General features: G+C 56.0%; 53 protein-coding genes and 1 pseudogene (2 of these 54 only partly in view). 32 read left to right on the top strand and 22 right to left on the bottom strand.

Annotated elements, in window-relative coordinates; genetic code table 11:
• The 4 genes and pseudogenes from gyrB to RHM59_RS16805 form a co-directional block, all read left to right on the top strand.
• Positions 1–9: the 3' portion of a DNA topoisomerase (ATP-hydrolyzing) subunit B gene (gene gyrB / locus RHM59_RS16820; protein ID WP_322184485.1), read on the top strand. The gene continues 2,409 nt to the left of window position 1, outside the view; only the last 9 of its 2,418 coding nucleotides appear in the window; the start codon falls outside the window, past its left edge; it ends in the stop codon at positions 7–9.
• Between the two features lie 73 nt (positions 10–82).
• Entirely contained in the window at positions 83–2,119 is a 2,037-nt protein-coding gene (locus RHM59_RS16815) for an ATP-binding protein (protein ID WP_322224793.1), read from the top strand.
• Positions 2,120–2,176: 57 nt separating this feature from the next.
• A pseudogene (locus RHM59_RS16810) lies at positions 2,177–4,533 on the top strand (TOTE conflict system archaeo-eukaryotic primase domain-containing protein).
• A 99-nt stretch (positions 4,534–4,632) separates the two neighbouring features.
• Positions 4,633–7,266 carry an MGH1-like glycoside hydrolase domain-containing protein gene (locus RHM59_RS16805; RefSeq protein WP_322224791.1) on the top strand — a complete coding sequence of 878 codons (2,634 nt, stop codon included), beginning with the start codon at positions 4,633–4,635 and terminating at the stop codon, positions 7,264–7,266.
• A gap of 149 nt (positions 7,267–7,415) precedes the next feature.
• Here the strand turns inward: RHM59_RS16805 and RHM59_RS16800 are convergent, their stop codons facing one another.
• From RHM59_RS16800 to glyQ, 4 genes are read right to left on the bottom strand one after another with little or no spacing between them, the layout of a single operon-like run.
• The gene (locus RHM59_RS16800; protein ID WP_322171301.1) at positions 7,416–8,186 is read right to left on the bottom strand and encodes a lysophospholipid acyltransferase family protein; all 771 of its coding nucleotides are present in this window, start codon (positions 8,184–8,186) and stop codon (positions 7,416–7,418) included.
• A 34-nt stretch (positions 8,187–8,220) separates the two neighbouring features.
• The gene (gene gmhB / locus RHM59_RS16795) at positions 8,221–8,757 is read right to left on the bottom strand and encodes a D-glycero-beta-D-manno-heptose 1,7-bisphosphate 7-phosphatase (RefSeq protein ID WP_322166836.1); all 537 of its coding nucleotides are present in this window, start codon (positions 8,755–8,757) and stop codon (positions 8,221–8,223) included.
• Positions 8,758–8,772: 15 nt separating this feature from the next.
• Positions 8,773–10,827, bottom strand: coding sequence for a glycine--tRNA ligase subunit beta (gene glyS, locus RHM59_RS16790; protein WP_322166837.1), 2,055 nt, complete (start codon positions 10,825–10,827; stop codon positions 8,773–8,775).
• The gene (gene glyQ / locus RHM59_RS16785; protein ID WP_299828526.1) at positions 10,824–11,771 is read right to left on the bottom strand and encodes a glycine--tRNA ligase subunit alpha; all 948 of its coding nucleotides are present in this window, start codon (positions 11,769–11,771) and stop codon (positions 10,824–10,826) included. Before glyQ ends, glyS begins: the two co-directional genes overlap by 4 nt.
• Positions 11,772–11,850: 79 nt before the next feature.
• On the opposite strand from glyQ, the gene RHM59_RS16780 reads away from it, so the two are divergent.
• Positions 11,851–12,402 (top strand): DNA-3-methyladenine glycosylase I, encoded by a 552-nt coding sequence (locus tag RHM59_RS16780; RefSeq protein ID WP_322166838.1) that lies wholly within the window; start codon positions 11,851–11,853, stop codon positions 12,400–12,402.
• Between the two features lie 38 nt (positions 12,403–12,440).
• Positions 12,441–13,328, top strand: coding sequence for a lysophospholipid acyltransferase (locus tag RHM59_RS16775; RefSeq protein WP_322166839.1), 888 nt, complete (start codon positions 12,441–12,443; stop codon positions 13,326–13,328).
• A 476-nt stretch (positions 13,329–13,804) separates the two neighbouring features.
• Here the strand turns inward: RHM59_RS16775 and rsmB are convergent, their stop codons facing one another.
• From rsmB to def, 3 genes are read right to left on the bottom strand one after another with little or no spacing between them, the layout of a single operon-like run.
• Positions 13,805–15,124: a 16S rRNA (cytosine(967)-C(5))-methyltransferase RsmB gene (rsmB, locus tag RHM59_RS16770; protein ID WP_322184481.1), complete on the bottom strand. Its 1,320-nt coding sequence runs from the start codon at positions 15,122–15,124 to the stop codon at positions 13,805–13,807.
• Positions 15,121–16,080: a methionyl-tRNA formyltransferase gene (fmt, locus tag RHM59_RS16765; RefSeq protein ID WP_322224788.1), complete on the bottom strand. Its 960-nt coding sequence runs from the start codon at positions 16,078–16,080 to the stop codon at positions 15,121–15,123. The genes rsmB and fmt overlap by 4 nt, the downstream gene beginning before the upstream one ends.
• 44 nt (positions 16,081–16,124) lie before the next feature.
• A complete protein-coding gene (gene def, locus RHM59_RS16760) occupies positions 16,125–16,628 on the bottom strand; it encodes a peptide deformylase (RefSeq protein ID WP_322166843.1) in 504 nt (167 codons plus the stop codon).
• 146 nt (positions 16,629–16,774) lie between these two features.
• Here def and RHM59_RS16755 point away from each other — a divergent pair, with 146 nt between their 5' ends.
• The 3 genes from RHM59_RS16755 to RHM59_RS16745 all read left to right on the top strand — a co-directional run bounded on the left by RHM59_RS16755 (position 16,775) and on the right by RHM59_RS16745 (position 19,638).
• A complete protein-coding gene (locus RHM59_RS16755) occupies positions 16,775–17,800 on the top strand; it encodes a LysM peptidoglycan-binding domain-containing protein (RefSeq protein ID WP_322224786.1) in 1,026 nt (341 codons plus the stop codon).
• A 123-nt stretch (positions 17,801–17,923) separates the two neighbouring features.
• Positions 17,924–19,042 (top strand): DNA-processing protein DprA, encoded by a 1,119-nt coding sequence (gene dprA, locus RHM59_RS16750; RefSeq protein ID WP_322166845.1) that lies wholly within the window; start codon positions 17,924–17,926, stop codon positions 19,040–19,042.
• A 38-nt stretch (positions 19,043–19,080) separates the two neighbouring features.
• Complete coding sequence (locus tag RHM59_RS16745; RefSeq protein WP_322166846.1) at positions 19,081–19,638, top strand: L-threonylcarbamoyladenylate synthase; 558 nt, start codon at positions 19,081–19,083, stop codon at positions 19,636–19,638.
• Between the two features lie 9 nt (positions 19,639–19,647).
• Here RHM59_RS16745 and RHM59_RS16740 read toward each other — a convergent pair whose 3' ends face one another.
• Entirely contained in the window at positions 19,648–20,625 is a 978-nt protein-coding gene (locus RHM59_RS16740; protein WP_322166847.1) for an NADPH:quinone reductase, read from the bottom strand.
• 163 nt (positions 20,626–20,788) lie between these two features.
• On the opposite strand from RHM59_RS16740, the gene hemF reads away from it, so the two are divergent.
• Together hemF and aroE are read left to right on the top strand one after the other, a co-directional pair.
• The gene (gene hemF, locus RHM59_RS16735; RefSeq protein ID WP_322166848.1) at positions 20,789–21,703 is read left to right on the top strand and encodes an oxygen-dependent coproporphyrinogen oxidase; all 915 of its coding nucleotides are present in this window, start codon (positions 20,789–20,791) and stop codon (positions 21,701–21,703) included.
• Between the two features lie 143 nt (positions 21,704–21,846).
• Entirely contained in the window at positions 21,847–22,671 is an 825-nt protein-coding gene (gene aroE, locus RHM59_RS16730; protein WP_322224784.1) for a shikimate dehydrogenase, read from the top strand.
• Between the two features lie 13 nt (positions 22,672–22,684).
• Here the strand turns inward: aroE and RHM59_RS16725 are convergent, their stop codons facing one another.
• The 3 genes from RHM59_RS16725 to betC form a co-directional block, all read right to left on the bottom strand.
• Positions 22,685–24,253 (bottom strand): SulP family inorganic anion transporter, encoded by a 1,569-nt coding sequence (locus RHM59_RS16725; protein ID WP_322224782.1) that lies wholly within the window; start codon positions 24,251–24,253, stop codon positions 22,685–22,687.
• Between the two features lie 172 nt (positions 24,254–24,425).
• Complete coding sequence (gene choX, locus RHM59_RS16720) at positions 24,426–25,346, bottom strand: choline ABC transporter substrate-binding protein (RefSeq protein WP_322166851.1); 921 nt, start codon at positions 25,344–25,346, stop codon at positions 24,426–24,428.
• Positions 25,347–25,387: 41 nt separating this feature from the next.
• A complete protein-coding gene (gene betC / locus RHM59_RS16715) occupies positions 25,388–26,893 on the bottom strand; it encodes a choline-sulfatase (protein ID WP_322224780.1) in 1,506 nt (501 codons plus the stop codon).
• Between the two features lie 114 nt (positions 26,894–27,007).
• Between betC and RHM59_RS16710 the strand changes: the two genes are divergently transcribed.
• Together RHM59_RS16710 and RHM59_RS16705 are read left to right on the top strand one after the other, a co-directional pair.
• Entirely contained in the window at positions 27,008–27,958 is a 951-nt protein-coding gene (locus RHM59_RS16710; protein ID WP_322166853.1) for a choline sulfate utilization transcriptional regulator, read from the top strand.
• A 120-nt stretch (positions 27,959–28,078) separates the two neighbouring features.
• Positions 28,079–28,411, top strand: a complete 333-nt coding sequence (locus tag RHM59_RS16705; RefSeq protein ID WP_322166854.1) for a DOPA 4,5-dioxygenase family protein — start codon at positions 28,079–28,081, stop codon at positions 28,409–28,411.
• Between the two features lie 117 nt (positions 28,412–28,528).
• Here the strand turns inward: RHM59_RS16705 and RHM59_RS16700 are convergent, their stop codons facing one another.
• The 3 genes from RHM59_RS16700 to trpB all read right to left on the bottom strand — a co-directional run bounded on the left by RHM59_RS16700 (position 28,529) and on the right by trpB (position 31,149).
• Positions 28,529–28,987 carry an anti-virulence regulator CigR family protein gene (locus RHM59_RS16700; protein WP_322224778.1) on the bottom strand — a complete coding sequence of 153 codons (459 nt, stop codon included), beginning with the start codon at positions 28,985–28,987 and terminating at the stop codon, positions 28,529–28,531.
• 117 nt (positions 28,988–29,104) lie between these two features.
• Positions 29,105–29,923: a tryptophan synthase subunit alpha gene (gene trpA / locus RHM59_RS16695; protein ID WP_322166856.1), complete on the bottom strand. Its 819-nt coding sequence runs from the start codon at positions 29,921–29,923 to the stop codon at positions 29,105–29,107.
• Positions 29,920–31,149, bottom strand: coding sequence for a tryptophan synthase subunit beta (trpB, locus tag RHM59_RS16690; protein ID WP_322166857.1), 1,230 nt, complete (start codon positions 31,147–31,149; stop codon positions 29,920–29,922). The genes trpA and trpB overlap by 4 nt, the downstream gene beginning before the upstream one ends.
• A 124-nt stretch (positions 31,150–31,273) precedes the next feature.
• On the opposite strand from trpB, the gene RHM59_RS16685 reads away from it, so the two are divergent.
• The gene (locus RHM59_RS16685; RefSeq protein ID WP_322166858.1) at positions 31,274–32,173 is read left to right on the top strand and encodes a LysR family transcriptional regulator; all 900 of its coding nucleotides are present in this window, start codon (positions 31,274–31,276) and stop codon (positions 32,171–32,173) included.
• Between the two features lies 1 nt (position 32,174).
• On the opposite strand, the gene RHM59_RS16680 is transcribed toward RHM59_RS16685, so the two are convergent.
• On the bottom strand, positions 32,175–32,498 hold the full coding sequence (locus tag RHM59_RS16680; protein ID WP_322166859.1) for a DUF883 family protein: 324 nt from the start codon (positions 32,496–32,498) through the stop codon (positions 32,175–32,177).
• 155 nt (positions 32,499–32,653) lie between these two features.
• Here RHM59_RS16680 and RHM59_RS16675 point away from each other — a divergent pair, with 155 nt between their 5' ends.
• On the top strand, positions 32,654–32,869 hold the full coding sequence (locus tag RHM59_RS16675) for a dodecin (protein WP_322166860.1): 216 nt from the start codon (positions 32,654–32,656) through the stop codon (positions 32,867–32,869).
• A 136-nt stretch (positions 32,870–33,005) separates the two neighbouring features.
• Entirely contained in the window at positions 33,006–33,230 is a 225-nt protein-coding gene (locus RHM59_RS16670; RefSeq protein WP_322166861.1) for a DUF1161 domain-containing protein, read from the top strand.
• 418 nt (positions 33,231–33,648) lie between these two features.
• Here RHM59_RS16670 and RHM59_RS16665 read toward each other — a convergent pair whose 3' ends face one another.
• Positions 33,649–34,650, bottom strand: coding sequence for an LLM class flavin-dependent oxidoreductase (locus RHM59_RS16665; RefSeq protein WP_322184473.1), 1,002 nt, complete (start codon positions 34,648–34,650; stop codon positions 33,649–33,651).
• Between the two features lie 247 nt (positions 34,651–34,897).
• Between RHM59_RS16665 and RHM59_RS16660 the strand changes: the two genes are divergently transcribed.
• Both RHM59_RS16660 and RHM59_RS16655 read left to right on the top strand, forming a co-directional pair.
• Positions 34,898–35,329: an OsmC family protein gene (locus RHM59_RS16660; protein ID WP_322166863.1), complete on the top strand. Its 432-nt coding sequence runs from the start codon at positions 34,898–34,900 to the stop codon at positions 35,327–35,329.
• 111 nt (positions 35,330–35,440) lie between these two features.
• Positions 35,441–35,674, top strand: a complete 234-nt coding sequence (locus RHM59_RS16655; protein WP_322166864.1) for a DUF1161 domain-containing protein — start codon at positions 35,441–35,443, stop codon at positions 35,672–35,674.
• Here RHM59_RS16655 and RHM59_RS16650 read toward each other — a convergent pair whose 3' ends face one another.
• Positions 35,675–36,088 (bottom strand): hypothetical protein, encoded by a 414-nt coding sequence (locus RHM59_RS16650; protein ID WP_322166865.1) that lies wholly within the window; start codon positions 36,086–36,088, stop codon positions 35,675–35,677.
• A 95-nt stretch (positions 36,089–36,183) separates the two neighbouring features.
• Between RHM59_RS16650 and RHM59_RS16645 the strand changes: the two genes are divergently transcribed.
• Positions 36,184–37,245 carry an aminopeptidase gene (locus RHM59_RS16645; protein WP_322184472.1) on the top strand — a complete coding sequence of 354 codons (1,062 nt, stop codon included), beginning with the start codon at positions 36,184–36,186 and terminating at the stop codon, positions 37,243–37,245.
• 69 nt (positions 37,246–37,314) lie between these two features.
• On the opposite strand, the gene RHM59_RS16640 is transcribed toward RHM59_RS16645, so the two are convergent.
• Both RHM59_RS16640 and RHM59_RS16635 read right to left on the bottom strand, forming a co-directional pair.
• The gene (locus RHM59_RS16640) at positions 37,315–37,959 is read right to left on the bottom strand and encodes an HAD family hydrolase (RefSeq protein WP_322166867.1); all 645 of its coding nucleotides are present in this window, start codon (positions 37,957–37,959) and stop codon (positions 37,315–37,317) included.
• Positions 37,960–37,989: 30 nt separating this feature from the next.
• A complete protein-coding gene (locus RHM59_RS16635; protein WP_322166868.1) occupies positions 37,990–38,538 on the bottom strand; it encodes a gamma carbonic anhydrase family protein in 549 nt (182 codons plus the stop codon).
• 103 nt (positions 38,539–38,641) lie between these two features.
• On the opposite strand from RHM59_RS16635, the gene prlC reads away from it, so the two are divergent.
• From prlC to RHM59_RS16610, 5 genes are all read left to right on the top strand, one after another.
• Complete coding sequence (gene prlC / locus RHM59_RS16630; RefSeq protein ID WP_322224776.1) at positions 38,642–40,693, top strand: oligopeptidase A; 2,052 nt, start codon at positions 38,642–38,644, stop codon at positions 40,691–40,693.
• Positions 40,690–40,977, top strand: coding sequence for a YheV family putative zinc ribbon protein (locus RHM59_RS16625; protein ID WP_322166870.1), 288 nt, complete (start codon positions 40,690–40,692; stop codon positions 40,975–40,977). The genes prlC and RHM59_RS16625 overlap by 4 nt, the downstream gene beginning before the upstream one ends.
• 682 nt (positions 40,978–41,659) lie before the next feature.
• The gene (locus tag RHM59_RS16620) at positions 41,660–42,406 is read left to right on the top strand and encodes a gluconate 2-dehydrogenase subunit 3 family protein (protein ID WP_322224774.1); all 747 of its coding nucleotides are present in this window, start codon (positions 41,660–41,662) and stop codon (positions 42,404–42,406) included.
• Positions 42,407–42,408: 2 nt separating this feature from the next.
• On the top strand, positions 42,409–44,184 hold the full coding sequence (locus tag RHM59_RS16615) for a GMC family oxidoreductase (protein ID WP_322224772.1): 1,776 nt from the start codon (positions 42,409–42,411) through the stop codon (positions 44,182–44,184).
• Positions 44,185–44,196: 12 nt separating this feature from the next.
• Entirely contained in the window at positions 44,197–45,504 is a 1,308-nt protein-coding gene (locus tag RHM59_RS16610) for a cytochrome c (protein WP_322184469.1), read from the top strand.
• A 74-nt stretch (positions 45,505–45,578) separates the two neighbouring features.
• Here RHM59_RS16610 and RHM59_RS16605 read toward each other — a convergent pair whose 3' ends face one another.
• A complete protein-coding gene (locus RHM59_RS16605) occupies positions 45,579–47,225 on the bottom strand; it encodes a hypothetical protein (RefSeq protein WP_322184468.1) in 1,647 nt (548 codons plus the stop codon).
• A gap of 293 nt (positions 47,226–47,518) precedes the next feature.
• Between RHM59_RS16605 and RHM59_RS16600 the strand changes: the two genes are divergently transcribed.
• Positions 47,519–48,577 carry a PA0069 family radical SAM protein gene (locus tag RHM59_RS16600; RefSeq protein WP_322166875.1) on the top strand — a complete coding sequence of 353 codons (1,059 nt, stop codon included), beginning with the start codon at positions 47,519–47,521 and terminating at the stop codon, positions 48,575–48,577.
• Positions 48,578–48,743: 166 nt separating this feature from the next.
• Entirely contained in the window at positions 48,744–49,451 is a 708-nt protein-coding gene (locus RHM59_RS16595; RefSeq protein WP_322224770.1) for a carbonic anhydrase, read from the top strand.
• Positions 49,452–49,522: 71 nt separating this feature from the next.
• Here RHM59_RS16595 and RHM59_RS16590 read toward each other — a convergent pair whose 3' ends face one another.
• Positions 49,523–50,176 carry a hypothetical protein gene (locus tag RHM59_RS16590; protein WP_322166877.1) on the bottom strand — a complete coding sequence of 218 codons (654 nt, stop codon included), beginning with the start codon at positions 50,174–50,176 and terminating at the stop codon, positions 49,523–49,525.
• Positions 50,177–50,564: 388 nt separating this feature from the next.
• On the opposite strand from RHM59_RS16590, the gene coxB reads away from it, so the two are divergent.
• Genes coxB through RHM59_RS16570 form a run of 4 tightly spaced genes read left to right on the top strand, consistent with a single transcriptional unit; the run spans position 50,565 to position 54,832 of the window.
• On the top strand, positions 50,565–51,692 hold the full coding sequence (gene coxB, locus RHM59_RS16585) for a cytochrome c oxidase subunit II (protein ID WP_322166878.1): 1,128 nt from the start codon (positions 50,565–50,567) through the stop codon (positions 51,690–51,692).
• A gap of 55 nt (positions 51,693–51,747) precedes the next feature.
• Entirely contained in the window at positions 51,748–53,346 is a 1,599-nt protein-coding gene (ctaD, locus tag RHM59_RS16580; protein ID WP_322166879.1) for a cytochrome c oxidase subunit I, read from the top strand.
• A 1-nt stretch (position 53,347) separates the two neighbouring features.
• A complete protein-coding gene (locus RHM59_RS16575; protein ID WP_322166880.1) occupies positions 53,348–53,905 on the top strand; it encodes a cytochrome c oxidase assembly protein in 558 nt (185 codons plus the stop codon).
• A 39-nt stretch (positions 53,906–53,944) separates the two neighbouring features.
• Entirely contained in the window at positions 53,945–54,832 is an 888-nt protein-coding gene (locus RHM59_RS16570; RefSeq protein ID WP_322166881.1) for a cytochrome c oxidase subunit 3, read from the top strand.
• Positions 54,833–54,925: 93 nt separating this feature from the next.
• Here RHM59_RS16570 and RHM59_RS16565 read toward each other — a convergent pair whose 3' ends face one another.
• A complete protein-coding gene (locus RHM59_RS16565) occupies positions 54,926–55,129 on the bottom strand; it encodes a twin transmembrane helix small protein (protein ID WP_322166882.1) in 204 nt (67 codons plus the stop codon).
• A gap of 80 nt (positions 55,130–55,209) precedes the next feature.
• On the opposite strand from RHM59_RS16565, the gene RHM59_RS16560 reads away from it, so the two are divergent.
• Both RHM59_RS16560 and RHM59_RS16555 read left to right on the top strand, forming a co-directional pair.
• Positions 55,210–55,950, top strand: a complete 741-nt coding sequence (locus tag RHM59_RS16560) for an SURF1 family protein (protein WP_322166883.1) — start codon at positions 55,210–55,212, stop codon at positions 55,948–55,950.
• A protein-coding gene (locus RHM59_RS16555; RefSeq protein ID WP_322166884.1) for a hypothetical protein crosses the window boundary here: on the top strand, positions 55,916–56,306 show its 5' portion. The gene runs 203 nt beyond the window's last position; only the first 391 of its 594 coding nucleotides appear in the window; it begins with the start codon at positions 55,916–55,918; its stop codon lies beyond the right edge, outside the window. Before RHM59_RS16560 ends, RHM59_RS16555 begins: the two co-directional genes overlap by 35 nt.

Genomic DNA, 56,306 nt, shown 5'->3' with positions numbered 1-56,306 from the left:
GATTTTTAAAAGGTCGTTTCGCGCGTGCCGGCAATGCCCTGATCATTGATGAGTAGATTTTTAATATATTACTGAAGTGAATATGATGACTTGGGGCGTTGACCAGCTTTACCAGGAACTGCTTGAACTGGATGAGCACTCTCGGATAGAAGCAAAAAAAGCCGAAGAGATTGGTTCTTCTATCATGCAAACGGTTTGCGCTTTTGCGAATGAGCCAGGGTTAGGTGGTGGATGGTTATTGCTAGGCGTGTCGGAGCCTGATGAATTTCACGCTAGTTACTGGGTAAACGGAATTCAGAATGTTGATAAATTGCTTGGCGATCTACAAACAAATTGCCGTAATCAATTTGAGCAATCAGTTCAGATCCAAAGCAAGCACGCGCTGATTGACGGAAAATTGGTGGTTGCTGTTCACGTTCCTGAGTTAGAGCTAGCAGCTAAACCATGCCGATTTTCTGGCAAGCTCGATAAGAAAAATAAAAAAAAGACAGGCGTCTGGCGGCGTGGTGCGAATGGTGATTATGAATGTACGGAAGCGGAGCTTGAGCCAATTTTGTTGGCCAAATCAGGAATAGGCTTCGAGCAAACATTACCCCTCGATGCGGAATGGACTGATTTAGATCCTTCAGCAATACAGCTCTATAGAGATCTTCGTAGCAAGGTTAGGTCTCACGCACCCGAGTTGCAGGAGGGTGATGAGGAAATGCTTCGTGCATTAAATCTGGTTAATAAAAGTAATGGGATTTATAGACCAAACCTAGCTGGGCTTTTGCTTTTAGGGAAGGCTATTGCTTTACGACGTCTTTTGCCCGCTATGAGGGTGGACTATGTCCGAGTTCAAGGAAACGAATGGGTGGCAGACGCCGAACAGCGTTTCTCTACTACATTGGATCTCCGAGAGTCTCTATTACGATTAATACCCCGATTAGAAGCGACGATTTTGGACGACATGCCAAGTCACTTTCGATTAAGTGAAAGCCAAACTCAGAGAGCCGATCAGCCTCTTTTGCCGCATAACGTGGTACGTGAGGCCGTAGTGAATGCTGTAATGCACCGCGACTATCAAATTAATCAACCTGTGTTAGTCGTTCGTTACAGTAATCGTCTTGAAATTCGCAATCCAGGCTATTCGCTAAAGCCTGATGTTGAACTGGGAGAAATGGGTTCTCGTCAACGCAACCCTGTGATAGCTGCAGTTTTGTACGAATTGAATTTTGCTGAGACAAAGGGTTCCGGGATTCGCACGATGAAAAAACTGCTGGATGCGGCGGGCCTAACGGCTCCTGTATTTTCATCTAACCGGGAGTCAAATCAATTTGGCGCAACGTATCTTCTTCACCAGCTTCTTGGCGAGGATCAATTGCAATGGCTTAAGCATTTTCAGCATTATGGCCTGACGGATAACGAGGCTAAGGCCCTGATATTGGTTAAAGAAATAGGGGCAATCGATAATTCAGCGTTGAGGGCTATAACGGGGCTGGATACCTTACAAGCCAGTCATTTGTTGCGTAAGCTTTGGCAGCACCTAGGTTTAATTGAGAAAGGTGGCAGCGGACGGTCTTCTTATTATGTGCCCTCTCTCATTCTTCTTTTAGGAAATGAACCAGCGCTTCAGTCCTTCCAGATGGAGTTAGCCGTTGGTCAGGAAGCCGTCGACGATGAGGATGTGTGCAGCTTTACCCAGGTATTTGCTGACTTCGCCGTGAATGCTAGTGACTTGCAAGCAAATGCTAGTGACCTACAAGCAAATGCTAGTGACCTACAATCAAATGCTAGTGACCTCGGCTCAAGCGGAGATCAGACGGTTGGCGGTTGCGTGGTATCCGAAGCTATTAAGGTGAAGATTTTAGGCCTCACTGCTAAGGCAAGAAAAGATAAGTTATGGCCAATTATTCTGGAGTTGTGTTCCGGTGCTATCTGTACCGCTGAGCAATTAGCTGGGTATTTGTCTCGAAATGAAGACACGTTAAAGACCAATCATTTAAGAGTAATGCGTGAACTTGGTCTTTTGACATATTTACATCCTGAGGTTATAAATCACCCAAATCAAGCATATAAAACAACCCCAGCTGGATTAGAGTGGATAGCTTCAAGCGCCGCTTGCCAGCGAACCATTTGAATTTGACAGCTAGCAAATTTTGAATGGTAGAGGAAGCACGCTGTGACGGACGCCGACATGTTGGCGAAACTGCAGGCTGAGAACACTCGGTTGATTGCTCTGCTTGACGCTCACTCTATCGATTGGCGTCCTGCAAAGGACTCAATAAAAATTGTCGTCATCCCTATCGAACACTCTTTAACCGTCAGCACCAACGAAAAAATTGATCTTTTCAGACGGTTATTCCGTGGACGCACCGATGTCTACCCCATTCGATGGGAGAGCAAAACCGGAAAGTCTGGATACTCCCCGGCCTGCGCCAACGAATGGCGAGCAGGTGTTTGTGATAAACCGCGAACCAAATGCGGCGATTGCAGCAACCGTCAGTTACTACCGCTTACCAATGAAGTGATTTACCGCCATCTGGCCGGTGACGTGGTCGTCGGTATCTACCCCTTACTACCTGACGACACCTGCTATTTTCTCGCAGTCGACTTTGATGAGGCCGAATGGCGTAATGACGCCCGGGCCTTTGTCCAGTCCTGTCGCGAGCTGGATATTCCCGTAGCACTGGAAGTATCGAGATCAGGGAATGGTGCGCACGGATGGATCTTTTTTGAGCGAAATATCCCTGCCTACGACGCTCGCCGTCTCGGTGCGGCGATCATCAGTCATGCATGTGAGCGTACCCGCCAATTGGCGCTTTCCTCATATGATCGACTGTTTCCAAATCAGGACACCATGCCGAAAGGTGGCTTTGGAAATCTGATTGCACTCCCTTTACAAAAGCGAGCCAGAGCCAACAACAATAGTGTGTTTGTTGATGATTTCTTGGAGCCCCAATCAGATCAGTGGGCGTTCCTCGCTACTATTCAGCGAATGCTCCCGACGGATGTAGAGCCGACTATTGTGCGGGCTACTGGTCATCGTGATCCGTTGGACGTCACCTATGTTGACGATGAAAACTATGTGGCGCCGTGGAAGGGTCGGGAGTCTGAATCTCGAAAGTTGGCTTGCCCACTGCCCGAAACCCTGAGAATTACGCTCGCTAATCTTATCTATTTCGAGAAGTCAGAGCTGCCGCAGCCGTTAGCCAATAAATTAATCAGACTGGCCGCGTTTCAAAATCCCGAATTTTATAAGGCTCAGGCCATGCGGATGTCGGTATGGAATAAGCCAAGGATTATTGGCTGCGCGGAAAACTTTCCGAGCCATATTGCGTTGCCACGCGGGTGCCTTGACTCAGTGTTAGAGCTTTTTGGTGAGAATGGGATTACCCCTGTTTTCAACGATGAGCGCTTCGTAGGTAAGTCAATTGATGTAAGTTTTTCCGGTACGTTACGAGGTGATCAGGAAGTCGCGGTGGCTGCGATGCATAAGCATGATGCAGGAATTCTGAGCGCGCCAACTGCGTTCGGGAAAACCGTAAGTGCTGCGGCATTGATAGCGAAGCGTGGGGTAAACACGTTGATACTCGTGCATCGAACCGATTTATTGCGTCAGTGGCAAGAGCGCCTCCAGGCATTTCTGGATGTAGGCAAAGGTGTAATCGGAACAATCGGAGGCGGAAAAGCTAAACCTACCGGCATTATTGATGTTGCCGTGATGCAGTCGTTATCGAGAAAAGGTGTGATCAGTGAAAAAATAAAAGACTATGGCCAAATCATCGTCGACGAATGTCATCACCTCTCCGCCATTTCCTTCGAAACCTTACTAAAAAATGCCAGCGCTAAGTATGTGGTGGGTCTAACGGCCACGCCGGTTCGCCGGGACGGTCAACAGCCGATCATATTTATGCAGTGCGGACCTATCCGGCATACAGCGGCCAGACCACAAAGCGCTCCGCGCGATCTGTCTGTAATGCCTCGATTACTGTCCAAGCCGATATCAGTGGCCGAGGGGTCAGGCATTCAAGACGTGTTCCGACATTTATCCAGCGATGCAGAGCGAACTTCCAAGATAGTTGCGGACATTGAATTGGCGTTTAACCAAGGTAGGAAAGTCTTGGTGCTAACCGAAAGAACGGTCACGTGGATATTCTTGAGGCAGAACTGCGTGGGCGTATAGATAACGTGTTTACCCTCCACGGACGTGTTCCGAAAAAACAGCGAATTACGCGGTTGAGTGAACTTGAAGCACTTCCTCCTGATGCCCCTCGTGTATTGCTGGCTACTGGAAAATTGGTAGGCGAAGGCTTCGATCACCCCCCGCTGGACACATTGGTGCTGGCAATGCCAATTTCTTGGAAGGGGATTCTCCAGCAATATGCAGGTCGGTTGCATCGAGAGCATGCGGATAAAACTGACGTACAAGTAATCGACTATGTAGATCTTGGTCATGCAGCTCTACTGAGGATGTGGGAGAAACGCCAAGTAGGTTACAAGGCAATGGGATATCGAGTTTTAGACGGAATCGGCTCAATGGAGCTGCTTTAGAACATCGCTGAATCCCACCTGAACGATTCCCACCGAACGCTGCCTCAACAGTCCCCAGCGCTTTACACTGGGGAACATCCAACCTCCCTGGACGTATCGATGACTGCTGAGACCAATCCAAACCCACTTCTTAAAACCGTCGAAAGCCAGCGCCTGTCGGGTGATGATGCTGATCGTTGGCGTGAGTGGGGACCATATCTCAGTGACCGTCAGTGGGGTACGGTGCGTGAGGACTACAGTGCTGATGGGGATGCCTGGCGTTATTTCCCCCATGACCATGCACGCAGTCGTGCGTATCGATGGGGCGAGGATGGGCTCGCGGGGTTTTCTGACAAAGCGCAACGCTGGTGCCTGGGGCTTGCGCTGTGGAACGAGCGTGACCCGATTATCAAGGAGCGGTTGTTCGGTCTGAATAACTCGGAAGGTAATCACGGTGAGGACGTCAAAGAGCTGTATTTCCACGTTGATGGAATTCCCAGCCACGCCTATATGCGCATGCTCTACAAATACCCGCACGCGGCGTTTCCCTACGATGATTTGGTTCAAGAAAACGGCCGGCGCGGCCTAAACGATTCGGAGTACGAGGTGCTGGATACCGGCGTATTCGACGACAACAATTATTTCGACGTAACCATCGAATACGCCAAGCACACGCCCGACGATATTTTCATGCGTATTACGGTGGAAAATCGTTCGGAGAAATCCGCCCGCTTGCATGTTCTGCCGCATGTCTGGGCGCGTAATACCTGGAGTTGGGGTGATTCAGCAGAGCGCCCCGCCTTGGTTCTGCAAGACCAGCAAGTCCTCGCAAGTTATCCCCAGCAGCCTGACAGAGTTGCTACCGCGTGGGGTCCCCAAACCTGTGAATGGCTGTTCTGTGAAAACGATACCAATACTCCCCGCTTAAGCGGTCAATGGGCGAGTGGACCGTTCAAGGATGGGATCAATGACTGCGTAGCCGGCGCAAACGCCAACGCTGTACATCGCGACAAAGGGACCCGCGCTGCGGCGCATTTCGTGCTCGAACTCAAAGGCCGCGAAACAGAGGTTATTTACCTGCGCTTTGCTCCCCCAGGTGCCGAGGCCGTTAACGGCAGGAAGCTCGTGGATCTATGCCGCAAGCAAGCCGACGATTATTACGCCGCGCTGCAGCACAACCAAAATGACGCCGATGCCCGTAACGTTCAGCGCCAAGCTTTGGCCGGTTTACTGTGGTCGAAGCAGTTGTATTATTTCGACGTCAATCGCTGGCTGGACGGTGATTCGACACAGCCGCCACCTCCACCCGAGCGGGCCAGTATTCGTAATACTCACTGGCGCCATCTTTCCAATTTTGACATCGTTTCCATGCCCGATAAGTGGGAATACCCCTGGTATGCCTCCTGGGATTTGGCCTTTCAGGCTGTCGCGTTTGCATTGATCGATCCGGTGTTCGCCAAGGAGCAATTGTTGCTGCTGGTGAAAGACCGGTTTATGCACCCGAACGGACAATTGCCGGCGTACGAATGGCGCTTCGATGATGCCAACCCACCCGTCCACGCTTGGGCGTCATGGCGGGTTTATCAAAAGGAAAAGGAGCTGACAGGCGTTGGCGATCTGGATTTCCTTGAGCGAATATTCCATAAGCTTTTGCTGAATTTTTCCTGGTGGGTCAACCGTAAAGACGCCGAAGGTCGCAACGTGTTTCAAGGTGGCTTCTTGGGACTGGATAACATCGCGCTGTTCGACAGATCCGCAGCCATGGCGCCAGGATACGAATTGGATCAGGCCGACGGCACCGCTTGGGTCGCGGCGTATGCCGTCGACCTGATGCGCATCGCTTTGGAGTTAGCCAAACGTAATTCCGTGTATGTCGATATCGCGGTTAAATTCTTTGAGCATTTTTTGTACATTGCCGGCGCGATCAATCGGGGTGATGACAGCTCAGGAGGTCTTTGGGATGAACAGGACAAGTTTTTCTATGACGTACTGCACCGTCCTGATGGCAGCATCGAGCCCGTGCGGCTGCGCTCACTCGTAGGGTTGATGCCACTGTTTGCGGTTCAAGTGTTGGAGCAGCGCGAGCATGAAGGCTTGCCGGGTTTGCGTGAACGGATGCTCGGCTTTCTTCGGCATCGCCCGGACCTTGCTCGATTAATCTCCCGTTGGACGGAGCCAGGTAAAGGCAACCGGCTTCTACTGGCGCTGCTGCGTGGTCAGCGGACTAAAGATCTGCTGTCACGGATGCTCGACGAAAGCGAGTTCTTGTCTGAGTTCGGCATTCGTTCGCTGTCGAAGGCTTACGCGGAAAAGCCATTCGGCATGCAGATCAACGGCAATACCCTGTGCGCTGACTATCAGCCGGCGGAGTCAAACTCGCGGCTGTACGGCGGAAATTCTAACTGGCGGGGGCCGGTGTGGATGCCAGTGAACTACATGCTGATCGAATCCCTGCGAGAGTTTCATCGTTATTACGATGACAACTTCCTGGTCGAATTCCCGACGGGTTCGGGATTTCTCTCATCATTGGACGAAGTCACTGACGGCCTAAGCCAGCGTCTGACGCGTCTTTTTTTACTCGATGAAAATGGAAGACGCCCGAGCATGGCAGCTTATCCACAGCTGCAGGCTGATCCGGAAAGCAGGGATCTGGTGTTGTTTCACGAGTACTTCAACGGCGAAACTGGGCGTGGCCTCGGTGCCTCTCATCAAACCGGCTGGAGCGCATTGGTGGCATTGCTGCTGCAAAAATAGCCGGTAACGAAAGTAGTCAACAAGCGTGGCTAGAAAAACTTATGCACGTTTTTGGCTCGCTAATGAACTTTAGAAATAAGCAGATAAATTAGTGGCTTAGAGCACCCTTTCAATAAAATCATAAAATTGGTGCACAGGTTATCCACAAATCAGACAACTGCATTTTCTCCGCTCACCGCGGGTGCAACCACGGAGCCCAAGGCGCGTTGAGTGGCTTCGTTCCAGGCCTGAACGCGGTCGTTGAGCGCTGCAATGGCTCGAGGACCAGTGCCCTCTGCATACATCGGTTCGCCAATGACAACTTCGATGGTACCGGCCTTTTTAGCCCAACCTTCCTTCGGCCAATATTTACCCGCGTTGTGGGCAATAGGTAGCACGGGAAGGTTTGCGTTTACCGCCAGTGCGGTACCGCCCCGTGAGAATTTACCCACTTGGCCAAACGGGACTCGGGTCCCTTCCGGAAAGATCAGTACCCAGACTCCATCCTTAAGCAGCTCGTCCCCGCGTTTGGCGACGTGCTTGAGCGCCGCTTTTGGGTTGTCACGGTTGATCGCGATGGGCCGCAACATGGCCATGGCCCAACCAAAGAAAGGGACATACAGCAACTCACGCTTGAGCACTTGGCTAAGCGGTTCGAAATGCGCAGAGAGGAAGAATGTTTCCCACGTGCTCTGGTGATTGGAAAGAATTACGCACGGCTGCTGCGGGACATTTTCCTGGCCCTTCACTTCCACATGGATATTGAGAAATACCCGGGTTAGCCATAACGCGCAGCGGCACCAGTACACGTTGATAAACCGATAACGCATGCGGAACGGTAAAAACGGGGCGATGAAGAAACTCAGCGTGCACCACATCAGTGAACTGGTGCCCAGCAGCAGGTAAAAGAAGAAGGTTCTGATTGCCTGCATGATCGACATAAGTGCTTTTACCGTTGCGGGCATCGCCCGTCTATTAATGCTGTTGAATAAGACCTGCGGCAACTGCCGCAAGATCGTCAAAAATCAATGTGCCGGTAGGCAGAGGAGAATTCATCGTTCTCGAACCTTTACCGGTCTTCACCAATACGGGCTGACAATCGGCGGCTATTGCCGCAGCCAGGTCACCCTTGGTGTCGCCAACAAACCACACACCCGCCAGATTAGCCGAATAATGCTTGGCGATCGTATTGAGCATGCCCGGTTTTGGCTTACGGCAATCGCAGCCGTCGTCCGGCCCATGTGGGCAATACACGATCAAACCCACTTCGCCGCCCTGCTCCGCCACCAATTCACGCAACCGCACGTGCATGGCATCAAGGGTAGCGATGTCGTAAAACCCGCGGGCTATTCCCGACTGGTTGGTGGCGACGGCCACGGTCCAGCCGGCTTTACTCAGTTGCGCGATAGCCTCGATCGAGCCGGGAATGGGCAGCCATTGCTCCACCGATTTTATGTAAGCGTCGGAGTCATAGTTGATCACCCCGTCCCGATCGAGAATCAGCAGCTTCACGCTTTGCCCCTTCCGTTAGCCCAGCAGCGATATATCGGCAACGCCGAGGAACAAACCGCGCAAGCGAGCCAGTAACGCATAACGGTTCGCGCGAACGCTGGCGTCTTCTGCGTTGACCATCACCGCTTCGAAGAACGCATCAACCGGTTCACGCAGTGCCGCCAGACGCCCCAAGGCTTCGGTGTACTGACGGGAAGCCGCCATCGGTTGCACGGCCTGGTCAGCCTGCTGGATGGCCGAGTACAGCGAGAACTCGTTGGCGTTATCGAAGTACTTAGGTTCAACAGCGCTGGAGATTCCGCCTTGGGCTTTGCTCAGCAGGTTCGACACACGTTTGTTCACGGCAGCGAGCGCTGCGGCTTCAGGCAATGTGCGGAACGCTTGAACGGCTTGAACCCGCTGATCGAAATCAAGGGCTGACGCTGGTTTCAGTGCGCGTACCGACAGGTAGACCGCAACCTCAACCCCTTCATCTTCATAGCGCGCACGCAGGCGGTCGAAGATGAATTCCAGCACTTGATCGGCCAAGCCAGCCGGTTTGATCTTGGTGCCGAATTGGCCGACAGCAAAAGCAACGGTCTGCACCAGATCAAGGTCCAGTTTCTTGTCGATCAGAATCCGCAGTACGCCCAATGCAGCGCGACGCAGTGCGTACGGGTCTTTGCTACCGGTAGGCAGCATGCCAATACCGAAAATGCCGACCAAGGTGTCGAGTTTGTCGGCAATTGCCACGGCTGCACCGGTCAGGGTGGTTGGCAATTCAGCGCCAGCACCGCGCGGCATGTACTGCTCGTTCAAAGCCAGCGCAACGTCTTCAGGCTCGCCGTCTGCCATTGCGTAGTAATAACCGGCAACGCCTTGCATCTCCGGGAATTCGCCGACCATCTCAGTCGCCAAATCACACTTCGAGAGCAGACCTGCACGGCCAGCGCGCAGTGCATCACCGCCGATACGCGAAGCAATGAAAGCCGCCAGCTTCGACACACGTTCGGCTTTATCGAACACGCTGCCCAGCTGTGCCTGGAATACGACGTTTTGCAGGCGCTGGTTGAAGGTCTCCAGCTTCTGCTTTTTGTCTTGTTTGAAGAAGAACTCGGCATCGGTGAGGCGTGGGCGAACCACTTTCTCGTTACCCGACACGATTTGCGCCGGGTCTTTGCTTTCGATGTTGGCCACGGTAATGAAACGCGGCAGCAACTTGCCCTCGGAATCCAGCAGGCAGAAATACTTCTGGTTGTCCTGCATGGTGATGATCAAGGCTTCTTGCGGCACTTCAAGAAAGCGCTCTTCGAACGAACACACCAGCGGCACCGGCCATTCGACAAGCCCGGTGACTTCGTCGAGTAGGCTTGGCGGCACGATGGCAGTGCCTTCGTGCTGGGTGGCCAGTTCAGCAACGCGCTTGCTGATCAGCTCACGGCGCTCAGTGAAGTCAGCCAATACATAGGCGGCACGCAGGTCTTGCAAGTAATTGGCCGGCGAGGTGATGCGCACGTTTTCCGGGTGATGGAAACGGTGACCACGGGAATCTCGTCCGGATTTTTGAGCGAGGATCGTGCAGTCGATCACGTGATCGCCGAACAACATCACCAGCCATTGGGTTGGACGAACGAACTCTTCTTTGCGCGCACCCCAACGCATGCGTTTTGGAATCGGCAGATCATTCAGCGAGTCTTCAACGATGGTTGGCAACAGGCTGATCGTTGGTTTGCCAACGATGTTCTGGCTAAAGCGCAGCTTCGGGCCGCTCTGATCGATTTCGCTCAGCTCGACGCCGCACTTCTTGGCGAACCCCAGCGCGGCCTGGGTTGGATTGCCGTCGGCGTCGAAAGCAGCCTGCCGCGGCGGACCGTCCAGGTTAACGCTACGGTCTTCCTGCTGGGTCGTCAGTTGCGTGATCAACACGGCCAGACGACGCGGTGCAGCGTAAACATGCGTGGCGGTGAAGCTCAGGCCAGCAGCTTGCAAGCCTTTTTCGATACCGGCCAAGAACGCGTCACCCAGAATGCTCAGGGCTTTTGGAGGCAGTTCTTCGGTGCCCAATTCAACCAGGAAATCTTGAGCACTCATTGTGCAGCCTCCAGCTTAGCCAACACTTCGTCACGTATACCGGGCGGCGCCATCGGAAAGCCCAGTTTGGCGCGGGCCAGCAAGTAAGCCTGGGCAACGGAACGAGCCAGCGTGCGGACGCGCAAAATGTATTGCTGACGTGCCGTGACCGAGATTGCCCGGCGCGCATCCAGCAAGTTGAACGTGTGCGATGCCTTGAGCACCATTTCATAGCTTGGCAATGGCAGCTCAAGCTCGATCAGGCGCGCGGCTTCGCTTTCGTAGAAGTCGAACAGCTCAAACAGTTTTTCGACGTTGGCGTGTTCGAAGTTATAGGTCGACTGCTCCACTTCGTTCTGGTGGAACACATCGCCATAGGTCACTTTGCCGAACGGACCGTCGGTCCACACCAAGTCGTAGACCGAATCGACGCCTTGCAGGTACATCGCCAGGCGCTCTAGGCCGTAGGTGATTTCGCCGGTGACCGGGTAGCACTCAATGCCGCCGGCTTGCTGGAAATAGGTGAATTGCGTGACTTCCATGCCGTTGAGCCAAACTTCCCATCCCAGACCCCAGGCGCCCAGTGTTGGCGACTCCCAGTTGTCTTCGACGAAACGAATGTCATGCACCAATGGATCGAGGCCGACGTGCTTCAGGGAGCCGAGGTACAGCTCCTGGAAATTGTCCGGGTTGGGCTTCAATACCACCTGGAATTGATAATAGTGCTGCAAGCGGTTCGGGTTTTCGCCATAACGACCGTCCGTAGGACGACGGCTGGGCTGCACATAAGCAGCGTTCCAGGTTTCCGGGCCGATGGCGCGCAGAAAGGTGGCGGTATGGAATGTGCCGGCGCCGACTTCCATATCGTAGGGCTGAAGTACCACGCAACCTTGCTCGGCCCAGTATTGTTGGAGGGCGAGGATCAAGTCTTGGAAGGTACGCACGGCTGGCGTAGGCTGGCTCACGAAATTCACCTGTACTGGGGCTGCGATTTAAAGAGCGGGAGTATACCCGATTCGGCCGCGCCTCGACCCTTGGAGGCCTATGCCACGCTGCTTTTGGTGCAACGAAGACCCGCTGTATATCGATTATCACGATCAAGAGTGGGGCGTGCCGCTGCGCGATGCGCAGAAGCTCTTCGAGTTGTTATTGCTAGAAGGGTTCCAGGCGGGGCTCTCATGGATCACGATTTTGAAGAAACGCGCCCGTTATCGCGAAGTCATGTTCGGCTTTGACGTGCACAAGATTGCGCAGATGAGCGATGAATACCTGGAAACATTGATGCTCGACCCGGGCATTATTCGCAATCGTCTGAAGCTCAATGCAGCGCGGCGTAATGCGCGTGCCTGGTTGGCGCAAGATGACCCAGTGAAGTGGCTGTGGTCTTTTGTTGGCGGCGAGTCCAAGACCAACCATTTTAAGGACCGCAACGAAGTCCCGGCGATTACCCCCGAGGCTGAGGTGATGAGCAAAGCAATGAAGAAGGCGGGCTTCACTTTTGTGGGTCCGACCATTTGTTACGCCTTCATGCAATCCTCGGGCATGGTCATGGATCACACCTTGGACTGTGATCGATACGCCGTCCTCAGCCGCTGATGGTTACAATGGCGGCCTTGCGAATTCAGGAGTGATTTGTGGATAAGTTTAAAGGTGCCCTTCTGGTTGGGCTTTTGCGGCTGTTTGCCTTGTTGCCATGGAATGTTGTGCAGTGGGTTGGCGGGGCTATTGGCTGGCTGATGTGGAAAACGCCTAATCGCTCGCGTGAAATCGTCCGCATTAATCTTTCCAAATGCTTTCCGGAAATGGATGCGGTGGAACGTGAGCAACTGGTTGGCCGCAGCCTGATGGACATCGGTAAGACATTGACTGAAAGCGCCTGCGCCTGGATTTGGCCTGCTCAGAAGTCGATTGATTTGGTGCGTGAAGTCGAAGGGCTCGAGGTGTTGGAAGCGGCCCTGGCGTCCGGTAAAGGTGTGGTCGGCATCACCAGCCACTTGGGCAACTGGGAGGTGTTGAACCACTTCTACTGCAACCAGTGCAAACCGATCATTTTTTATCGTCCGCCGAAGCTCAAGGCGGTGGATGACCTGCTTCGAAAACAGCGCGTGCAACTGGGCAACCGCGTCGCGGCGTCGACCAAGGAAGGAATTCTGAGCGTCATCAAAGAGGTGCGCAAAGGCGGCTCGGTGGGTATTCCGGCTGACCCGGAGCCGGCTGAGTCTGCGGGGATCTTTGTGCCGTTTTTTGCGGTTCAGGCGTTAACCAGCAAGTTTGTGCCGAACATGTTGGCCGGCGGTAAAGCGGTCGGTGTGTTCCTGCACGCCATGCGCCTGCCCGATGGTTCCGGCTACAAAGTCGTCTTGGAAGCCGCACCGGAAGCGATGTACAGCACTGACACGGCAACCTCAGTGGCGGCCATGAGCAAGGTCGTTGAGAAATACGTGCGAGCTTATCCGAGCCAGTACATGTGGACCATGAAGCGCTTCAGAAGGCGTCCGGCAGGGGAAGAGCGTTGGTATTGAAGATTTGGGCTGGAAATAAATGCCCTGTGGGACCGAATTCATTCATGCCCTGAGGTGGTCCGTCAACGCGTTGTCGCAGCGAACTCGGGACAACTGTAGGAGCTGCCGAAGGCTGCGAAGCCGGTACCGCTCTGGGATTTCATTGACACGGTTGATAGTAAGCAGCCGTAGATACTGTGGGAGTAGGCTTGCCTGCGAAGAGGCCTGTAGTCACGCCGCTGAGGTCGACCTGAAACCTGGTTCGCCTGCATTGACGCTTTCGTTGGCAAGCCAACTCCCACAGAGACTTTTGGCAAACACGGAATAGTCGGTACTGAACATCTGATCGCAGCTTTCGGCAGCTCCTACAGAAATCAGTGCATCGCCAGAATCCGTGGGACCGAATTCATTCGGGAAGCAGACGGCGCGGTTTTTTTCAGATACACCGCGTTACGGCATTCGCAATGAATTCGCTCCCAAAGGGGGGTGAAGATTGGTTAAACCGCTGCGATCTTGATCAACTTGGCGTAGTAAAACCCGTCGTGGCCACCTTCTTGTGGCAGTAACTGACGACCATGCGGCTGCTTCAAGCCGGGTGGTTGTTGGCCGAGCTGCCCAGCGATGTCCAACTCCCGTGCACTCGATGTCCGGGCAAGAAACGCGTCGACCACTTCAGTGTTTTCCATTGGCAACGTTGAACAGGTGGCGTAGAGCAGAATGCCACCGACGTCGAGGGTCGGCCACAACGCATCGAGCAGCTCACCTTGTAGTGTGGCGAGTGCCGGGATGTCATCAGCTTGACGGGCGAGCTTGATATCGGGGTGGCGACGAATCACTCCCGTGGCAGAACATGGCGCATCAAGCAGGATGCGTTGGAACGGTTTGCCATCCCACCACTGCTGAGTCTCGCGGGCATCTGCGGCAATCAATTCGGCGCTTAGGCCTAGACGCTCAAGATTTTCCTTCACCCGTATCAGACGCTTGGCTTCAAGGTCCACCGCGACCACGCCGGCCAATTGCGGCTGGACTTCAAGCAGGTGGCAGGTCTTGCCGCCCGGTGCGCAGCAAGCATCAAGTACCCGCTGGCCAGGGGCTAACTCAAGCAGATCGGCCGCCAACTGCGCCGCTTCGTCCTGAACGCTGATCCAGCCGTCAGCAAAGCCCGGCAAGTTACGCACATCGCAGGGCTCGCTTAGCACGATGCCATCTTGGCTGAACGCGCAGGCATGAGCTTCAATGCTCGCGTCCCCCAACAATTGCAGATACGCGTCACGGCCGTGGTGACGGCGGTTGACCCGCAGAATCATCGGCGGATGAGCATTGTTGGCCGCGCAAATGGCTTCCCACTGTTCTGGCCAATACGCCTTCAGCGCTTTTTGCAACCAGCGTGGGTGTGCGGTGCGAACCACTGGGTCGTGTTCCAGTTCGACGAACAGCGCTTCGCTTTCCCGTTGGGCGCGGCGAAGTACGGCGTTAATAAGCGCTTTGGCCCAAGGCTTTTTCAGCTTGTCGGCGCAGCCAACGGTTTCACCAATGGCTGCATGGGGTGGAATACGCGTGTAGAGCAATTGATAGAGCCCCACCAGCAGCAGCGCTTCCACATCGGCATCGACGCTTTTGAACGGTTTTTGCAGCAATTTTGCCGCCAACGCAGACAGCCTTGGTTGCCAGCGCGCCGTGCCGAAGGCCAGATCCTGGGTTAACCCACGGTCACGGGCTTCAACGTTATCCAGTTGTTTCGGCAGCGAGCTGTTCAGTGAAGCTTTGCCGCTGAGGACCACAGCCAGTGCTTTTGCGGCGGCGAGACGCGGGTTCATTGAGCGGCCACCGCAGCGCCAAGGACGATGCCTTCGGCGAATTTCTCACGACGGCTGTTGAACAGGTCGGCGAAATTCAGCGCTTTACCCCCCGGCAGTTGCAAACGCGTCAGGCGCAAAGCGTTTTGCCCACAGGCCACAATCAAACCGTCTTTACTCGCCGACAGAATTTCCCCCGGTATGCCCTGCCCTTCGTCTAGGCTGGCGGCCAGCACTTTCAGTGCTTCGCCATTAAGGGTGCTATGGCTGACCGGCCATGGATTAAAGGCACGAATCAGACGTTCAAGCTCGATGGCCGGACGACTCCAGTCGATGCGCGCTTCGTCTTTGTTCAGCTTATGGGCGTAAGTCGCCAGCGCGTCGTCTTGAACCTCGCCGAGCAACGTCCCGTTGGCCAGACCGGTAATGGCCTGAAGCACTGCCGGAGGGCCGAGTGTGGCAAGACGGTCATGCAGACTGCCGCCAGTGTCTTCAGTCGAGATCGGGGTGGTGACTTTTAGCAGCATCGGCCCGGTATCCAGGCCCGCTTCCATACGCATCACCGTCACGCCGCTTTCGGCATCGCCGGCTTCGACCGCGCGCTGAATCGGCGCAGCACCACGCCAACGCGGCAGTAGCGACGCATGACTGTTGATGCAACCCAGGCGCGGGATATCCAGCACGGTTTGCGGCAGGATCAGTCCGTAAGCGACCACCACCAGTAGATCAGGTGTGAGTGCGGCCATTTCGGCCTGAGCCTGGGCATTGCGCAGCGTCGGCGGTTGCAGAACGACGATGCCGTGTTGCTCCGCGAGCTGTTTGACCGGGCTCGGCATCAGTTTCTGACCACGGCCAGCCGGGCGATCAGGCTGGGTATAAACCGCGATTACCTGATGGGGGCTGTCGAGCAAAGCCTGGAGGTGCTCGGCGGCAAATTCCGGAGTGCCGGCGAAGACGATGCGCAGTGGCTCGGTCATGGTTTTCTCTTAAATAAATGCGGACCCTATAGGGTTAAGTTGGATCAAGCCTGCTTGTGCAGTTTTTCCAACTTCTTTTTGATTCGATCGCGCTTGAGGTTTGACAGGTAATCGACGAATAATTTGCCGTTAAGGTGATCGCACTCGTGTTGAACGCACACAGCCAGCAGACCTTCGGCAACTAGCTCGAAAGGCTTGCCGTCGCGGTCGAGGGCGGTAACTTTTACCTTGTTCGGACGGTCGACGTTTTCATAGAATCCTGGCACCGAGAGGCAGCCTTCTTGATACTGCTCCATCTCGTCGGTCAGGGTTTCGAACTGCGGATTAATAAAAACCCGTGGTTCGCTGCGGTCTTCGCTAAGGTCCATGACCACGATGCGTTTGTGGACGTTGACTTGAGTCGCTGCCAATCCGATGCCGGGCGCTTCGTACATGGTTTCGAACATGTCATCGACCAACTGGCGAATGCCGTCGTCGACCTCAGCCACGGGTTTGGCGATGGTGCGCAGGCGCGAATCGGGAAATTCGAGGATGTTTAGAATAGCCATATACGTTAGAGCTGCACTTGTAGGGTAAAGTCGAAAGTCGGCGGCCAGACATCGGACGAAAGGTCGAAACTGGCAATCTCGCAAAACCCAAGCCTCTGGGACTCTGACTGTTTCACGGGAAGCCACATGATAAAGGGATTCACCGCATGAGGAAATCACTACTCGCCCTGTTGCTGTTGGCCTCCGCTGGCCTTTGTCAGGCGCAAGTGCAATTGCGGGACGGTCACCCTGAGAATTACACGGTCTCCAAAGGCGACACACTTTGGGACATTTCCGGGAAGTTTCTAAGCGAGCCTTGGAAGTGGAAGGAAATCTGGAAGCAAAACCCACAGATTGCCAACCCTGATTTGATCTACCCCGGCGACAGGTTGACGTTAATTTACGTCGACGGCCAGCCGCGTCTGGTGGTCAATCGCGGTGAGTCGCACGCAACCATCAAGCTGTCGCCGCGCGTGCGCACAACGCCTATGGCCGAAGCGATTCCGAGCATTCCTCTGGGCGCCATCAACAGCTATTTGTTGAGCAACCGAATCGTCGACGATCCGGCTACCTTTAAGAACGCCCCTTACATCGTTGCCGGTAACGCAGAAAGCGTCCTCAGCGGCGTAGGCGATCGGGTTTATGCCCGCGGCAAGTTCGACCCGGCGCAGACGGTCTATGGGATCTTCCGCCAAGGTAAAACCTACGCCGACCCTGTTACCGGGACCGTCCTCGGGATCAACGCCGATAACATTGGCAGCGGTGAAGTCGTCGCCCATGAGGGTGATGTCGCAACCCTGATACTGCGGCGTTCGACTCAGGAAGTAAGGCTGGCCGACCGCCTGTTCACCAGCGAAGAACGCCCGATCAACTCAACTTTCTTCCCAAGTGCGCCAGACACCCAGATTGACGGCTTGATCATTGACGTCCCACGCGGGGTGACCCAGATTGGTGTGTTCGACGTGGTGACGTTAAACAAAGGTAGACGCGATGGTTTGGTCGAAGGGAACGTGCTGGCGATCTACAAAACGGGCGAGCAAGTGCGCGATGACGTGTCCGGCGAACGGATAAAAATCCCGGACGAACGCTCGGGGTTACTCATGGTTTTTCGCACTTATGAAAAGCTGAGCTATGGTTTGGTACTCCACGCCACGCGCTCGTTGACGGTCATGGACAAGGTGCGAAACCCGTAGAGCTATGTTTCAGAATCAGGACATGTTTTTTCCACAGAGCATGAACTTATCAAATAGTTACTAACAGAGTTATCCACCGGTTGTCCGTTCCAAAAATGAAGCGCAACAGATCAAGGAAGATCTATGCCGTTGTTCGATACCGCTGCTGTGCCACCCGCTGAACTCGAAGCGCGCCTGCGCATCCACCGGCTGCCTGAGGTCGGACCCAAACGCTTTCATCGCCTGATGAGCGCCTTTGGGTCGGCCTCTGCGGCGATCAGTGCGCCGGCCAGTGCGTGGCGTGCTTTGGGTTTCCCCAGCGCCTGCGCCGAAGCCCGCCGTTGTCCCAATGTACGAGATGGCGCCAGCGCTGCAATGGCTTGGCTTGAGCGTCCCGCCCAGCATTTGTTGATGTGGGACGACCCTCACTACCCCGCTTTGCTGGCTGAAATTCCCGATGCGCCGCCGCTGCTGTTCGTGGCCGGTGACCCCCGAATTCTTGAACGGCCGCAACTGGGTATGGTGGGCAGTCGGCGTGCTTCCAAGCCGGGCCTGGACACCGCCACCGCGTTCGCGCGGAGTTTGGCCGGAGCTGGTTTTGTCATTACCAGCGGCTTGGCGCTGGGCATTGACGGCGCCGCCCACCAAGGCGCGTTGGACGTTGGTGGACAAACGATTGGCGTGCTCGGTACGGGCATCGAAAATTTTTATCCACAGCGCCATCGGCAGCTTGCCGCCACCATGTGTGCGCAAGGCAGCGCGGTGGTTTCCGAGTTTCCCCTGGACGCTGGGCCGCAACCCGGCAACTTTCCGAGACGCAATCGAATTATCAGCGGTTTGTCGGTCGGGGTGCTGGTGGTCGAGGCCAGTGTGCGCAGCGGATCGTTGATAACCGCGCGTTTAGCCGCCGAGCAAGGGCGCGAGGTGTATGCCATTCCGGGCTCGATTCATCACCCCGGCGCTCGCGGTTGCCATCAACTGATTCGTGACGGCGCAGTGTTGGTGGAAACCGTCGAGCACATCCTTGAAGCCCTGCGCGGTTGGCAAACCATTAGCCGTTGCCTCCCCGCACCCACCGCCGTTTCTCCCGAACGCGTCAGTCATCCTTTGCTCGACTTGCTGCATGCCGCACCCCATACCAGCGAGGCGTTGGCGCTCTCGATTGGCTGGCCATTACCGAAGGTATTGGCTGCATTGACCGAGTTAGAGCTTGAAGGGCGTATTAGTGCTGAGGCGGGACGATGGTTTGCGCGTGCCTGCTAAGGTTAAACTGCGCGCAGTGGTTACCGGAGATAGCGCAAATGGTCAGCAGTTGGCGTGTGCAGCAAGCCGCACGAGAAATTCGAGCTGGAGCGGTAATCGCCTATCCGACCGAAGCGGTATGGGGTTTGGGCTGTGATCCGTGGAATGAAGACGCGGTGTATAGGTTGTTAGCGATCAAATCGCGGCCGGTGGAAAAGGGCCTGATTCTGGTGGCCGACAACATCCGCCAGTTCGATTTTCTGCTCGAAGACTTTCCGGAAACGTGGCTCGACCGCATGTCGGCGACCTGGCCCGGCCCCAATACGTGGCTGGTGCCGCATCAAGACCTGCTTCCCGAATGGGTCACAGGCCTCCATGACACCGTAGCATTGCGCGTCAGTGATCATCCGCAGGTGCGCGAATTGTGCGCGTTGGTCGGACCATTGATTTCGACTTCCGCCAATCCAGCTGGGCGACCGGCTGCCCGGACGCGCCTTCGTGTAGAGCAATATTTTCGCGGTGACATCGATCTGGTGCTTGGCGGCCTACTAGGCGGTCGCAAGCACCCGAGCCTGATTCGTGACCTGGTGACGGGCGAAATCGTTCGCCCGGGCTAGGTCGTACGATCAAGGAATCAAAATGGTCGATCCGGTGGTGCGCCGGGCGCTCAGTTCGATGTGCGCCTTGGCGGCATCTTTCAATGCGTAACGTTGAATGTCATCTACCTTGAGCTTGCCGTCAGCCAGTAGGGCGAACACGTCATTGGCCATGGTTTGCAGGTTTTCCGCATTGTTGGCATAGGTCGTCAGCGTCGGGCGCGTGACGTACAGCGATCCTTTTTGCGCAAGAATGCCCAGATTGACCCCCGCCACTGGCCCGGACGCATTACCGAAACTGACCAACAGGCCACGCGGCGCCAGGCTGTCCAACGACGTCAGCCAGGTATCCTGGCCGACGCCGTCGTACACCACCGGGCATTTCTTGCCGTCAGTCAAATCGAGAACCCGCTTGACCACGTCTTCTTTGCTGTAATCGATGGTTTCCCAGGCACCCAACGCTTTGGCATGCGCCGCTTTCTCAGCGGAACTGACCGTACCAATCAGCTTCACGCCCAAGGCCTTGGCCCACTGACACGCCAGCGAACCTACGCCGCCAGCGGCTGCATGAAACAGAATGGTTTCGCCGCTCTTGAGTGCATACGTCTGGTGAAACAGATACTGCACGGTGAGGCCCTTGAGCATCACCGCTGCGGCTTGCTCGAAGCTGATCGAGTCCGGCAGTTTCACCAGGTTCGCGGCCGCAAGCACATGCACTTCGCTGTAAGCGCCCAAGGGCCCACTTCCGTAAGCCACACGGTCGCCAACCTTGAACTGGTTGACGTCGCTGCCCACCGCTTCCACTACGCCCGCACCTTCAGTGCCCAGACCAGATGGCATCGAAGGTGCTGGATACAGACCGCTGCGAAAATACGTGTCGATGAAATTCAGGCCAATCGCCTTGGTACGCACACGGACCTGCTGGGGACCCGGTTCGGCGGGTTCGAAATCCACGTACTCAAGCACTTCGGGGCCGCCAATGGTGCTGAACTGGATACGCTTTGCCATCTGTTCTCTCCGGTGATGAATTGAAACAAGAAATGCAGGTAGCTATCGGACCCGATCCCTTGATCCCAGTCAACAGCGTCAGCCGTATGGCCAATGGTATGCTACGCGCCAATTTGCCAGCCCCGCTGACCCTCATGGCCCAGCGACGTTTCAAGGTGATCCGATGACAACCCGCACCGACGCTGTAAAAGCTTACCTGCTCGACCTGCAAGACCGAATCTGCACTGCGCTGGAAAGCGAAGATGGCAGCGCGCGCTTTGCCGAAGACGCTTGGGAGCGGCCAGCAGGCGGAGGTGGACGTACTCGCGTCATCGGAAACGGTGACGTAATCGAGAAAGGTGGGGTCAATTTTTCTCATGTCTTTGGCACTGGCTTACCGCCCTCCGCCAGCGCCCATCGGCCTGAGTTGGCTGGGCGTGGGTTTGAGGCGCTGGGCGTGTCGCTGGTGATTCACCCGCACAACCCCCATGTACCGACGTCCCACGCTAACGTGCGATTTTTCATCGCTGAAAAAGAAGGCGAAGAACCGGTCTGGTGGTTTGGTGGCGGCTTCGATCTGACGCCGTATTACGCCGTAGAAGAAGACTGCGTGCATTGGCACCGCATTGCCGAACAAGCCTGCGCACCGTTCGGGTCCGACGTTTATCCGCGCTACAAAGCCTGGTGCGACACGTATTTCCATATCAAGCACCGGAACGAGCCGCGCGGCATTGGCGGCCTGTTTTTCGATGACTTGAACGAGTGGGACTTCGACACCAGCTTCGCTTTCATACGCGCTATTGGCGATGCGTACATCGACGCGTATCTGCCTATCATTCAGCGTCGTAAAGACATGGCCTATACAGAGAAACAGCGAGAGTTTCAGGAATTCCGCCGTGGGCGTTATGTGGAGTTCAACTTGGTCTACGACCGGGGCACGCTGTTCGGTTTGCAATCAGGGGGGCGTACCGAATCGATCCTTATGTCGCTGCCGCCACAAGTTCGCTGGAGCTACGACTGGAAGGCTGAACCAGGCACCGCAGAAGCGCGCTTGACCGAATATTTCTTGCAGGACCGAGATTGGTTGGCGCAGGCCTGACAGATCGCGTGAGAAGATCGCACTCCCCGTAGGAGCCAAACTTGTTGGCGAGGTTTAACCGATCTGTCAGCGATGCCGTCTCGCCAACAGGTTGGCTCCTCCAGATAGGTGTCATCTGTCACGATTGAACCAGGAACCGTCCCATGGACCATTACGTCGTTTTCGGTAACCCCATCGGCCATAGCAAGTCGCCGCTGATTCATCGTTTGTTTGCCGAGCAGACTGGCGAGCAACTGGACTACAGCACCTTGCTGGCGCCGCTGGACGACTTCGTTGGTTTCGCGGAAACATTCTTTGAACACGGACGCGGCGCCAACGTCACCGTACCCTTCAAGGAAGAGGCCTTTCGCTTCGCCGACAGCTTGACCGAACGCGCACAACGCGCAGGTGCCGTGAACACGTTACGCAAAGGTGCCGACGGTCGTTTGTTGGGCGATAACACTGATGGTGCCGGGCTGGTGCGGGATTTGACCGTGAATGCCGGCGTGGTCTTGAACGGCAAACGCATTCTGCTGCTCGGTGCCGGCGGTGCGGTGCGGGGCGCGCTAGAGCCGCTGTTGGCCGAGAAGCCAGCGGTGCTGGTGATCGCTAACCGCACCGTCGAAAAGGCCGAGCAGCTTGCCCATGAGTTCACCGATTTAGGGCCGGTGTTTGCCAGTGGTTTTGATTGGCTGGAGGAGTCGTTTGACGTGATTATCAACGCCACCTCCGCCAGCCTTGCCGGTGAGGTTCCACCGATTGCCGCGAGCTTGATCCAGCCGGGCCATACGGTTTGCTACGACATGATGTACGGCAAAGAACCTACGCCATTCTGCCGCTGGGCCACGGAACAGGGTGCGACGCACGTGTTAGACGGTTTGGGCATGCTCGCCGAACAGGCTGGCGAAGCATTCTATTTGTGGCGCGGCGTGCGTCCAGATACCGCGCCAGTATTGGCTGAATTGCGTCGCCAGTTGGCCAACGCTTGATCTGCCGAAGACGTTAATCGACGAACAGAATGGGGCACTTATCGGCCCCTTCCAGCCTGCGTAGCTCTTCGATCACCTGCGGCCGGGCGTTTTTCAGCGTCAAGCTACGGTTCAGGCCCCTTAAACGCCGGGCCTCCTGATGAAGCATTTCAACGCCCGAGTAATCGATGAAGTTGATCTGCTGCGCTTCGATCACCACGTGCAGGCCTTCGCTGCTTTGCAAACGGACCTGCAAATAGTGGCTGGCGCCAAAGAAAATCGAACCGCCTACCCGAAAAATATCGTCGTCGCCGTCGCGCCATTGCTGGACTCGCGGCTGCGACGTGCGCTTGAGATAGAAAAACAGCGAGACCAGCACACCGGCATAAATCGCGGTCTGTAGCTCCAGTAGCAGCGTCGCCAGACACGTCAGCGCCATCACCACAAACTCCGCTCGGCTCACACGAAACAGTGCTCGAATACCGCGACGGTCTACCAAGCCCCAGCAGATCAACAGGATCGACGCGGCCATGCTCGGAATCGGGATGTGGGCGATCAGCGACGCGCCACACACCGCGAACAATGCCACCCATAGCGCAGAAAACACCCCGGCCAATGGCGAGCGGGCCCCGGCGTCATAACTCAACGCCGCGCGGGTGAACGAGCCTGCGGACAGATAGCCGGAAAACAGCGAGCCAATCATATTCGACAGGCCTTGGGCGCGGACTTCCTGATTGGCATCGAGCAATTGTTGCGAACGCGCCGACAACGAGCGGGCAATCGACAGGCTGGTCACCAGCCCGAGCATGCCCACGGCGACTGCGCTGGGTAGCAGTTTCAGAATTAATTCAGGGTCCAGCGGCAGCGCACTGAACGGCGGCAGATGCCCGACGAACGCGCGAACCAGTTGCACGTGACCGAACTTCGCCGGCCATAGCCAGACCAGCGAACCTGCGCCTAGCAAAGTTATCAACAGGGTCGGCCAGCGTGGCAGAAAGTATTTCAAGGTTGCGCCGACGACCAGGGTCACGGCGCCAAGGATCAGTGATGACGAGTCAACCTCCCCCCGGTGCTCAAGTAAGGCAGAGATGCTTTTCAGCGCGGTGGATTGGCTACTCACCTCCAGCCCAAGGAAACTTGGCAACTGGCCCAAGGCGATTACCACGGCGGCGCCCAGGGTAAATCCCAGAATCACCGAGTGGGAAACGAAGTTCACTAGCGCCCCAAAACGGAGTAACCCCAGTAGCCATTGAAACAGCCCGCCGATGAACGTCAGCAGCAGAATCAGGGTGACGTAATCGTTACTGCCGGGCACCGCCAACGGGCTGATGCTCGCGTAGAGCACGATAGAAATCGCGGCCGTGGGCCCGCAAATCAGATGGAACGATGAGCCCCACAAACAGGCGATCAACACGGGAACAATGGCCGCGTACAAGCCGTACTCAGGCGGTAATCCTGCGATCAAGGCATACGCGATGGATTGCGGCAGCGCCAGAATGGCCCCACTCAAACCCACGAGCGCGTCGTTACCAACGCTGGCGCGGGTTTGTCGAGGGAGCCAATCTAGAAATGGAAAAAGTGTGTGGCGGTTGAACCAACCCATGAATCTCTCGGTGGTTTTGCAAAAGTGTGAGGGTGGGGTTTAAGCCGTTACGATGCAAGGTTACGGTGTGTTGGTGACTGCTTCGCAGTCAATCGCGGGCAAGCGCACTCCTGCCTGATAGGGGGCACACCGCCCTACCTGTGGGAGCAGGCTTGCCTGCGAAGCTTTGCCATTACAACGTTGCTTTTACCGCAGTCAACGCGTCTTTCTGATCGATGGTTTTCACGCCGTCGAGCCATTTGTCCAAGACTGCCGGGTTGGCCTTGATCCAGGCTTTAGCCGCTTCTGCGTTGGTGATTTTCTTGTTCACCACCTCAGACATGATGCTGTTTTCCATTTCCTGGGTGAAGCTCAGGTTGGTCAGCAGCTTGCCCACGTTCGGGCATGCGTCGGTATAGCCTTTGCGCGTGAGGGTGAACACACTGCCGGTGTCGCCGAAGTACGCCTCACCGCCTTTTAGGTAGTGCATTTTCATCTGCACGTTCATTGGGTGCGGAGTCCAGCCAAGGAACACCACGAAGGTGTTTTTCTTCACGTTGCGAGCGACTTCGGCCAGCATCGCCTGTTCGCTGGACTCAACCAGTTTCCACTGACCCAGGTCGAATTCGTTTTTCTTGATGATGGTCGCCAGCGAAATATTCGCCGGTGCGCCGGAGCCGATGCCGTAGATCTTCTTGCCGAATTTATCGGCGTATTTATTTAGGTCGGCAAAGTTATGCACGCCCGCGTCCCAGACGTAATCCGGCACGGCGAGGGTGAACTCGGTGCCATCAAGGTTCTTGGCCAGTTGCGTTACATCGCCCGTGGCGACGAATTTGTCGTAAAAACCCTGCTGGGCCGGCATCCAGTTACCCAAGAAAACATCCACTTGCCCGTCCTTGAGGCCACCGTAGGCGATCGGAACGGCCAATGTGTCGACCTTGGCTTTGTAACCCATGCCATCCAGCAAAAAGCCCGTAATCGCGTTGGTCGCAGCAATGTCGCTCCAGCCTGGATCGGCCATTTTAACCGTGCTGCAGTTCTGATCGGCGGCGAAAGCCGAAACGCTGGTCAACGCAATAAAACCGACTGCCAGTGTTGTGGATAACTTCATACGGTTGTGCCCCTTTTTGGTTTTTTTTGATTTTGGCAGGGTTAAGGTTGTGGATAACGTGCCTTGCGCTCCAAATCGTCAAGGTCGATATGGTTGCGCATGTATTGCTGACTGGCGTCTACCAGCGGCTGGTGATCCCAACTCTTCAGCTTGCCAATTGCCAACGATTCGGCGACAAAACGCCGGCGACGTTGGCTGGCGAGCACCTGGTGGTGTATCGCCGGTATATTCCACTTAGCCCGTGCCTCGGCCAGAAACGCAGAGAACAGCTGTTGATGAACGGCCGATTGACTCAGTTCTTCCAGTTCCTTCGGATCGTTATGCACATCGAACAACATGCACGGGTCTTGCTCTGAATAGATGAATTTAAACGCGCCGCGCCGAATCATCATCAGCGGGCTGGTCGTACCTTCTGCCATGTATTCGCCGAAGACCTCGTCGTGCCCGGCTTCGCCGTTCAAATGCGGTACAAGCGAACGACCATCAAGCGGTAAACCGGGGTCTAACTCGCCGCCGGCCAAGGCCACGAAGGTTGGCAGCAGGTCGGCGGTGGACACGGCTGCGCCAACGCGCCCGGCCTTGAATTGGCCTGGAGCGTAGACCAGCAACGGCACACGTGCGGCCATCTCGAACCAATGCATTTTGTACCAGAGGCCGCGTTCGCCCAGCATGTCGCCGTGATCACCCGAGAACACGATGATCGTGTCGTCGGCCAGCCCGGCGTCTTCGAGGGTTTGCAGCAGCTTGCCAATATTGCTGTCGATGTAACTGCACGCGCCGAAGTACGCACGGCGGGCATCGCGAATCTTATCCACAGGCATCGGCTTGTCCCACAGGTCATAAACCTTGAGCAATCGTTGCGAATGCGGGTCCAGCGCGGCCTGGTCGGCGTGGGCGGGTGGCATCGGGATTTCTTCGTTGGTGTACAAATCCCAGAACGGTTTCGGGATGGTGTACGGGTCGTGCGGGTGAGTCATGGACACCGTCAGGCAAAACGGTGCATCACCGTCTTCACGAATGTAATCGAACAAATACTGTTGGGCCTTGAACACCACTTCTTCGTCGAAATCCAACTGGTTGGTGCGCACACACGGCCCGGCTTGCAACACGGACGCCATGTTGTGGTACCAGCTTGGTCGAACATCCGGCTCATCCCAATTGACCGCCCAACCGTAGTCGGCAGGGTAGATGTCACTGGTGAGGCGTTCTTCGTAGCCGTGCAACTGGTCCGGGCCGCAAAAGTGCATCTTGCCGGACAGTGCGGTTTTGTAGCCCAGGCGCCGCAAGTAGTGGGCGTAGGTCGGTATGTCAGCGGGGAAATCAGCCGCGTTGTCGTAGGCGCCGATCTTGCTCGGCAGTTGACCACTGACCAAGGTAAAACGCGATGGGGCGCACAGCGGGCTGTTGCAGTAGGCGGCATCGAACACCACGCCTTCAGCGGCGAGGCGGCTCAAATTGGGCATTTTGACTGGAGATGAGGCGTAAAACGGCAACATCGGCGCGGCCATTTGATCGGCCATGATAAAAAGAATGTTCTTGCGCTTCATGTATTCGCGGCATTCCATTGTGAAAATTTATGCGAGAGTGCTGTGCCTGAGAATGCGACCCATGGGTTTAGCGGTAAAGCCCATGCCAGACAATACCTAGGATAAGTTCAGCTTATGTATGAAGCCCTTGGCGGTTTGTCATTGGATTTGATGCGGGCGTTTGAAGCCGCCGCCAGACATCGCAGCTTTACCGCTGCGGCGGTGGAGCTTGGCACGACACAGCCTGCAGTAAGCCAGCAGATCAAGCGCCTTGAAGAGCAATTGGCGACGCGACTGTTTGACCGCATTTACCGGGGCATCGAGCTGACAGAAGCAGGCGAGGTGTTGTTCAGCTATGTGCAGTCGGGTTTGCAGTCTATTGACGGCGGATTGAATGCGGTAACGGCGCAACGTCAGCACGAGGTGTTACAGGTGGCCACCGACTTTGCGTTTGCCGCGTACTGGCTGATGCCGCGCTTGCACCGTTTCCACAAAGCCAACCCAGACGTGGACGTCAGTTTGGTTACCAGTGAGCGCAGCCATAACATGCTGCGGGCTGATGTCGATGTCGCGGTACTGTTTGGAGATGGGCGTTTCAAACAGGGTGAGAGCCGCTGGTTGTTCAGCGAAGAGGTGTTCCCCGTGTGCAGCCCGCAACTGTTGGCAGGCAAGACTTTACCGCTGCCGACCAACGTCCTGCTGGATCTTCCGTTGCTGCACCTGCGCGGTGAGGGCAGCAGCAACTGGTTCGACTGGAGCGGCGTATTTCGGGCACTCGATCTCCGACAAGCTCCGGCGCCGGGCCAACTGCGCTTCGATAACTACACGCTGCTGATTCAGGCCGCGATTGCCGGTCAGGGGGTTGCCATTGGCTGGCGGCATTTGGTCGATGCGCTGCTGGAGCAAAACCTCCTCTGCCGGCCCATCGCCGCTACCGCGATTTCTTCCTGTGGTTATTACGTGGTTCTCCCGCAACGCAAGCGCCGGGTGCAACTGGTTCAGCAGTTTGTCGATTGGCTCGCCACCGAACAGTCGCAAAGCGGGGATTTATTGGTGGGTAGACCGCTGCCGTCGATAGCGGTGTGAACACAATTCTCTCTGTAGGAGCTAACGTGTTGGCGAGCGGTGAATCGCGTGAATCAAATCTAGCGCCTCGCGAACACGTTAGCTCCTACAGTGGTTTGAACCATTTTGGAGAGACAAGCAATGCAGGAAATTCAGGGCTATCACGCCCACGTTTATTTCAACGCAGACACCCTCAGCCAGGCACGCGCGTTATGCGAGGAAGCCACCGAGCGTTTCGGGCTGAAAATGGGACGGGTACATGAAAAACCGGTTGGCCCGCACCCGGAGTGGAGTTGTCAACTGGCGTTCGAGCATGCCCAGTTGGCAGACGTGACGCTCTGGCTGGCGCTGAATCGTAAAGGCTTGGTGGTGCTGATGCACCCGCTGACGGGCAATGATTTGGCGGATCACACGGCGCATGCGATCTGGATGGGGGCCGTGCGGGAATTGGATGTGTCGATTTTTAAGCGTTAAGACATGTAACGCCGGAACCTGTGGGACCGAATTAATTCGCAATGCGGTGTATCAGGCACATCGCATCAAGCCATTGGCGAATAAATTCGCTCCCACAGTGTGTCTGCAGGACCGGTATCAGTTCAGCACGTTATCCAAAATGGTGTAGATAACACCTGTAGTAATTGCGACCAGGACCACGTCCGGTCCTACACGGCGCCATTCGTAGCCGTCATAACGCGGCAGTTGTTCAAGTGCGCGAGGGTCCATCCGGTCGCCGTAGCCGCGTGGCAGTGGGCGGCCACGTTCGAGGTGATAGTTAGGCGGTAAGTCACGGCCACGGGTGAAGTACTCGTGGCGATCATGGAAGGTCTGGCGCTCATGGTCGAAGTTCTGCGGCGGGCGCCCCCCTGGACCGCGGTTATCGTGATTGTCATGATTGTCATGATTGTCATGATTATCGTTATGACCATGATCGTCGCCTTGGTGATATTCGCCGCCATGGCCCTGGTCACGGTCATCGGCGTGCAACAACGGACTGGCACTAATGATCATCATGATCCCCAAGCCTGCAACTAAACGGGTTGGCAGTTTCATTTCTTAATCCTCGGAATTCGGTCAGCAAAAAAGGGGCTCTAAGCCGTCGGCCAAGAACCCCTTTTGCTTGTAACTTAGTGTATCTGCTGAGGTTTAAATTCCTCGCTAAAGCAATCTTTACCCTTTACTGACACGGGCGTTGCGAACGCCGTCGGCCAACGCTGAACAGAGGCTCAGCACATCGTCGATGGCTTGGCTTGGCGAGTGGGCAGTGGCGATCTTATCCACCAGCGCCGAACCCACCACGACGCCATCTGCCAGCCTGGCAATTGCCGCTGCTTGCTCTGGAGTACGAATGCCAAAACCAACGCTGATTGGCAGGTCGGTGTGACGACGCAAGCGCTCGATGGCGTTTTTGACCTGATCTGAAGTCGCTGAGCCAGCACCGGTCACACCGGCAACCGACACGTAATAAACGAAGCCCGAACTGCGCTCCAGGACCGTTGGCAAGCGCCCGTCGTCGGTGGTTGGCGTGGTCAAGCGGATGAAGTCGATACCGGCAGCTTGGGCAGGTGTTGCCAGTTCAGCGTCATGTTCTGGCGGCAGGTCAACGATGATCAAACCGTCCACGCCAACCGACTTAGCTTCAGCAACGAACGCATCGACGCCAAAGCGATGAATCGGGTTGTAGTAACCCATCAACACAATCGGCGTGCTTTGGTTGTCGACCCGAAACTCGCGAACCATGTTCAAGGTTTTTGCCAGGGTTTGTCCGGCGTCCAAGGCGCGCAGCGTTGCCAACTGAATCGCCACGCCGTCGGCCATGGGATCAGTGAACGGCATGCCCAGCTCGATTACGTCAGCACCGGCCGCCGGCAAGCCCTTGAGGATCGCCAGGGAGGTGTCATAGCCCGGATCGCCAGCGGTGATGAAGGTCACCAGTGCCGCGCGGCCTTCGGTTTTCAGCTCGGCGAAACGTTGTTCGAGACGGCTCATACCAGTTGCTCCTGAGTCTTGTCGGCGGCGGCCATGTGGCTCATCACGGTTTGCATGTCTTTGTCGCCGCGGCCGGAAAGGCAAACCACCATCAAGTGGTCATCGCGCAGGTTAGTGGCGCGTTTCATGGCTTCAGCCAAGGCGTGAGCGGTTTCCAGCGCCGGGATGATGCCTTCCAGCAGGCAGCAATGGTGGAAGGCTTCGAGGGCTTCTTCATCGGTGATGCTGACGTACTCGACGCGCTTCATTTCGTGCAGGTAAGCGTGTTCCGGGCCAATGCCTGGGTAGTCGAGGCCAGCAGAAATCGAGTGGGCGTCAGTGATCTGGCCGTCGGCATCTTGCAGCAGGTAGGTACGGTTGCCGTGCAGGACACCTGGAACACCGCCGTTCAGGCTGGCGGCGTGCTTGTCGGTATGAACACCGTGACCACCGGCTTCAACGCCGATGATTTCGACGCTGGCGTCATCGAGGAACGGGTGGAACAGGCCCATGGCGTTGGAGCCGCCACCGACGCAAGCAATCAGGCTGTCCGGCAGACGACCTTCTTTTTCTTGCAGCTGTTCTTTGGTTTCTTTGCCGATGATCGATTGGAAGTCGCGGACCATGGACGGATACGGGTGTGGGCCAGCCACGGTACCGATCATGTAGAAGGTGTCGTCGACGTTGGTGACCCAGTCGCGCAACGCTTCGTTCATCGCATCTTTCAGCGTGCCGGTACCGGAAATGACCGGCACGATTTCAGCGCCCAGCAGCCGCATACGGAATACGTTGGCCTGTTGGCGTTCGATGTCAGTAGCGCCCATGTAGATCACGCAAGGCAAGCCGAAGCGGGCGGCGACGGTGGCAGTGGCCACACCGTGCATGCCCGCGCCAGTTTCAGCGATTATGCGTTTTTTACCCATGCGCTTGGCCAGCAACACCTGGCCAATGCAGTTGTTAATCTTGTGCGCGCCGGTGTGATTCAGCTCTTCGCGCTTGAAGTAGATCTTCGCGCCGCCGCAGTATTCGGTCAGGCGTTCGGCGAAATATAGCGGGTTTGGACGGCCCACGTAGTCACGCTGGAAATAGGCAAGTTGCTCAAGAAACTCAGGATCGACCTTGGCCGCTTCGTATTCGCGGTCCAGGTCGAGCACCAGCGGCATCAGGGTTTCAGCCACGTAGCGGCCACCAAATGAGCCGAACAGGCCGTTGGCATCTGCGCCTTTGCGGAAATTGGTCTGGGTCATGGGACCTCCAGGTGATGTATCGAAAAGGATTAGCCGTTGAGGCAATGCCGCTACTTTAACCAGCGCCATCCCCGATGAAAACCGATAAGATCGACGCAACCTGTCAGGAAAACTCACAGATACCATGAGCCACGACCTCCCTCCTCTCAATGCCTTACGTGCCTTTGAAGCGGCTGCCCGCTTGAACAGCGTCAGTCAGGCCGCCGAGCAGTTGCACGTAACCCACGGCGCCGTCAGTCGGCAGCTTAAAGTGCTGGAAGAACACTTGGGCCTTGCGCTGTTTGTAAAAGACGGACGCGGCCTTAAACTCACAGATGCAGGTATTCGACTACGCGATGCCAGCGCTGACGCCTTCGAGCGCTTGCGCACGGTCTGTGCTGAATTAACCCAGAGCAGCGCCGACGCACCGTTTGTTCTGGGCTGTTCAGGAAGTCTGCTGGCGCGCTGGTTTATCCCGCGTCTTGGGCGGCTGAACGCAGAGCTACCAGATTTACGTCTACATCTGTCGGCGGGTGAAGGTGATCTTGATCCTCGTCGTCCCGGCCTGGATGCGTTACTGATTTTTGCCGAGCCGCCATGGCCGTCGGACATGCAGGTGTACGAGCTGGCCAGTGAGCGGATTGGCCCGGTGATGAGTCCCCGTTTCGCCCATTTCGAACAGCTGCGTCATGCGCCGGCGCACGCATTGACACACCAAGCGCTACTGCAAACCACTTCACGGCTACAAGCCTGGCCGATGTGGGCGCAGCAAAACGGCATCGAGCCGGACGCGCTGCACTACGGTCAGGGTTTCGAGCATTTGTATTATTTGCTGGAGGCGGCCGTCGCGGGGTTAGGTATCGCGATTGCGCCGGAACCACTGGTGGCGGATGACTTGCGTGCCGGACGCCTGGCCGCACCCTGGGGTTTCAGTGAAACACCGGCGCGACTGGCGTTGTGGGTTCCGAAACGCGCCGCCGATGGGCGCGCTCAGCAATTGGCGCAGTGGCTAAAAGCCGAGCTTGAGCGAGGAGTCAGAGGCTGAATCAGTCGCGTCTGAACAACAGGTAGGCGGCCAGCAGGCCGATTGCACCCACCGCCACGCCAGCAGTTGTCCATGGGTGTTCTTGCGCGTAATCCCGAGTCGCAAGGCTGGTTTCGCGGGTTTTGTCTTTGACCTCGGCGTACACATCGCTGAGCAAGCTGCGTGAGTGACTCAGCGCACTTTCAGCGTTGGCTTTGAGGTTTTTCAGGGTTTTGCGCGACTCGTCCGAGGCGTCGGATTTAAGGTTCTCAAGGGATTTGAGAAGGCTTTCGATCTCGGCTTCCATGCTTTGCAACGAGGCTTTACGTAGAGAAGTGTTAGCCATGGTGGCTCTCCTGCAGTGATGAGTGGCGTGTGTTGTTTCCGACTCCGAGGTTGCAGGAAAGTGCGATGGCGCCTGAACTTTTCAAAAGTTTTTGCCCACAGAGTGAGGAGCGAATTCGCTGCTACGCTCTTAACGACATCTTTGGGAGAACTGCCATGAGTGATCACCACACGTACAAAAAAGTAGAGCTGGTTGGCTCGTCGTCCACCACCATCGAAGACGCGATCGACAACGCAATCGCTGAAGCTGCCAAGAGCATCAAGCACCTGGAGTGGTTCGAAGTCTTGGAGACTCGCGGCCACATCGAAAGTGGCAAGGTCGCGCACTACCAAGTCACCCTCAATGTGGGCTTCCGGATCGCCAATAGCTGATCGCACTGAACTTTTGCACTGGCCGATTGCCATAATTTCCGCTACAAACAGTGAACCCGCTGTCGCGAAATCGTTGGCGTGGTTAATGAATTGGGTTGCGTTCCAACCTGGTTAACCTAACGAGGGAGTGTGACCGATGAAGAAGTTTGTATTGGCGATAGCGTTGTTGAGCATTGCGGGCACCGCGATGGCCGCTGGTAAGTCTTGCGATGATTTGAAGTCGGAAATCGACGCGAAAATCAAAGCTAAAGGCGCCTCTGCCTACAGCCTGGATATCGTTGCGAAAGGCAGCTCGACGGATGCGAAAGTCGTGGGCACCTGTGACGCGGGCAGCAAGGAAATTGTGTACAAGCGCGGCTGATGTTTAAGGCTTAACAAAAACCGACGCCCAGGGCGTCGGTTTTTTTATACACATTTTCGGACTTTCATGGGGCTGTGCAGGCTGTTGGACCGAATTTATTCATGCCCTGAGGTGGTCCGTCAACGCGTTGTCGCAGCAAACACCGGGTAACTGTAGAAGCTGCGAAGCCGATACTGTGGGAGTAGGCTTGCCTGCGAAGAGGCGCTTAGTCACGCCGCTGATATCGACTTGAAACCTGGGTTGCCTGCATTGACGCTTTCGTTGGCAAGCCCACAGAGACTTCGGCAGCTCCTCCAAATGTACAACCAAGGACATCTGTGGGACCGAATTCATTCGGGAAGCAGGCGGCGCGGTTTTTTTCCGATACACCGCGTTACGGCATTCGCGAATGAATTCGGTCCCACGGGGTTTGCAGCGGTTAGCCAAGTACCGTCTGCGCCAAAATCTCGTACGAACGCAATCGATCGGCGTGTTCGTACATGTCGCAGGTAAAGATCAGTTCATCGGCCTGGGTCTGTTCGACCAACACTTCAAGCTTGGCGCGGATTTTCAATGCGCTGCCGACCATCGCCAACCCGAGAAAATCCGCCACGGCTTCACGTTCGTGGGGCAACCACAGGCCTTCCATACTTTTCACCGGTGCTTTTTGAACCAGGCTTTGGCCGCGCATCAGCGAAAGAATCCGCTGATACAGCGAGGTCGCCAAGTAGTCAGCGTGCTCGTCAGTATCAGCGGCCACCAACGGTACGCCCAGCATCACGTAGGGTTCGTCCAAGTAGATCGACGGCTTGAAATGGGCGCGGTAGACCCGAATCGCTTCGTGCATATAGCGCGGTGCGAAATGCGATGCAAAGGCGTAAGGCAAACCGCGCTCGCCGGCCAGTTGTGCGCTGAACAAGCTCGAACCCAACAACCAGACTGGCACGTTGGTGCCAGTACCCGGCACCGCGATGACCCGTTGATCCGGTGTACGCGGACCGAGATAACGCAGCAATTCAGTCACGTCTTCCGGGAAGTCGTCTGCGCTGCCAGAGCGTTCGCGGCGCAAGGCGCGAGCGGTCATTTGATCCGAACCTGGCGCGCGGCCCAGTCCTAAATCGATACGACCGGGATACAAGCTGGCAAGGGTGCCGAATTGTTCTGCGATCACCAGCGGTGCGTGATTGGGCAACATGACGCCCCCAGCGCCGACGCGGATGGTCGAAGTGCCGCCGGCCAAATAGCCGATGAGTACTGAGGTCGCGGAGCTGGCGATGCCGTCCATGTTGTGGTGCTCAGCTACCCAAAAACGGTTATAGCCGAGCTTCTCGACATGCTGTGCCAAATCCAGTGAATTGCGCAGCGACTGCGCTGGGCCAGCGTCCTGGCGCACTGGCACCAAGTCGAGGGTAGAGATTTTGACATCTGCTAAACGTTTCATAAGCCCTAATAGCCTCTGGAGTGTGCCGTGCAGGTTTGGCCCATGACGTCCAAGGGCGATCAGAGCCCACCATAACCTGTATGAAAATATGGGCGTATTTTTTTGTTTCAATAGCTGGCGTATAGATATCCTACTAAAACAGTAGGACTTGTCCTTCAGTTGAACTTTGTAAAGCCTACACTCCTCAGAACTCTAGTCACTGTGCGAACCGTCTCGCACGCGTTCATGACATTCATGAGGAGAAACCATGAGCATCGTTAAAAAAGCATCGGCCCACTGGGAAGGCGATCTGAAAAGCGGTATTGGCAGCATCTCCACCGAAACAAACGTACTGAACAAAGCACCTTACGGCTTCAAAGCCCGATTTGAAGGCGGCAAGGGCACCAACCCCGAAGAACTGATTGGCGCGGCGCATGCCGGCTGCTTCTCTATGGCGCTGTCGATGATTCTGGAAGGCGCTGGCCTGAAAGCCGACAGCATCGACACCGAAGCTGCGGTGACCCTGGAGCAATCCGCAGGCGGCTTTGATATCACCGCGATACACCTGACCCTGAAGGCGAAAATCCCCAACGCCACTCAAGCGCAGTTCGACGAGCTGACCAAGAAAGCCAAAGAAGGCTGCCCGGTCTCCAAAGTGTTGAATGCGACTATTACGCTGGATGCAACGTTGGTTAGCTAACCGATGGATGCCCGACCTCGCGCAGCCGTCTGCGCGGGGTCTTGATTCGACTTCACGCTTTCCATGGGGCGATAACGCAGTACTCTGGGCGTTAAATCGAAGGAGTCGACTATGAAACGCATCGTTTTAGCTATTATCTGCACGTCATCTGCCGCAACTGCCATGGCGGCACCCAAGCCGTGCGACGAACTCAAGGATGAAATTGAAGCTCAGATTCAAGCCAAAAACATAACTTCCTACACGCTGGAAATTGTCTCCAATGAGGAAGTCCACGACCAAAACATGGTTGTCGGCACCTGCGAAAACGGTAGCCGAAAAATTATTTATCAGCGCAACGACAAGTAATCAAAGACAAGTCACTTCGCGATCTTGGGCCACGGTTTGGTGTTGCGCGTCATACAGACGGCCACTGACGGTGATGCCTGCATTACGTGCCTCGAAGCGATAACGTTGCCCTGGCGCAAAGTGGTCGTAGTGCAAGACGATGTAACAGGTGCGGTCCGCTACGTCGTCAAAACCGCTGAACCCAACGCCGCTGGCTTCATAATCAAATCGCACCTGCAATTCATGACTGCCAGGCTGCACCTGAAAGTAACGACCATCCCCCCAACGCTTGCCGTCGAGCTTGTCAGCCATCACCAGATTGCCGGTGTAGGTGAACATCTCGACCCACGCCTGTTGCGCATCGACCGGTGGCACGGGCGGAATTGCGCAGCCAGAGAGGGCTAACAACAGAGTAATCAATAATGGCTGACGCATGAGAGGCTCCGTATCGAACAGGTGTCGATGATAGTTGCGTCCGGGGTGCGCTGTCCGGCATAACGCTGGTTCAATTAAGACATTAAGGCCCAGGCATGATTCGACACGTCCCGCTGTTTCTTTGCCGTGGCATTGCGCTGCTCGCTGTGTTGCTCCTCGGCGGCTGCGTGAGTCTTGATTACTACGGTCAACTGGCCAGCGGGCAGCTGCGTTTGCTCCATGAGCGGGAACCGGTGGCGACGATTATTGCCGATCCTCACAGCGACCCGACGCTACGCGAACATTTGATCAAATCGCAACAGGCGCGGGTGTTTGCCAGCCGTCAGCTGCATCTACCGGATAACCGCAGTTATCGGCTGTATGTGGATATCGGGCGGCCTTACGTGGTGTGGAACGTGTTCGCCACCGATGAGTTTTCCCTGGAGGCGGTGAGCCAGTGTTTCCCCATTGCGGGCTGCGTGGCGTATCGAGGCTATTACAATCCTGACGACGCTCGGGGCGAGGCGGCGGTGCAGCGGCTGGCAGGGAAAGACGTCTATATGAGCGGCGTTGAAACCTACTCGACGCTGGGCTGGTTCGACGACCCGATCATCAGTTCGATGTTGCATTGGGGTGATGAGCGACTGGCAGCTCTGATCTTTCATGAGCTGGCGCATCAGCTGTTTTACGTGAAGGACGATTCTGAATTTAACGAGTCTTACGCTAACTTCGTCGAGCAGGAAGGTGGCCGCCAATGGCGCGTGGCGCGTGGTCTGCCTCCGGAAAAACAGTCGGACTCGGAGCAACGTGAGCAATTTACCCAACTGGTTCTAGGCGCACGGGAACGCTTGAAAAAGCTCTACGCCCAGCCGTTGCTGGCCGAGGTGATGCGCGAGCGTAAAGCGGCGGAGTTCGAACGGCTGCGCAGTGACTATCGGCAGATGCGCGACAGTCAATGGGCCGGCGATCACCGCTATGACCCTTGGATCAACGCGCCCATGAACAACGCCAAACTGCTGCCCTTTGGATTGTATGACCAGTGGGTACCCGCCTTTGCCGCGCTGTACAAGCAGGTCAACGGTGATTGGCCAGCGTTTTACCGCGAGGTCGAAAGGCTAGGGGGGTTACCGATAGAACAGCGTAAAGCGGCGTTGCGGAAATTGATGGGTCGCTCATGAACGCTTTCGCAATCCTCTGTAGCCAACTTTGTTGGCGAGGCAATTTCAGTCTTGCCAACCAGTAGGCTCCTACAGAAATGCCCGGTGCAACTCCGCTAACGTCGCAAAGTGGTACGTCGGTAGCTCCGCAGTCAATTCTTCATGACTGCCAAACCCATACCCCACCGCCGCGACATCCAAACCATTACGTTTACCGCCGATCAAATCGTGTTTACGGTCACCAATCATCAACGTCTGTTTGGGATCGAGCCGTTCTTCGCTCATCAAATAACCGATCAGTTCAACCTTGTCAGTACGCGTACCGTCGAACTCGCTGCCGTAAATCACCTTGAAGTGTTTGGCGAAGTCAAAATGCCGGGCGATTTCCCTGGCAAACTCCGACGGTTTTGAGGTCGCTATGTACAGCTGCCGATCTTGACTGGCGAGGGTTTCCAGCAGCTCCACCACGCCATCAAACACCCGATTCTCATACAGCCCGGTGACCCTGAACCGCTCGCGATAAAACCCCACCGCCTCCCAGGCCTTTGCCTCATCGAACCCGTAAAACTGCATGAACGCTTGCAACAACGGCGGTCCGATGAAGTGCTCAAGCTTGCTCAGGTCAGGTTCGTCTATGCCCAGACGGCCCAAAGCAAACTGGATCGAGCGGGTAATACCCAAGCGTGGGTCGGTCAAGGTGCCGTCGAGGTCGAACAAAATAGTTTGGTAGTGCATGGAAATCCTAAAAGTAGCCTGTACGGAATGTTAACTCGGCTGGTCATAGCCTTCGGCCAAGTGTTGATCCTTGAGCTTCACGTAGTTGCCAGCGCTGTAACTAAAGAACGCACGTTCTTTTTCGGTCAGTGCGCGAACCTGTTTGACCGGACTGCCAACGTACAAAAAACCACTGGCCAATCGCTTGCCCGGCGGCACCAGGCTGCCTGCGCCGATGATCACGTCGTCCTCAACCACCGCGCCGTCCATCACGATGCTGCCCATACCAATCAAAATGCGATTACCGACTGTGCAGCCGTGCAGCATGACCTTGTGGGCGATGGTCACTTCGTCGCCAATCAGCAATGGAAAGCCGTCCGGGTTGAAGGGACCTGCGTGGGTAATGTGCAGCACGCAGCCGTCTTGAACACTGGTGCGCGCCCCGATGCGGATGCGGTGCATGTCACCGCGAATCACCGTCAGCGGCCAGACCGAGCTGTCAGCGCCAATCTCGACATCACCTATCACGACGGCGGATCGGTCGACAAATGCACGTTCGGCAAGCGCCGGCGCGTGGCCCTGAAACGGTCGAATAGTCACGATAGCTTCCTTCTTTAGGAGTGATAGATGGGTCTGAGTGCTGCGGTCGGCGTCGATTGTAATTAAGATGGGCCGATGTTTCCTCAAGCCAAGGTGCTTAACCGTGAGCGCGAACAACCCTCTTTTGCAACCGTATGACCTGCCACCGTTCTCCGCGATTCGTGCCGAGCACGTCAAACCGGCGATTGATCAGATTCTTGCCGACAACCGTAGTGCGATTGCCGAGCTCCTCGTCACCCAAGCTAAACAGCCGACCTGGGCCGGGCTGATTCTGGCGATGGACGAACTCAACGACCGTCTGGGCGCCGCCTGGAGCCCGGTCAGCCACCTCAATGCCGTGTGCAACAGCGCCCAATTGCGCGAGGCTTACGAGTCTTGCCTGCCCGCATTGAGCGCCTATTCCACCGAGATGGGCCAGAACCGCGAATTGTTTCAGGCCTTTGAGTCGTTGGCCAATGGTCCTGAAGCGGCGGGCTTTGATGTCGCGCAGAAGACCATCCTTGAGCATTCGCTGCGCGATTTCCGTTTGTCGGGTATCGATTTGCCGCCAGAACAGCAGCTGCGGTATGCCGAGGTGCAGGCCAAGTTGTCCGAGTTGGGCAGCCATTTTTCGAACCAATTGCTCGACGCGACTCAGGCCTGGACCAAACACGTCACCGACGAAGCAGCCCTCGCCGGCTTGACCGACTCGGCCAAAGCGCAAATGGCCGCAGCAGCCAACGCCAAAGACCTCGACGGCTACCTGATTACTCTGGAATTCCCGAGCTACTTCGCGGTGATGACCTACGCCGAAGACCGGGCCCTGCGCGAAGAGCTTTACGCGGCGTACTGCACCCGTGCGTCGGACCAAGGCCCGAATGCCGGTCAGAACGACAACGGTCCGGTCATGGAACAGATCCTCGACCTGCGTCGTGAATTGGCTCAGCTGTTGGGTTTCGCCAGTTTCTCCGAGCTGAGCCTGGCGACCAAGATGGCCGAGTCCAGCGATCAGGTGCTGAGCTTCTTGCGTGATCTGGCCAAACGCAGCAAGCCGTTTGCCATTCAGGACCTGCAGCAGCTCAAGGCTTATGCGGCGGAGCAAGGTTGCGACGACCTGCAAAGCTGGGACAGCGGGTTCTACGGGGAAAAACTCCGTGAGCAGCGCTACAGCGTTTCCCAGGAAACCCTGCGCGCCTACTTCCCCATCGACAACGTGCTGAGCGGCCTGTTTGCGATTGTGCAGCGTCTGTACGGGATCGAAATCACCGAACAGAAAGGGTTCGACACCTGGCACCCAGATGTTCGCCTGTTCGAAATCAAAGAGAATGGCCAGCACGTCGGGCGGTTCTTCTTCGACCTCTACGCACGTGCCAACAAGCGTGGTGGCGCCTGGATGGACGGCGCCCGTGATCGTCGTCGCACCGCCGAAGGCCGGCTGCAAAGCCCGGTGGCGAATCTGGTGTGCAACTTCACCCCAGCCGTCGGCGGTAAGCCTGCGTTGTTGACCCACGATGAAGTGACCACCCTGTTCCACGAATTTGGCCATGGCCTGCACCATTTGCTGACCCGCGTTGAACACGCCGGCGTGTCCGGTATTAACGGTGTGGCGTGGGATGCGGTGGAGTTGCCTAGCCAGTTTATGGAGAACTGGTGCTGGGAGCCTGAAGGCTTGGCGCTGATTTCCGCGCATTACCAGAACGGCGAAGCGCTGCCCCAGGATTTGCTGGAAAAAATGCTCGCCGCGAAAAACTTCCAGTCCGGGCTGATGATGGTTCGTCAGCTGGAATTCTCGCTGTTCGACTTCGAACTGCATGCAACTCACGGCGATGGCCGCACCGTGGCGCAGGTATTGGAAAACATTCGCGACGAAGTGTCAGTGATGCGTCCGCCTGCTTACAACCGCTTCCCTAATAGCTTCGCGCACATCTTCGCCGGCGGTTATGCGGCGGGTTATTACAGCTACAAATGGGCGGAAGTGCTGTCGGCCGATGCCTTTTCCAAGTTCGAAGAAGACGGTGTGTTCAACGCCGAAACCGGCCGCGCGTTCCGTAACGCCATCCTGGCGCGTGGCGGTTCACAGGCGCCGATGGTGCTGTTTGTCGACTTCCGCGGACGTGAACCGTCGATCGACGCACTGTTGCGCCATTCAGGCTTGAGTGAGGAAGCGGCAGCATGACTGATACACCCGTTACCATTACCAAAAGACGCTTCATCGCCGGGGCAGTTTGCCCGGCGTGCAGCGAGCCGGACAAGTTGATGATGTGGAGCGAGAACGACGTTCCTCACCGCGAATGCGTGAGCTGCGGCTACTGCGACACACTCAACGAGCAAGGCTTGTCGGTGCCCAAGGAGCTGGGCACCCGGGTCAATACGGCGCCGATTAAAGTGGCTGATCCAAAGGTGCAGGGCGTGCAGTTTTTCCCTAATCCAAAGCTGAAAAAGCCGGTTGATCCGAGCTAGTCAAAACCTCCGCGTCACGCCTCCCGCGAATGAATCCCCCCACAGATGTTTCTGAATCTGTGGGGGAATTCACCTGCCGTCTGATCGCCCTGTAGGAGCCAACGTATTGGCGAAGGGTTGATGCGATATCAGAGTTTGGAAACGATTCACCGATTTCTGTAATTGGAGCCGAAGGCTGCGATCAGATTTTCAGTGCCTACTAATCCCTGTCTACCGAAGTCCCTGTGGAAGTTGGCTTGCCAACGAAAGCGTCATTGCAGGCGACCCAGGTTCAGGTCGACATCAGCGGCGTGACGATGGGCCTCTTCGCAGGCAAGCCTACTCCCACCGTCTCTACGGCTGCTTGCTATCAACCGTGCCAATGAAACCCAGAGCCGTACCGGCTTCGCAGCCTTCGGCAGCTCCTACAGGTTAAGCGGTGCAGTTGCATCGGTTTTTCGACCCTATAAACGATGAAATAGGACCTGATACCGGTTTCATTCGTCGAAAAGATCTGCTTATTTGATGATGAATCGTTTTTTCTTAATCATAGCCTGCTAACCTTTGTAACTAATGTTTGCTGGCGTGATCAGTAACTGAGGCGGTAATGCCTCGTCTGCGCGACCGGAACAGCCCCCAAAAGAAGAAGATCAAGCCGTCGCCGAGCGGCCCCTTAACCGTGCTCGCAAGATGAGGTCTCCCCATGTCTGAACAAGACAACCCCCGGCGTGAGTTTCTGCGCAAAACCCTGACGTTGATCCCGGTCGTGACCGTCGCCAGTGCCGGGTTTGGCTTAGGCAGCGGCGTGGTGATGGCGCAGCCCGTCGCAGGGTCTACGGCCACGCCGCCACCGGCGACTGCGCCGAGCAATGTGGTGTACGAACCCACGTATTTCACCGCCCAAGAGTGGGCCTTCATCAAAGCGGCAGTCGCCCGTTTGATTCCTGCCGACGAGCAAGGTCCCGGTGCCCTCGAAGCCGGCGCTCCGGAATATATCGACCGCCAGATGAGCACGCCCTATGCCAGCGGTGCGTTGTGGTTCATGCAGGGGCCGTTTGTGGCTGACGCTCCGCCCGAAATGGGTTGGCAGAGCAAGTTGGTGCCCAAGGAAATCTACCGGTTGGGCATCGCAGCCTGCGACGCTTGGTGCCAACAGCAGCAAGGCAAGCCGTTCGCTGAGCTGAGCACGGCGGCTCAGGATGAAACGCTCAAACAGCTTGAAGCGGGCAAAGCCGCGTTCGATAGCGTACCGCCGATTATGTTTTTCAACCTGTTGGTGCAAAACACTAAAGAAGGCTTTTTCTGCGACCCCATCCATGGCGGCAATAAGGGCTTGGTCGGTTGGACCATGGTCGGATTTCCCGGCGCCCGCGCTGACTTCATGGACTGGGTTGAGCGCAACGAGCCTTATCCGTTCCCGGCAGTTTCGATTCGCGGCGAGAGAGCTTGAGCATGGCAACCATAATGAAGAAGGTCGATGCAGTCATTATCGGTTTCGGCTGGACCGGCGCCATCATGGCCAAGGAACTGACCGAGGCGGGCCTAAACGTCGTAGCGCTCGAGCGCGGTCCGATGCAGGACACCTACCCAGATGGCAATTACCCACAGGTGATCGATGAGCTGACCTACAGCGTGCGCAAAAAGCTGTTTCAGGACATCTCCAAAGAAACCGTGACCATCCGGCACAGCGTCAATGACGTGGCCCTGCCCAACCGTCAGCTTGGCGCGTTTCTTCCGGGTAACGGCGTGGGTGGCGCAGGCTTGCATTGGTCCGGCGTGCATTTCCGGGTCGACCCGATTGAGTTGCGCATGCGCAGCCATTACGAAGAGCGTTACGGCAAAAGCTTTATTCCCAAGGACATGACCATTCAGGATTTCGGGGTCAGCTATGAAGAGCTGGAACCTTATTTCGATTTCGCTGAAAAGGTGTTCGGCACTTCGGGCCAGGCGTTCACGGTCAAAGGTCAGCATGTCGGACCGGGCAACCCTTATGCGCCAGATCGCTCCGATCATTTCCCACTGGTGCCACAGAAAAGAACCTACTCCGCGCAGCTGTTTCACACCGCTGCCGGCGCGGTTGGCTACAAACCGTACGATTTGCCGTCTGCCAATACGTCTGGGCCTTACACCAACCCGTATGGCGCGCAGATGGGGCCGTGCAATTTTTGCGGATTTTGCAGCGGCTACGTCTGCTACATGTATTCCAAAGCGTCGCCCAATGTGAACATCTTGCCGGCGCTAAAACAGGTGCCGGCTTTCGAACTTCGCGCTAACTCCCATGTGCTGCGGATCAACCTCGACAGCAGCAAGACCAAAGCCACTGGCGTGACCTATGTCGACGCCCAAGGCCGAGAGCTGGAGCAACCCGCGGACCTGGTCATCTTGGGCTCTTTCCAGTTCAACAACGTACGGATGCTGCTGTTATCCGGAATCGGCAAGCCGTATGACCCGATAACCGGAGAAGGTGTGGTCGGGAAAAACTTTGCTTACCAGAACATGGCGACTATCAAGGCGTTCTTCGACAAGGACGTCTACACCAATAACTTCATTGGTGCCGGTGGCGCGGGCGTAGCGATAGACGACTTTAACGCCGATAACTTTGACCATGGGCCGCACGGCTTTGTCGGGGGTTCACCCATGTGGGTCAACCAGGCTGGCAGTCGGCCGATTGCCGGTACGTCCAACCCACCGGGCACTCCAACCTGGGGCAGCGCCTGGAAGCGTACGACTGCCGATTTTTACTCGCACCAAGTGTCGATGGACGCCCACGGCGCGCATCAATCGTACCGAGGAAACTACCTCGATCTTGATCCAACCTATCGCGATTCCTACGGCCAGCCGTTGTTGCGGATGACCTTCGACTGGCAAGAAAACGACATCAAGATGAACCAGTTCATGGTCTCGAAACTGACCAAAGTAGCCGAAGCCATGAACCCTAAAGCGATTGCCCAGCTGGGTAAAAAAGTCGGTGAGCACTTTAATACGGCGGCGTACCAGACGACCCACCTCAACGGTGGCGCAATCATGGGCACCGACCCGAAAACCAGCGTGATCAATCGCTATTTGCAGTGCTGGGACGTGCATAACGTGTTTGTGCCTGGCGCGTCCGCTTTCCCACAGGGCTTGGGATACAACCCCACAGGTCTGGTGGCTGCGCTGACCTATTGGGCGGCCAAGGCGATACGCGAACAGTATCTGAAGAACCCTGGCCCGCTGGTTCAGGCTTAAGGAGCGATGATCATGAAAAATCTGCTTATCGCGACCTTGGCGCTCTGTTTCGGCGCACCTGTTTTTGCGGCTGACGACTCGGATGCAGCGCTGATCAAACAAGGTGAATACCTGGCGCGTGCCGGCGACTGCGTGGCCTGCCACACGGCCAAGGGTGGCAAGCCGTTCGCTGGTGGCCTGCCCATGGAGACGCCCATTGGCACTATTTACACGACCAACATCACCCCGGATAAAACCGGCATCGGTGAGTACAGCTTTGCGGATTTCGACAAAGCAGTACGCCAAGGGGTGTCGAAAGCGGGCACCTCGCTGTACCCCGCAATGCCCTATCCGTCCTACGCGCGGGTGAAAGAAGACGACATGCATGCGCTTTACGCGTACTTCATGAAAGGTGTCAAACCGGTGGTGCAAGACAACAAAGACGTGGATATCCCGTGGCCGTTGAGCATGCGCTGGCCGTTGACCGGTTGGCGCTGGATGTTCGCGCCGAAGGTCGAGGACTATCAGGCTTCCGTCGCACAGGATGCCGTGGTCAGTCGCGGCGCTTACTTGGTCGAAGGCCTCGGGCACTGCGGCGCCTGTCACACCCCGCGCGCCATCAGCATGCAGGAGAAAGCCCTCAGCGCGAGCGAAGGTTCAGCGTATTTGTCTGGCAGCGCACCGCTGGAAGGCTGGATCGCCAAAAGCCTGCGCGGCGATCACAAAGACGGCTTGGGCAGTTGGTCGGAAGGCCAGTTGGTGCAGTTTCTCAAGACCGGTCGTAGTGACCACAGCGCTGTATTCGGCGGCATGACCGACGTGGTGGTGCACAGCATGCAGTACATGAGCGATGAGGATTTGACGGCGATTGCCCGCTACTTGAAATCCTTGCCCGCGAATGATGCCGACGATAAGCCGCAGACGTCTGACGAAGCCGTCGCCAAGGCGCTATGGAAAGGTGACGACAGTAAAGTCGGCGCTGCGGTGTACGTCGACAATTGCTCGGCGTGCCACCGTACCGATGGTCAAGGCTACACCCGAGTGTTTCCGGCATTGGCAGGCAACCCGGTACTGCAATCAGAAGACGCGGCGTCGTTGATTAACCTCGTCCTCAAAGGCGGCACTTTGGCCGCCACCCACACAGCACCATCAACCTTCACGATGCCCGCTTTTGCCTGGCGATTGTCCAACCAACAAGTGGCGGACGTGGTGAATTTTATTCGCAGCAGTTGGGGGAATCAGGCTGGGTTGGTAAAAGCGGGGGATGTCGAAAAGCTGCGTCAGGATGACCTGAAAACGACGTCAAGCGATGACTTGGGGCAGGTGACGCAACACAACTGACGTTGACGTAAAAATGCGGCCCGAGCAGCGGGCCGCATCTTAATGTTAAAAGCTAACGGCCTGCAGGCAGCGTGTTATTTGAGCAGCGGGTTTTTATAGTGGACCTGCGTGTGGGAAATTTTCCCGTCGATTTTATTGCCCCTGTGGACCACGCGAACGTATTCATTGGTGAACGAGGTATCGAACGAATTGATGCGAACGGGGAAATCAATGTCCTTCAGAATACTAATTTCAGTAACGCCCTGGTTATGACTTCCATTAGGGTTCCCGGCAAATACCAGTGATGAGCCCTTGGTTGCTTTAAACAGCTTCAGCGACCGAACTTCGTCATTGCGGCAACCATGTTTATGGGTCTTCATGTTAAAACTGTCACTTACGTTCAGAGGTACTGTACACACCCGATTCTGCGAAATATTATTGCCTTCATACATCATCATGATCGGACGCAGCGAATCGGAAGTGGACTCATCCACGACAATCCTGGACACCTTACCGTCTAAGCCATTGTTGCGATAGTTCACCACGTAATAGGTGTTGTTATTGTAATCGGCGTCAAAAGTTGGAATTACAACGCGTTCGTTAATGCCAATGTCACGTTTAAGATTAATGACGGTGTAATCATCATTTTGATTGCCATCTTTGCTGTCGGAAACGGTGATTCGAGTACCCTTGGCCATGCCCGACAGCGACAGCGAGCGTGCTTCGTCATTTTCGCAGCCCCGAGTTGGGAGGCTCAGCGTGGTTTTGCCGCGAGGAACGACACACACGGCATCCTGTTTGCGGTCCGCATTGTTTTCTTCCCAAAAATAGATCCCGCCTTCACTTAATGCTTTGGCATACGGCGTTGTGTCACCGTTTTGATAGTTGTTGATACCGATAAAATTCGGTGTTTTTCCACAGGTCTCAACGCGACGAGCGAGGTAGGTCAGGTTATTGTCCTTGGCCGCCGAGTCGAAAATGGTCGATGTGCCCCCATGAAATTGATTCATCAAGAACAGGCGATTCCAAGAACCTTTGCCTGTGGCTTGATTGACCTTCGCGGTCGAGATTGGCAGGTTAGGGTTTCGTGCAGGGCAGGACCAGTCATGGCTAAGCGTCGTCATCCCCAGCGTTGACCAGTGGTTGGATACCACCCAGTCACTTTCATACAGAACGGTGATGGTTTTCCCATTAACGGTGTAGTCGCCGCTGACATGAGCCCGGTCGGTGAGGAGGATAAGCCGGTTATTATTTTTCGCCATTTCGCTGAGCGTAGGCCAGTTGCTGCCGGAAAAATTGTCGGGGTTGAAGGAATAGTGTGCCAACTCTGGAATGGTTTCGAACACCGTCTGCAGGTGCTTGCGCTCGACGTAGGTCTCCAAAAAGAGGGTGACCACCTCCGACGGATTATCCTTGAGGAACGGGATGAATTCGTTTTTAAGCTGATTTGACCATGCGCCGTAACAGGCGATTGTTTTGTGGCAAACTTTAATAACTTCCGCCGCTTTATTCGTGTCATTAACATAAAGGTCCAACATAAAACCGCGTACGCCGTCCCGCAACTGCCGGGGCAGCTCAGCCAGGTTTTGATTGATTTTCTCATAAGAGTTATGCGTGGTTACCCAAGAATACTGATCAAAGGATTTGTCGTTGATCGCAAACGGAACATTCGCATGGGCTGTTAATGCCAGGGACATTAGCGACCCGCCGAGCAGGGCGCTGAATGGGGTGATGTTATTCAATTTGAAATCCTTTTCAAAATTAATAGTGTGGTTTTAGTACAGCGATACAGCAGTTTTTTTGCACATCGCAAAAAAACAATAGTTGAATTTACAATAATTGTAGGAATTAGGTAGTTTCAATGTGTGACGTAAAATCAATTACAAACAATGCGATTTAATCGGACACTTACTGCACAGTTTTCTTTGAAAGCTATGGTTGCCGCCTATCGGTTCAGAGGCCATTTCTGACAGACAGATGGAGAAAGCCCCTATTTGGTTGTACTGTATGTATAAACAGTACAGAGAAAATCCTCATGTCCAACGCCCTTCCCCTCCGAGGTCGCGGCACCGCCAGCAACCCCCATAACCGCTTTGCGCCCAATCGTTCCGTGGCCGAGGACGATGGTTGGTACCAAGAAGTGCCGATGACCCAAGGCACTGAGGTCCGCAGCGAAACAGCGAAGACGATCATCACCCGCAACACTTCACCGGATATCCCGTTCGACCGTTCGATCAATCCCTATCGAGGATGTGAGCATGGGTGCATTTATTGTTATGCACGACCTAGCCATGCCTACTGGGATATGTCGCCGGGGTTGGATTTTGAAACCAAACTGATTGCCAAAACCAACGCTGCAGCGGTGCTTGAGCAGCAGTTGTCCAAGGCAAGCTATCGTTGTGCGCCAATTACCTTGGGTTCCAACACGGACCCGTATCAGCCCATTGAGCGTGAATACAAAATCACCCGGGCGACGCTTGAGGTCCTGCTGCGTTATCGGCATCCGGTGACGATCATCACTAAAGGTTCGTTGATCTTGCGCGACCTTGACCTGCTGGCGGAGCTGGCCAAACAGCGTTTGGTGTCTGTGTTTATTAGTCTGACGACCCTTGATGACGAGCTAAAGCGCATTCTTGAACCCCGCGCTGCGGCGCCTAAGGCACGGCTAAGGGCGATTCGGGTTATGCGTCAAGCGGGTATTCCTGTCGGTGTGTTGTGCGCGCCGATGATCCCGATGATCAATGACAGTGAGTTGGAAAATCTGATGACCGAGGCCAAAGCTGCGGGTGCATTAAGTGCCAGCTACGTCATGTTGCGTTTGCCGCTGGAGGTGGCGCCGTTGTTTGAGGAGTGGCTGCACGCTCACTACCCGCAACGGGCAGCGCATGTGATGAGCCTGATCAGGCAGGTTCGCGGTGGCGAGGTATACGACAGTCGTTTTGGTGTGCGCATGCGAGGTGAAGGGCCATTCGCCGATCTACTGGCCCAGCGTTACAGCGTCGCGTTGAAGCGTCTTGGGCTAAATCATCGGGAAAGTTTCAGCCTGGATTGCGATGCGTTTTGCCCGCCAGGTGGGCAGATGTCGTTGTTATAGTGTGCCGCGATCTCCCTGTACAAGTTGGCCCCTACCGGTTTAGTGGGTCGCCCGAGCCACCTTAACTGCGCACGGACAGACCTGGCGTTTGAGTTTCAATTAAGCTTATGTGGTTACCGTTCAGTCAAAGTGGCCAGTCGGCCACGTTCCGTTGGAGACGATTAACATGAGTGACAATGACAAACAGCCCCCGGCTGCGGAAAGCGCCGATGTCGCGCTTAAGCATATCGTTGATGGATTTATGCATTTTCGCCACGAAGTGTTCCCGAAACAGGAAGAGCTGTTCAAGAGCTTGGCCACCGTCCAACGTCCGCGGGCGATGTTTATTGCCTGCGCCGACTCGCGGATTGTGCCGGAGCTGATCACCCAAAGTTCACCCGGCGATTTGTTCGTGACCCGTAACGTAGGCAACGTAGTGCCGCCCTATGGGCAGATGAATGGCGGCGTATCCACGGCCATCGAATACGCCGTGGTTGCGCTGGGTGTGCAGCACATCATTATTTGCGGACACTCCGATTGCGGCGCGATGCGGGCCGTTCTCAACCCGCAAACCCTCGAAAAAATGCCCACGGTCAAAGCCTGGCTGCGGCATGCCGAAGTAGCGAAAACGGTGGTGGAAGACAATTGTCACTGTACCAATGAACAGGAAAGCATGCACGTTCTGACTCAGGAAAACGTGATCGCCCAGTTGCAGCATTTGCGCACGCACCCGTCAGTAGCGTCGAAGATGGCCAGCGGTCAGTTGTTTATTCACGGTTGGGTTTACAGCATCGAAACCAGTGACATTCTGGCCTATGACGCCGAGCAGGATAGTTTCCTTCCGCTTGATGGCGCACACCGTATTCCGGTGGCAACGCCCAAGTCGCGTTTCTAGCGTCTGGAAAGGGGTTGCGCACGACAGCGGGCGTTGGATCGGCCCTAGTCGTGCGCGAGGCAGTCTTGCAGTTAACGCGTGTGTGACGTGTCCAAATCAAGCCCGACGCCCAACTGGCGCGACAGGCTCGGCCAGCGCTTCCATGCAGCTTCGGTGGCGGGGCTTTTAAGGCGTTCGCGATACGCTTCAACCGATTCCAGCGCGAAGCTGTCATCGTCGAGCATTTCATCCACCGCGTGGTGCACGGCTTCGTCCAGTTGGTTGGCAAACGCTTCGCCGATCAACTGGTGGGCGATAACGCTCGCCACCGTGGTGTTCGATGGAATCAGAGGCTGACCAAAATGCGTGATATAGAGGTCATTCACTTCTTCAACCAAGCGATGGGCCAGGTAGGCTTCGTCTAGCAAACTGTCTAGCCCTTCATGGCCGGCCAGGACTGCAGGCGGCTGGAGGAAAAACTGTTCGGCGATCCTCAAGACCGGCTTGATCTGAGCTTCGATACCCGCTTCGATGGCCACCTCATTGGCTGCATCGAGCAAGTCGGGAACCAGTTCGATATAAGCTGCTACAAAACGTGTCAAAACGCCTTTCGCGTCCAATTCCGGGACATGAATAGCGGGGTGCAGGTGTGGCAATTGAGTTTCAAGCTGACGCGACAATTGGCCGGTATCAGCCTCGTGTTTGAGCGCATGTTGAATCTGCTCGCGCAAAGCGGCGGTGTTCATGAAAACTCCTGAACGTAGTGAAATAAGGCAAAAAGCAAAACGAAGCCATACGGTAGCCTGCTTATAAAATTTCCTCAGACGCATTTGTCATAACAGGTTCACACATTTGTGGGTGAGCCATATAAGCGGCCTTCTTTTGCCGCTGTATTGTGCGCTCGTCATAGCCGCGAATCGACAATTTAGCCAGCTAACGAGTTTTTGCTTCCTCACATTGCGAGGTCCGAGGCGGTGTCTATACTCGGGTCTGAAAGGAAGATTAGTTGGCGACGCCCGACTGCATTCGCAGCCTTGGCCCGACCGTCAAGCCACCATTCTTGACAGCCGCTCCCTTGGCCGCAGGTGAACGTGAAAGCCGGCGGGATAACAAGAACGATAAGGGGAACCCGCAATGATGCGACATCCACGAGTCTGGATGGGCCTCCTGTTGTGGTCGATATTCAGCCAAGCGCAAGCCGCCTGGACAACGAATATGGCGCCGGGAGCGACTGAAGTCAGTCACGAGATATTCGATTTGCACATGACCATTTTCTGGATATGTGTGGTCATCGGCATCGTGGTTTTTGGGGCGATGTTTTGGTCGATGATTCTTCACCGGCGCTCTACCGGGCAAGTAGCCGCCAAGTTTCACGAGAGTACCCGCGTCGAAATTGCTTGGACGATAGTGCCGCTGTTGATCCTGATCGTGATGGTCATTCCAGCCACCCGCACCATGATCAAAATGTACGACACCGGTGCCTCAGACATCGATATTCAGATCACCGGCTATCAGTGGAAGTGGCATTACAAGTATTTAGGGCAAGACGTCGAGTTCTTCAGCAACTTGGCGACGCCCGCCGACCAGATTCATAACAAAGAAGCGAAGGGAGAAAACTACCTGCTGGAGGTCGACGAACCACTGGTGATTCCGGTGGGGAAAAAAATACGTTTCCTGGTGACGGCTGCTGACGTTATTCACTCGTGGTGGGTCCCCGCGTTTGCGGTCAAGCGTGACGCCATTCCGGGGTTCGTCAACGAAGCCTGGACCCGTGTCGACAAGCCCGGCATCTACCGCGGCCAGTGTTCGGAACTGTGCGGCAAAGACCATGGCTTCATGCCGATTGTGGTGGAAGCGAAGAGCCAGGCGGACTTCGATACCTGGTTGGCCGGGCGCAAGCTTGAAAGTGCCAAACTCAAGGAATTGACCAGCAAGGACTGGACGATGGATGAGTTGGTGGCTCGTGGCGACAAGGTTTATCACACCACCTGTGTGGCCTGCCACCAAGCAGAAGGTCAAGGCTTGCCGCCGATGTTCCCGGCGCTTAAAGGCTCGAAAACCGTCACCGGACCTAAAGAAGGTCACTTGAACACGGTGTTCCATGGTCGGCCGGGTACGGCGATGGCGGCGTTCGGTAAACAGCTTTCAGAGGTGGATATCGCGGCAGTGGTTACCTACGAGCGTAATGCCTGGGGTAACAACAAAGGCGACATGGTCACCCCTAAAGACGTGTTGGCTCTGAAACAGGCGGACGCCAAATGACTTCGTCCATAGCGTGTTCCCTTTGTTTCGCAGACTGCTTTGCAGGAGACAGATCATGAGTGCAGTGATCGATGACCATGGCCATATCGGTCATGTGGATGACCATGCGCATGGCCCCGCCAAGGGGTTGATGCGCTGGGTGCTGACCACTAACCACAAGGACATTGGCACGCTGTACCTCTGGTTCAGCTTCTGCATGTTCTTGCTCGGCGGCTCGTTCGCCATGGTGATCCGCGCCGAGCTGTTTCAACCCGGCCTGCAAATTGTCGAGCCCGCGTTCTTCAACCAGATGACCACCATGCACGGTCTGGTGATGGTCTTCGGAGCGGTGATGCCGGCGTTTGTCGGTCTCGCCAACTGGATGATCCCGTTGATGATCGGTGCGCCGGATATGGCGCTGCCGAGGATGAACAACTTCAGCTTCTGGCTACTCCCAGCGGCGTTTTTATTGTTGGTGTCGACCTTATTTATGCCCGGTGGCGGTCCGAACTTTGGCTGGACCTTTTACGCGCCGCTGTCCACCACCTACGCGCCAGAAAGCGTGACCTTCTTCATCTTCGCCATCCACATGATGGGCATCAGTTCGATCATGGGTGCGATCAACGTCATTGCAACCATCCTCAACCTGCGCGCCCCAGGCATGACCTTGATGAAAATGCCGCTGTTCGTTTGGACGTGGCTAATCACTGCGTTTCTACTGATCGCGGTGATGCCGGTGTTGGCGGGCTGCGTGACCATGATGTTGATGGACATCCATTTCGGCACCAGTTTCTTCAGCGCGGCAGGCGGCGGTGATCCGGTGTTGTTCCAGCACGTGTTCTGGTTCTTCGGCCATCCCGAGGTGTACATCATGATCCTGCCAGCGTTCGGCGCGGTCAGTTCGATCATCCCAACGTTCTCGCGTAAACCGCTGTTCGGCTACACCTCAATGGTCTACGCGGTGGCAAGTATCGCGTTTCTGTCGTTCATCGTGTGGGCGCACCATATGTTCGTGGTGGGCATTCCGTTGGTGGGCGAATTGTTCTTCATGTACGCCACCATGCTGATCGCCGTACCCACCGGGGTGAAGGTGTTCAACTGGGTCAGCACCATGTGGCAAGGCTCGCTGAGCTTCGAAACGCCGATGCTGTTCGCCGTCGCCTTCGTGATTTTGTTCAGCATTGGTGGCTTCTCTGGACTAATGCTGGCCATCGCTCCGGCAGACTTCCAGTATCAGGACACTTATTTCGTGGTAGCGCACTTCCACTACGTGTTGGTGCCGGGCGCGATTTTCGGGATCTTCGCCTCGGCTTACTACTGGCTGCCGAAATGGACTGGGCACATGTACGACGAGACCCTGGGCAAGCTGCATTTCTGGCTGTCCTTTATCGGCATGAACGTCGCGTTTTTTCCGATGCACTTTCTCGGGCTTGCCGGCATGCCACGGCGAATTCCTGACTACAACTTGCAGTTCGCCAACTTCAACATGGTCTCGTCCATCGGTGCCTTTACCTTTGGTGCGACGCAGATTTTCTTCCTGTTCATCGTGATCAAGACCATTCGTGGCGGCCCACCGGCGCCGGCCAAGCCTTGGGACGGCGCAGAGGGATTGGAATGGAGCATTCCGTCTCCTGCGCCATATCACACCTTCACCACGCCACCGGAAGTGGACTGACATGAACGAACAGCGCTCGATCAGACGCTTGGTCATTCGCCTGCTGATGTTGGTGGTGCTGATGTTTGCATTCGGTTTCGCGCTGGTGCCGCTGTACGACGTGATGTGCAAAGCCCTCGGCATCAACGGCAAGACCGGCGACAGATACGAAGGCTCCCAAGTGGTCGATCAGAGCCGCCAAGTGCGGGTGCAATTTCTATCGAGCAATAACAGCGACATGGTCTGGGATTTCTACCCGAAGGGCGATGTGTTGGATGTCCACCCCGGCGCGGTCAACGAGATGCTGTTCGTGGCGCGTAACCCGACCGACCATGTGATGAAAGCGCAGGCGATTCCGAGCATTTCGCCGGGGGAAGTCGCGGTGTATTTCCACAAGACCGAATGCTTTTGTTTCACCCAACAAACCTTGCAGCCGGGCGAGCGAATCGAAATGCCAGTGCGCTTCATCCTCGACCGCGAACTGCCCAAAGACGTGAAACAACTGACGCTGGCTTACACGCTGTTCGACATCACCGCTCGCTCGCCACCGGTTGCCAAGGTCGCCAGCAATGGCAACTAGGACCTAGCAATCAGGGTGCCCGATTAGGAGAACAAGAAGATGGCAATTCACGAGCATTACTACGTTCCCGCGCAAAGCAAGTGGCCGATTATTGCCACGGTGGGCATGTTCACCACGATGTTCGGCCTCGGCACCTGGTTCAACGACCTGAAGGCGGCGCGCCCCGAATCCCACGGGCCGCTGATCTTTTTCGTCGGTGGCTTGCTGTTGGCTTACATGCTGTTTGGTTGGTTTGGAACGGTGATCAAGGAAAGCCGCTCGGGATTGTTCAGCGCGCAGATGGACCGTTCGTTTCGCTGGGGCATGAGCTGGTTTATCTTCTCCGAAGTCATGTTCTTTATCGCCTTCTTTGGCGCGTTGTTTTACGTGCGCACTTGGGCTGGCCCGTGGCTCGGCGGTGAAGGCTCCAAGGGCGTCGCGCACATGCTCTGGCCGAACTTCCACTACACCTGGCCGCTGCTAAGCCCGCCTGATCCGAAACTTTTTCCCGGCCCCAAAGAGGTGATCAACCCGTGGCACCTGCCGCTCATCAACACCATTTTGTTGGTCAGCTCCAGTGTGACGGTGACCATCGCTCACCATGCGCTGAAAAAGGGCCATCGCGGCGCACTGAAGATTTGGCTGGCGATCACCGTATTACTGGGTTTGAGCTTTTTGACGTTGCAGGCCTCGGAATACATGGAGGCGTATCACGAGCTGGGTTTGACCTTGGGTTCAGGCATCTACGGCGCAACCTTCTTCATGCTCACCGGCTTCCACGGTGCCCACGTCACCATCGGCACCATCATTCTGTTTGTGATGCTGATGCGGGTGATGCGCGGGCACTTTGATAACGAACATCAGTTCGGATTCGAGGCGGCAAGCTGGTATTGGCACTTCGTCGACGTGGTGTGGATCGGCTTGTTTGTCTTCGTTTACGTGCTTTAAACCACGTCTGTAGGAGCCAACGTGCTGGCGATGGGCTTCACTGGTGTGGCAGCAGATACGCAGTCTCGCCAACACGTTGGCTCATACAGAGTTTCACCAGCTCACATGGGACACCAGTTGGCCGCTGTAAAAGCCCCAGGCGATCAGGATAACGGTAGCCGCGGCGAGGCAGACGCGCACGGTCAGCGCCTTCACTACTCGGTTGGACGTGCTGTCGTCTTTAACCAGAAAAAACAGGCCGCTGAACAGGCTGATCATCGTGGCAATGAGCATTAGAACAATCGCCGCTTTGAGCATGATGCAACTCCATGAAGCGTCGGGAGGGAGGACATGCCGTGCAGTATAGCCAGTCGCCAATCGACGGAATCGGAGGCGCGATGAAACGTTTTCAACCCGGCGTGGCGCCCACACTCGTGGTTTTTTTGTTGCTGCCGCTGCTGATATTCCTGGGGTTCTGGCAGCTTGATCGGGGCGAACAGAAGCGCGTATTGCTGAATCAATACGCCGAGCGCCGCGTCGCTGATCCCATCGCCAGCACCCAGCTTGAACAAACCGCCGACCCGGCTTATCGGCGAGTGCAGCTGCGCGGCCAATTCGACGCTGCGCACAGCCTGATGCTGGACAACAGCACCCGTGGCGGTCGCGGCGGCATCGAGCTGATTCAACCTTTTCACGATCAGGCCAGCGGGCTTTGGCTGTGGGTCAATCGCGGCTGGCTGCCGTGGCCTGATCGGCGCACGTCACCGGTGTTTACCACGCCGCAGCAGGTACTGAGCCTGAGCGCGTGGGTGTACGTGCCGACTGCCGCGACTTTTCAGCTGGGTGCCGATCCCGTAGGCGCACCGTGGCCACGCCTGGTTACGGCGGTGAATCCGGGGAAACTCTGGACCGAACTCGGCCGCAGTGGTTTTGCCGACGAGTTGCGGCTCGAACCGGGTCCGGCCGCGTACCAGCTGGATTGGCCAATAGTGGCCATGGGGCCGGAGCAAAACCTCGGTTATGCCGTCCAGTGGTTTGCCATGGCGGTAGCGCTGTTTGGCCTGTTTCTATACCTCGGATACCGCAATGCCAAGGAGAAAAACCATGGATCAAGCCATGAATCCACCCAGCATGTCTGAAACACGCCCGCTGCCATCGCGCCGAAAAGGCCGTTTGCAGTTGATTTTGGTGGTGGTGGTCGCTGTCGGGCCGATGGTGCTAGCCACCGGCATGTACAAGTTGCAGTTCTGGGTGCCGGACAGCCGCAGCTTTCACGGCGAGATGATAGGCAACGGGCAAAGCCGCGCCGAGCTTGGCGTGCAGGCGGATGAGCAGCGTTGGCAGTTGCTGGTCAGTGCGCCGCAGAACTGCGAGGCGGATTGTCAGCACTTGGTGTACCTGGCGCGTCAGCTGAATATTGGTCTGGGTCAGGACGCCGCGCGGGCCAGCCACGGTCTGGCCGCTGCCCAGCCGCTGAGTGCCGACTACACCGCCA

The sequence above is a fragment of the Pseudomonas sp. MH10 genome, assembly GCF_034353045.1.
Lineage (GTDB): Bacteria > Pseudomonadota > Gammaproteobacteria > Pseudomonadales > Pseudomonadaceae > Aquipseudomonas.
This window is presented reverse-complemented; position numbering and strand designations above follow the sequence as displayed.

What these genes read in the sequence shown, in the direction of transcription:
- RHM59_RS16815 (WP_322224793.1), top strand. Translation starts at nt 83, where the DNA reads ATGATGACTTGGGGCGTTGACCAGCTTTACCAGGAACTGCTTGAACTG.
- RHM59_RS16805 (WP_322224791.1), top strand. Translation starts at nt 4,633, where the DNA reads ATGACTGCTGAGACCAATCCAAACCCACTTCTTAAAACCGTCGAAAGC.
- RHM59_RS16800 (WP_322171301.1), bottom strand. Translation starts at nt 8,186, where the DNA reads ATGTCGATCATGCAGGCAATCAGAACCTTCTTCTTTTACCTGCTGCTG.
- glyS (WP_322166837.1), bottom strand. Translation starts at nt 10,827, where the DNA reads ATGAGTGCTCAAGATTTCCTGGTTGAATTGGGCACCGAAGAACTGCCT.
- RHM59_RS16780 (WP_322166838.1), top strand. Translation starts at nt 11,851, where the DNA reads ATGCCACGCTGCTTTTGGTGCAACGAAGACCCGCTGTATATCGATTAT.
- rsmB (WP_322184481.1), bottom strand. Translation starts at nt 15,124, where the DNA reads ATGAACCCGCGTCTCGCCGCCGCAAAAGCACTGGCTGTGGTCCTCAGC.
- fmt (WP_322224788.1), bottom strand. Translation starts at nt 16,080, where the DNA reads ATGACCGAGCCACTGCGCATCGTCTTCGCCGGCACTCCGGAATTTGCC.
- def (WP_322166843.1), bottom strand. Translation starts at nt 16,628, where the DNA reads ATGGCTATTCTAAACATCCTCGAATTTCCCGATTCGCGCCTGCGCACC.
- RHM59_RS16755 (WP_322224786.1), top strand. Translation starts at nt 16,775, where the DNA reads ATGAGGAAATCACTACTCGCCCTGTTGCTGTTGGCCTCCGCTGGCCTT.
- dprA (WP_322166845.1), top strand. Translation starts at nt 17,924, where the DNA reads ATGCCGTTGTTCGATACCGCTGCTGTGCCACCCGCTGAACTCGAAGCG.
- RHM59_RS16745 (WP_322166846.1), top strand. Translation starts at nt 19,081, where the DNA reads ATGGTCAGCAGTTGGCGTGTGCAGCAAGCCGCACGAGAAATTCGAGCT.
- RHM59_RS16740 (WP_322166847.1), bottom strand. Translation starts at nt 20,625, where the DNA reads ATGGCAAAGCGTATCCAGTTCAGCACCATTGGCGGCCCCGAAGTGCTT.
- hemF (WP_322166848.1), top strand. Translation starts at nt 20,789, where the DNA reads ATGACAACCCGCACCGACGCTGTAAAAGCTTACCTGCTCGACCTGCAA.
- aroE (WP_322224784.1), top strand. Translation starts at nt 21,847, where the DNA reads ATGGACCATTACGTCGTTTTCGGTAACCCCATCGGCCATAGCAAGTCG.
- RHM59_RS16725 (WP_322224782.1), bottom strand. Translation starts at nt 24,253, where the DNA reads ATGGGTTGGTTCAACCGCCACACACTTTTTCCATTTCTAGATTGGCTC.
- choX (WP_322166851.1), bottom strand. Translation starts at nt 25,346, where the DNA reads ATGAAGTTATCCACAACACTGGCAGTCGGTTTTATTGCGTTGACCAGC.
- betC (WP_322224780.1), bottom strand. Translation starts at nt 26,893, where the DNA reads ATGAAGCGCAAGAACATTCTTTTTATCATGGCCGATCAAATGGCCGCG.
- RHM59_RS16710 (WP_322166853.1), top strand. Translation starts at nt 27,008, where the DNA reads ATGTATGAAGCCCTTGGCGGTTTGTCATTGGATTTGATGCGGGCGTTT.
- RHM59_RS16705 (WP_322166854.1), top strand. Translation starts at nt 28,079, where the DNA reads ATGCAGGAAATTCAGGGCTATCACGCCCACGTTTATTTCAACGCAGAC.
- RHM59_RS16700 (WP_322224778.1), bottom strand. Translation starts at nt 28,987, where the DNA reads ATGAAACTGCCAACCCGTTTAGTTGCAGGCTTGGGGATCATGATGATC.
- trpA (WP_322166856.1), bottom strand. Translation starts at nt 29,923, where the DNA reads ATGAGCCGTCTCGAACAACGTTTCGCCGAGCTGAAAACCGAAGGCCGC.
- trpB (WP_322166857.1), bottom strand. Translation starts at nt 31,149, where the DNA reads ATGACCCAGACCAATTTCCGCAAAGGCGCAGATGCCAACGGCCTGTTC.
- RHM59_RS16685 (WP_322166858.1), top strand. Translation starts at nt 31,274, where the DNA reads ATGAGCCACGACCTCCCTCCTCTCAATGCCTTACGTGCCTTTGAAGCG.
- RHM59_RS16680 (WP_322166859.1), bottom strand. Translation starts at nt 32,498, where the DNA reads ATGGCTAACACTTCTCTACGTAAAGCCTCGTTGCAAAGCATGGAAGCC.
- RHM59_RS16675 (WP_322166860.1), top strand. Translation starts at nt 32,654, where the DNA reads ATGAGTGATCACCACACGTACAAAAAAGTAGAGCTGGTTGGCTCGTCG.
- RHM59_RS16670 (WP_322166861.1), top strand. Translation starts at nt 33,006, where the DNA reads ATGAAGAAGTTTGTATTGGCGATAGCGTTGTTGAGCATTGCGGGCACC.
- RHM59_RS16665 (WP_322184473.1), bottom strand. Translation starts at nt 34,650, where the DNA reads ATGAAACGTTTAGCAGATGTCAAAATCTCTACCCTCGACTTGGTGCCA.
- RHM59_RS16660 (WP_322166863.1), top strand. Translation starts at nt 34,898, where the DNA reads ATGAGCATCGTTAAAAAAGCATCGGCCCACTGGGAAGGCGATCTGAAA.
- RHM59_RS16655 (WP_322166864.1), top strand. Translation starts at nt 35,441, where the DNA reads ATGAAACGCATCGTTTTAGCTATTATCTGCACGTCATCTGCCGCAACT.
- RHM59_RS16650 (WP_322166865.1), bottom strand. Translation starts at nt 36,088, where the DNA reads ATGCGTCAGCCATTATTGATTACTCTGTTGTTAGCCCTCTCTGGCTGC.
- RHM59_RS16645 (WP_322184472.1), top strand. Translation starts at nt 36,184, where the DNA reads ATGATTCGACACGTCCCGCTGTTTCTTTGCCGTGGCATTGCGCTGCTC.
- RHM59_RS16640 (WP_322166867.1), bottom strand. Translation starts at nt 37,959, where the DNA reads ATGCACTACCAAACTATTTTGTTCGACCTCGACGGCACCTTGACCGAC.
- RHM59_RS16625 (WP_322166870.1), top strand. Translation starts at nt 40,690, where the DNA reads ATGACTGATACACCCGTTACCATTACCAAAAGACGCTTCATCGCCGGG.
- RHM59_RS16620 (WP_322224774.1), top strand. Translation starts at nt 41,660, where the DNA reads ATGTCTGAACAAGACAACCCCCGGCGTGAGTTTCTGCGCAAAACCCTG.
- RHM59_RS16615 (WP_322224772.1), top strand. Translation starts at nt 42,409, where the DNA reads ATGGCAACCATAATGAAGAAGGTCGATGCAGTCATTATCGGTTTCGGC.
- RHM59_RS16610 (WP_322184469.1), top strand. Translation starts at nt 44,197, where the DNA reads ATGAAAAATCTGCTTATCGCGACCTTGGCGCTCTGTTTCGGCGCACCT.
- RHM59_RS16600 (WP_322166875.1), top strand. Translation starts at nt 47,519, where the DNA reads ATGTCCAACGCCCTTCCCCTCCGAGGTCGCGGCACCGCCAGCAACCCC.
- RHM59_RS16595 (WP_322224770.1), top strand. Translation starts at nt 48,744, where the DNA reads ATGAGTGACAATGACAAACAGCCCCCGGCTGCGGAAAGCGCCGATGTC.
- RHM59_RS16590 (WP_322166877.1), bottom strand. Translation starts at nt 50,176, where the DNA reads ATGAACACCGCCGCTTTGCGCGAGCAGATTCAACATGCGCTCAAACAC.
- coxB (WP_322166878.1), top strand. Translation starts at nt 50,565, where the DNA reads ATGATGCGACATCCACGAGTCTGGATGGGCCTCCTGTTGTGGTCGATA.
- ctaD (WP_322166879.1), top strand. Translation starts at nt 51,748, where the DNA reads ATGAGTGCAGTGATCGATGACCATGGCCATATCGGTCATGTGGATGAC.
- RHM59_RS16575 (WP_322166880.1), top strand. Translation starts at nt 53,348, where the DNA reads ATGAACGAACAGCGCTCGATCAGACGCTTGGTCATTCGCCTGCTGATG.
- RHM59_RS16570 (WP_322166881.1), top strand. Translation starts at nt 53,945, where the DNA reads ATGGCAATTCACGAGCATTACTACGTTCCCGCGCAAAGCAAGTGGCCG.
- RHM59_RS16565 (WP_322166882.1), bottom strand. Translation starts at nt 55,129, where the DNA reads ATGCTCAAAGCGGCGATTGTTCTAATGCTCATTGCCACGATGATCAGC.
- RHM59_RS16560 (WP_322166883.1), top strand. Translation starts at nt 55,210, where the DNA reads ATGAAACGTTTTCAACCCGGCGTGGCGCCCACACTCGTGGTTTTTTTG.